The organism is Kosakonia sp. BYX6 (genome assembly GCF_038449125.1).
GTDB lineage: Bacteria > Pseudomonadota > Gammaproteobacteria > Enterobacterales > Enterobacteriaceae > Kosakonia > Kosakonia calanthes.
Map to the genome: position 1 here is coordinate 4,704,121 of NZ_CP151800.1, position 57,671 is coordinate 4,761,791.

Sequence of the window (57,671 nt, forward strand, 5' to 3'; positions counted from 1 at the left end):
AATTTTACGGGTTCTCAGCGTTACAAAGCAAAAAACCCCAACCTTCCGGTCGGGGTTCTTCTTATTTGATGCCTGGCAGTTCCCTACTCTCGCATGGGGAGACCCCACACTACCATCGGCGCTACGGCGTTTCACTTCTGAGTTCGGCATGGGGTCAGGTGGGACCACCGCGCTGTTGCCGCCAGGCAAATTCTGTTTACCGCGCGCAGACTTCTCCTCCGCACCCGGCTTTATCTGTATCAGGCTGAAAATCTTCTCTCTCTCACACCAAAACATCTTCGGCGTTGTAAGGTTAAGCCTCACGGTTCATTAGTACCGGTTAGCTCAACGCATCGCTGCGCTTACACACCCGGCCTATCAACGTCGTCGTCTTCAACGTTCCTTCAGGAGACTTTAAGTCTCAGGGAGAACTCATCTCGGGGCAAGTTTCGTGCTTAGATGCTTTCAGCACTTATCTCTTCCGCATTTAGCTACCGGGCAGTGCCATTGGCATGACAACCCGAACACCAGTGATGCGTCCACTCCGGTCCTCTCGTACTAGGAGCAGCCCCCCTCAGTTCTCCAGCGCCCACGGCAGATAGGGACCGAACTGTCTCACGACGTTCTAAACCCAGCTCGCGTACCACTTTAAATGGCGAACAGCCATACCCTTGGGACCTACTTCAGCCCCAGGATGTGATGAGCCGACATCGAGGTGCCAAACACCGCCGTCGATATGAACTCTTGGGCGGTATCAGCCTGTTATCCCCGGAGTACCTTTTATCCGTTGAGCGATGGCCCTTCCATTCAGAACCACCGGATCACTATGACCTGCTTTCGCACCTGCTCGCGCCGTCACGCTCGCAGTCAAGCCAGCTTATGCCATTGCACTAACCTCCTGATGTCCGACCAGGATTAGCTGACCTTCGTGCTCCTCCGTTACGCTTTAGGAGGAGACCGCCCCAGTCAAACTACCCACCAGACACTGTCCGCAACCCGGTTCACGGGTCCACGTTAGAACATCAAACATTAAAGGGTGGTATTTCAAGGTCGGCTCCACGCAGACTGGCGTCCACGCTTCAAAGCCTCCCACCTATCCTACACATCAAGGCTCAGTGTTCAGTGTCAAGCTATAGTAAAGGTTCACGGGGTCTTTCCGTCTTGCCGCGGGTACACTGCATCTTCACAGCGAGTTCAATTTCACTGAGTCTCGGGTGGAGACAGCCTGGCCATCATTACGCCATTCGTGCAGGTCGGAACTTACCCGACAAGGAATTTCGCTACCTTAGGACCGTTATAGTTACGGCCGCCGTTTACCGGGGCTTCGATCAGGAGCTTCGCTTGCGCTGACCCCATCAATTAACCTTCCGGCACCGGGCAGGCGTCACACCGTATACGTCCACTTTCGTGTTTGCACAGTGCTGTGTTTTTAATAAACAGTTGCAGCCAGCTGGTATCTTCGACTGGTTTCAGCTCCGTGAGCAAGTCACTTCACCTACGCACCAGCGTGCCTTCTCCCGAAGTTACGGCACCATTTTGCCTAGTTCCTTCACCCGAGTTCTCTCAAGCGCCTTGGTATTCTCTACCTGACCACCTGTGTCGGTTTGGGGTACGATTTCGTGTTACCTGATGCTTAGAGGCTTTTCCTGGAAGCAGGGCATTTGTCACTTCAGCACCGTGGTGCCTCGTCATCACGCCTCAGTGTTAAAAACAACCGGATTTACCTGGTCGTTCCACCTGCACGCTTAAACCGGGACAACCGTCGCCCGGCCGACATAGCCTTCTCCGTCCCCCCTTCGCAGTAACACCAAGTACAGGAATATTAACCTGTTTCCCATCGACTACGCCTTTCGGCCTCGCCTTAGGGGTCGACTCACCCTGCCCCGATTAACGTTGGACAGGAACCCTTGGTCTTCCGGCGAGCGGGCTTTTCACCCGCTTTATCGTTACTTATGTCAGCATTCGCACTTCTGATACCTCCAGCATGCCTCACGACACACCTTCAACGGCTTACAGAACGCTCCCCTACCCAACAACGCATAAGCGTCGCTGCCGCAGCTTCGGTGCATGGTTTAGCCCCGTTACATCTTCCGCGCAGGCCGACTCGACCAGTGAGCTATTACGCTTTCTTTAAATGATGGCTGCTTCTAAGCCAACATCCTGGCTGTCTGGGCCTTCCCACATCGTTTCCCACTTAACCATGACTTTGGGACCTTAGCTGGCGGTCTGGGTTGTTTCCCTCTTCACGACGGACGTTAGCACCCGCCGTGTGTCTCCCGTGATAACATTCTCCGGTATTCGTAGTTTGCATCGGGTTGGTAAGCCGGGATGGCCCCCTAGCCGAAACAGTGCTCTACCCCCGGAGATGAATTCACGAGGCGCTACCTAAATAGCTTTCGGGGAGAACCAGCTATCTCCCGGTTTGATTGGCCTTTCACCCCCAGCCACAGGTCATCCGCTAATTTTTCAACATTAGTCGGTTCGGTCCTCCAGTTAGTGTTACCCAACCTTCAACCTGCCCATGGCTAGATCACCGGGTTTCGGGTCTATACCCTGCAACTTAACGCCCAGTTAAGACTCGGTTTCCCTTCGGCTCCCCTATACGGTTAACCTTGCTACAGAATATAAGTCGCTGACCCATTATACAAAAGGTACGCAGTCACCCCATTAATGAGGCTCCCACTGCTTGTACGTACACGGTTTCAGGTTCTCTTTCACTCCCCTCGCCGGGGTTCTTTTCGCCTTTCCCTCACGGTACTGGTTCACTATCGGTCAGTCAGGAGTATTTAGCCTTGGAGGATGGTCCCCCCATATTCAGACAGGATACCACGTGTCCCGCCCTACTCTTCGAGCTCACAGCATGTGCATCTTCGTGTACGGGGCTTTCACCCTGTATCGCGCGACTTTCCAGACGCTTCCACTGACACACAAACTGATTCAGGCTCTGGGCTGTTCCCCGTTCGCTCGCCGCTACTGGGGGAATCTCGGTTGATTTCTTTTCCTCGGGGTACTTAGATGTTTCAGTTCCCCCGGTTCGCTTCACAGCACTATGGATTCATGCTGTGATGATGCACCTGAGTGCACCGGGTTTCCCCATTCGGACATCGCCGGCTATAACGGTTCATATCACCTTACCGGCGCTTTTCGCAGATTAGCACGTCCTTCATCGCCTCTGACTGCCAGGGCATCCACCGTGTACGCTTAGTCGCTTAACCTCACAACCCGAAGATGTTTCTTACGCATCATCACGTTGCGAAAATTTGAGAGACTCACGGAACAGTTCGCACTGCTCCGCGTTTCAATTTTCAGCTTGATCCAGATTTTTAAAGAGCAGATATTTCAAACGTGACTTTACAAGTCAGTTTTGAAATATCAGGGCCGGTGACTTTCACTCACAAACCAGCAAGTGGCGTCCCCTGCGAGGTTCAACCTCATCAGTTAACGCGTGGCGTCCCCTAGGGGATTCGAACCCCTGTTACCGCCGTGAAAGGGCGGTGTCCTGGGCCTCTAGACGAAGGGGACACTGAAGTCTCAATCGCAAGACGCCTTGCTTTCTGCTTTTCATCAGACAATCTGTGTGGGCACTGCAGGGGCAGGTTCTTTCAGGTAAGGAGGTGATCCAACCGCAGGTTCCCCTACGGTTACCTTGTTACGACTTCACCCCAGTCATGAATCACAAAGTGGTAAGCGCCCTCCCGGAGGTTAAGCTACCTACTTCTTTTGCAACCCACTCCCATGGTGTGACGGGCGGTGTGTACAAGGCCCGGGAACGTATTCACCGTGACATTCTGATTCACGATTACTAGCGATTCCGACTTCATGGAGTCGAGTTGCAGACTCCAATCCGGACTACGACGCACTTTATGAGGTCCGCTTGCTCTCGCGAGGTCGCTTCTCTTTGTATGCGCCATTGTAGCACGTGTGTAGCCCTGGTCGTAAGGGCCATGATGACTTGACGTCATCCCCACCTTCCTCCAGTTTATCACTGGCAGTCTCCTTTGAGTTCCCGGCCGGACCGCTGGCAACAAAGGATAAGGGTTGCGCTCGTTGCGGGACTTAACCCAACATTTCACAACACGAGCTGACGACAGCCATGCAGCACCTGTCTCACAGTTCCCGAAGGCACCCCGGCATCTCTGCCAGGTTCTGTGGATGTCAAGACCAGGTAAGGTTCTTCGCGTTGCATCGAATTAAACCACATGCTCCACCGCTTGTGCGGGCCCCCGTCAATTCATTTGAGTTTTAACCTTGCGGCCGTACTCCCCAGGCGGTCGACTTAACGCGTTAGCTCCGGAAGCCACGCCTCAAGGGCACAACCTCCAAGTCGACATCGTTTACGGCGTGGACTACCAGGGTATCTAATCCTGTTTGCTCCCCACGCTTTCGCACCTGAGCGTCAGTCTTCGTCCAGGAGGCCGCCTTCGCCACCGGTATTCCTCCAGATCTCTACGCATTTCACCGCTACACCTGGAATTCTACCTCCCTCTACGAGACTCAAGCCTGCCAGTTTCGAATGCAGTTCCCAGGTTGAGCCCGGGGATTTCACATCCGACTTGACAGACCGCCTGCGTGCGCTTTACGCCCAGTAATTCCGATTAACGCTTGCACCCTCCGTATTACCGCGGCTGCTGGCACGGAGTTAGCCGGTGCTTCTTCTGCGGGTAACGTCAATGAAAATGGTTATTAACCATTTCCCCTTCCTCCCCGCTGAAAGTACTTTACAACCCGAAGGCCTTCTTCATACACGCGGCATGGCTGCATCAGGCTTGCGCCCATTGTGCAATATTCCCCACTGCTGCCTCCCGTAGGAGTCTGGACCGTGTCTCAGTTCCAGTGTGGCTGGTCATCCTCTCAGACCAGCTAGGGATCGTCGCCTAGGTGAGCCTTTACCCCACCTACTAGCTAATCCCATCTGGGCACATCTGATGGCAAGAGGCCCGAAGGTCCCCCTCTTTGGTCTTGCGACATTATGCGGTATTAGCTACCGTTTCCAGTAGTTATCCCCCTCCATCAGGCAGTTTCCCAGACTTTACTCACCCGTCCGCCACTCGTCAGCAAAGCAGCAAGCTGCTTCCTGTTACCGTCCGACTTGCATGTGTTAGGCCTGCCGCCAGCGTTCAATCTGAGCCATGATCAAACTCTTCAATTTAAGTTTGATGCTCACTGAATTAAACTTCGTAATGAATTACGTGTTCACCCGTGAGACTTGGTATTCATTTAGCGTCTTGCGACGTTCAAGAATCCATATCCCCTGAGTGCCCACACAGATTGTCTGATAAATTGTTAAAGAGCAGTGCCGCCTCGCTTTTCGCTGCGGCGCGGGGTGTGCATATTACGCTTTCCCGCCGTGAAGTCAACTGATTATTTTCAGAATTCTTCACCTGACAGGCCGGTGTGTCTGCCGTTGTGCCGTGTCAGTGGAGGCGCATTATAGGGAGTTAATTCCGGCTGACAACCCCTAAATTCAAAAAACTTTTCAACCGCCTCTTTTTTCAACAAAGCGCGGATAAAAGCGGCATAAATGGCTGGTTTCGCTGTTTTTACCACCACTAGCAGATATCGAATGGCATACTAACAAGCGATACGAAGTAAAAAGGAAGCAATAAATGTCTTTAAACGCACAACAACTCGCCGCGCAGAAGAACATCTCCTGGGTGCTGGCCGAGAAACTGGCACAGCAGATCCTGAAAGGCGAGTACTCACCGGGGAGCATTTTGCCGGGTGAGATGGAACTGGGCGAGAAGTTTGGCGTAAGCCGCACCGCCGTCAGAGAAGCGGTAAAGACATTAACAGCAAAAGGTATGGTGTTGCCCCGCCCGCGCATTGGCACCCGCGTGATGCCCAAGGGCAACTGGAACTTCCTTGATAAAGAGTTACTGTCCTGGTGGATGTGCGAAGATAACGTCCAGGAAGTCATTCAACACTTCCTGGTGATGCGCAGCAGCCTGGAGCCACAAGCCTGCCTGCTCGCCGCTACGCTGGGTAGCGCGGAGCAAAAAGCCCATCTCAATACCTTAATGGACGAGATGGTGAGCCTGAAAAAAGCGTTTAATCGCGAACGCTGGATAGAAGTGGACATGGCATGGCACGAACATATCTATGCGATGAGTGACAATCCCTTCCTTATCTCTTTCTCCATGCTCTTTCATTCGATTTACCACACCTACTTTGCCTCTATTACACAAAACGAAGTGATCAAGCTGGACCTACACCAGTCTATTGTGGACGCCATTCAGGAGAGCGACGGAAATTCCGCGTTCCAGGCGTGCCAGAAGTTATTGAACACGCCTTATTAACAGGATTTTGTATGACAGAGAAGAAAGCGCGCAGTATGGCTGGCCTGCCGTGGATTGCGGCAATGGCTTTTTTTATGCAGGCACTGGACGCCACCATCCTTAACACCGCACTCCCCGCAATCGCGCACAGCCTCGATCGTTCGCCTTTGGCGATGCAGTCCGCCATCATCAGTTACACCTTAACGGTTGCGATGCTGATCCCGGTCAGTGGCTGGCTGGCAGACCGCTTCGGGACGCGCCGTATCTTTATGTTGGCGGTCAGTCTGTTTACCCTCGGCTCGCTGGCCTGCGCACTTTCCAATTCGCTGTCGATGCTGGTCGTGTTCCGCATTATTCAGGGGATTGGCGGCGCGATGATGATGCCGGTGGCGCGCCTGGCTTTGCTGCGCGCTTACCCGCGCAGCGAATTACTGCCGGTGCTGAATTTTGTCACCATGCCAGGCCTTGTCGGCCCGATACTCGGCCCGGTGATGGGCGGCGTGCTGGTCACCTGGGCGAGCTGGCACTGGATTTTCCTGATTAACATCCCGATTGGTATCGCGGGGCTGATTTACGCCCGCAAGTATATGCCGAACTTCACCACGCCACGGCGCAGCTTCGATATATGGGGCTTTTTGCTGTTTGGCCTGAGCCTGGTGCTGTTTTCCAGCGGGATGGAGTTGTTTGGCGAAAAGCTGGTCGCCAGCTGGCTTGCCCTGGCGGTTATTTTTAGCGGCATCGCCTTGCTGCTGGCTTACATTCGCCACGCGCGCCGCCATCCTACGCCACTTATCTCACTCAACCTGTTTAAAACACGCACCTTTTCCGTCGGGATCGCCGGGAATATTGCCTCGCGGCTGGGCACCGGCTGTGTCCCCTTTTTAATGCCGCTGATGTTGCAGGTGGGTTTTGGCTACCCGGCTTTGATCGCCGGTTGCATGATGGCCCCCACCGCGCTGGGTTCGATTCTGGCCAAATCGACGGTTACGCAGATATTGCGCTGGTTTGGTTATCGCAAAACGCTGGTTGGCGTCACGCTGTTTATCGGTTTGATGATCGCGCAGTTCGCCTTGCAAACGCAGGCGATGGCGATATGGATGCTGGTGCTGCCGCTGTTCGTGTTAGGGATGGCAATGTCGACGCAATTCACCTCGATGAACACCATTACGCTCGCGGATTTAACTGATGAAAACGCCAGCAGCGGCAACAGTGTGCTGGCGGTAACGCAGCAACTGTCTATAAGCCTCGGCGTTGCGGTCAGCGCGGCGGTGCTGCGTTTTTATGAAGGCTTCGACAGCGTGAACACCATCGAGCAATTCCACTACACCTTTATTACCATGGGCGTTGTCACCCTGGTGTCTGCACTGGTATTCATGCTGTTGAAAGCCAAAGATGGTCGCAACCTGATAAAAGAGCGCCACAAAAAATCAAGCTGAGCCACGTTCCATTAATACCGGTGTCAGTTGCAAGCGCTGCTGCTGGAGTTCAGGTTCCGCAATGCGGTGGATGAGCACATCGATCGCCAGCTCACCCAGTTCATCTTTTGGTTGATGGATGGTGGTGAGCGGCGGCGTCATATAGCGCGCCAGTTCGATATCGTCGTAACCGACAATCGCCATATCCTGCGGGATCTTAAGCCCGGCCTGATAAAGCGCCTGGTAAGCGCCAACCGCCATCGCGTCGTTGCCAATAAACACCGCCTGCGGGCGCTCGTTCATTGCCAGTAATGACTGCATCGCCTCAAAGCCGCCGCCAAACTCAAAGTCACTCTCGATTTCATCCCCCTCGCGGATAGTTAACCCCGCTCGGGCCATCGCTTCACGATAACCTTCCAGCCGCAGCCGCGCCGGGGTTTTATCCAGCGGCCCGGTGATGCAGGCTATGCGCGTCAATCCTTTATTGATCAGGTGCTGCGTCGCCATCATGCCGCCCAGCAGCGAGTTGTCCTGAATCAAGTCGCTGTCGCCGTCGAACGGCGCCCAGTCCATCATCACGGTGGGAATAGAAGGGTAACGTTGCATGATCGCTTTCGAAGGCTGATGCGTCTCAGTGCAGAGTAAAAGCAGCCCGTCGACGCGCTTTTGCATCAGCGTTTCCAGGTTACGGTTCATCCGTTGCTCATCGCCTTCGGTGTTACACAACACCAGGCTGTAACCACGCTCGAAACAGCTGCGCTCCACGCCGCGAACCAGTTCTGAATAAAAAGGGTTGGTACTGGCGGTGATCAGCATGCCAATCGTACGCGTCTGGTTGAGCTTCAAACTCCGCGCGATGGCAGAAGGCGCATAGTTAAGCGTTTTAATCGCCGCCTCGACCTTTTCGCAAATCGCCTCGCTGACAAAGCGATCTTTATTAATAACGTGCGAAACGGTAGAGGTGGAAACGCCCGCGAGGCGGGCAACATCCTTCATGGTCGCCAAGCATCACCCCTGATGAGCAAGAAAATCGTCAATCTCATTGCGCCACGGAACAGAAGGTTGCGCGCCCGTACGCGTCACGGCAATGGCTGCCGCCGCATGAGCAAAACGAATGGCGTCATCTAACGGTTTATCTTCCAGCAGCGCGGTCATCAGCGCGCCGTTAAACGTGTCGCCTGCGGCTATGGTATCAATGGCTTTCACTTTGAAACCCGCGACGCGTTTGCCTTCGCCCTTTACGCTGGCCCACACACCGCGGCTTCCCAGCGTAATAATCACCGTGTTGATGCCTTTATCATGCAGCACACGCGCGGCTCGCGCGGCATCTTCATCGCTGGCGACCTTAATGCCGGTGAGTTTTTCCGCTTCGGTTTCATTCGGTGTAATGATGTCCACCAGCGACAGCAGTTCGTCGGAGAGTTCCCGTGCCGGCGCCGGGTTCAGCGCAACGGTGGTGTTATTTTGATGGGCGATACGCGCCGCCGCCAGTACGCTTTCTACCGGCGATTCCAACTGCATTAACAGCGCGGAAGACTGGGCAATCAGCGTTTGCTGTGCATCGACGCGTTCCGTTGAAAGCGCCGCATTCGCTCCCGCATGAATACCGATGACATTCTCACCTTCGCCGTTAACAAAGATCAGCGCCACGCCGGTGGATTCACCCGCGACCACGCTCACTGGCGCAACATCAATATTGTCGCTTGCCAGCTGTTTACGGACCCGCTCGCCGATATCGTCATCGCCAGTACAAGCAATAAAGGCAATATTCGCGCCGCTGCGCCCGGCGGCAACCGCCTGGTTCGCGCCTTTGCCGCCGAAAGCAACCTGATATTGATTGCCGGTTACGGTTTCGCCGGGCGTCGGGAAAGATTCAAGGTTAAGAATATGATCGGCATTGATACTGCCAAGCACGACGAGTTTGCCTGCGGTTTTCATGATGAGCTTGTCCGTGAAGTGCGCCACCGTTACCGGTGGCGCGTGCCATGCTTTTCTTTTTACGTTGTCCCTCAAGTGCCAGAATGCACCTGTAGCCTGAACGCTGTATTACTGTTTAATGACCAGTTTCAAATCAACCGGGTTTTTCGCGTAGACTTTTTCGCCTTTCAGCACTTTGTCTGCCGTATCAACACCTTTCGCGCCGATCTGCTCCGGCAACTGCGCGATAGTCGCTGCCAGTTTACCGTCATTTACCGCTTTCACGCCGTCCGGTGTGCCATCAAAGCCAACCACCATCACGTCAGATTTACCGGCGGTCTGCAATGCGCGCAGCGCACCCAATGCCATTTCATCGTTCTGAGCAAATACCGCCTGCACGTCAGGATGCGCGGTCAGCAAGTTCTGCATCACGTTCAGGCCCTTAGTACGGTCGAAATCTGCCGGCTGGCTGGCCAGCACGTTAAATTTATGCGCGGCAACCGCCTGCTGGAAACCTTCGCCACGCTCACGCGCTGCGGATGTCCCGGCGATGCCAGCCAGTTCAATCACTTTCGCGCCTTCGCCTGCTTTCTTGGCGATGTAGTCACCGGCAATTTTACCGCCGAGAACGTTATCAGATGCGATATGGCTCACTACTTCGCCGCTGGTCGCAACACGGTCGAGGGTGATCACCGGGATTTTCGCCTGGTTTGCCATTTTCACGGCGTTACCCACCGCATCGGAATCGGTCGGGTTGATCAATAGCAGTTTGGTGCCGCGTACGGTCAAGTCCTGGACGTTGGCCAGCTCTTTTGCCGGGTTGTTCTGCGAGTCCAACACCACCAGGTCGTAACCCAGTTTGTCCGCTTCTTTCTGCGCGCCATCTTTTAGCGAAACAAAGAACGGGTTGTTCAGCGTGGAAATCACCAGAGCGATAGAGTCTTTCGCCATCGCGTTCGCACTTACCGTGGCGCTCAGTGCTACAGCAGAAACCAGAGTGGCCAGTTTTTTCATGTTCATATTCATGAGTCCTGTTGTGTAGGTAATTACTGCTTTTTGTTGTCTACCAGCACCGCGAGCAGAATCACCACTGCTTTCACGATCATCTGGTAATAGGAGGAAACGCTCAACAAATTCAATCCATTATTGAGGAAGCCAAGAATTAATGCGCCGATCAATGTCCCGACAATACGACCTTTACCCCCGGCAAGACTGGTTCCGCCCAACACCACCGCCGCGATAGCATCCAGCTCGTAGCCTGCGCCTGCAGTCGGTTGCGCCGAGGAGAGACGCGCCACTTCAATAATGCCCGCCAGTGAAGCCAGCAGGCCGCACAGGGAGTAAACAATCACTTTGACTTTATCAACGCTAATGCCGGATAAACGCGTCGCCGCTTCGTTACCGCCCAGCGCATAAATGTAGCGGCCCAGGCGGGTGTGATGTAACAGATACCACGCGGCAAGGAACACCACGGCCATGATCCAAACCGGCGTCGGCACACCGAGCGGGCGACCAATCCCAAACCAACCAAACACATCGGCGTTATCTGTAAAGCCGGTATTGGCCGGGCTGCCGTTGGTGTAGACCAGCGTAACGCCGCGCAGTAGCAGCATCATGACAAGTGTTGCGATAAACGCCTGCACGCGACCTTTGGCGACAATGGTGCCGGTTACGGCACCAATCGCCGCGCCGAGCGCCAGCGCAGCGGCAACCGCCACCAGCGCATTCACTTCCATACCAACCAGCGACGCCGCCACCGCGCCGGTCAGCGCCAGCAGAGAACCGACGGACAGATCGATTCCCGACGTCAGGATCACCAGCGTCATGCCGACCGCCATAATGGCGTTCACCGATGTCTGTTGTAGGATATTCAACAGGTTATTGACGGTAAAAAAGTTGGGGCTCATGGTCGACACGATGGCAATCAGCACCAGCAGGGCAATCAACGATTTTTGTTCCAACAGCCATGCTTTGGTGAAATAGCGGCGACCGGCTACAGCCTGGGTAGTCATCTTTTTTACTCCTGATTCACACGATTAAGCTTGCCCACAGCGGCAGCCATCAACACTTCCTGAGTGGCCTGCTCGCGCGTGAATTCGCCGCCGAGATGCCCTTCATGCATCACCATAATGCGATCGCTCATGCCCAACACTTCCGGCATTTCAGACGAGACAAGAATGATGCTCAGGCCATCGGCCTTAAACTGGTTAATTAACTGATAAATCTCTTTCTTCGCGCCAACGTCCACGCCACGGGTCGGTTCGTCGAGGATCAGCACTTTCGGGCGCGTCATCAGGCCGCGCGCAATCGCCACTTTTTGCTGATTCCCGCCGGAGAGCAAACCGATCGGTTGCTCCATTGACGGCGTTTTCACATTGAACAGACGGATAAAATCGCTCACCGCCTGCTGCTCATCTTTATGTTTCAGGTTGCCACCCGTGCGGCTGAAGTAGCGCAGCGCGGTCAGCGACATGTTTTCTTTGACCGACATGCCGAGCACCAGCCCGTCGCGCTTACGATCTTCAGAGATGTAAACAATGCCGTTTGCCAGCCCATCCTGCGGAGAGCGGGTGATCACTTCATGGCCGTCAAGGGTGACATACCCGCTGGTGCGCGGCAGTGCGCCGTACAGCACTTTCATCAGCTCGGTACGACCCGCGCCCATCAACCCGGCCACGCCGAGAATTTCACCTTGGCGCAGGGTAAAGCTGACATTTTCCACGCCTGGCCCGCACAGGTTATCGACGGTGAGGCGAACCTCGCCCGGCGCTTTATCCAGTCGCGGGTATTGATCTTCGAGCTTACGGCCAACCATCATTTCAATCAGCGTATCTTCGGTCAGCGTCGGGACTTCACGTTCGGCAATAAACTGCCCATCGCGAAACACCGTGACGTCATCGCAAATCTGGAAAATCTCTTTCATGCGGTGGGAGATATAAACAATGCCGCGCCCTTGCGCTTTTAGTTCGCGGATCACGCGAAACAGCGACTCGGTTTCCGTGTCGGTCAACGCATCGGTTGGCTCATCCATAATGATGACCTGCGATTCGTAGCTCATCACTTTGGCGATTTCGACCATCTGCTGATCGCCAATCGACAACTCGCCCACCAGCCGGTCGCTTTTAAAGCGCAGGTTCAGTTTCACCAGCAGTTTATCGGCTTCGGCAAACATCTTTTTCCAGTCAATCTTGCCGAAGCGGTTTACAAACTCGCGGCCAAGAAAGATGTTTTCGGCAATGGTGAGTTGCGGGATCAGGTTCAGTTCCTGGTGGATGATGCCGATCCCGGCTTCTTGGGAGGATTTTGGCCCGCTGAATGTCGTCTCTTTGCCAAGCCACAACAGTGAACCGGCGTCGCGGGCGTAAATGCCGGTCAGCACTTTCATCATCGTCGACTTACCCGCACCGTTTTCCCCGACCAGCGCCATCACGCGGCCAGAGTAGACATTCAGCGCCGCGCCGGAGAGCGCTTTTACGCCGGGAAAGGCTTTATCAATGCCTTTAAGTTGCAATAACGCGTCCATGATGGCCTCAGAAAGTGACGCCAGCACAGAGAATGATATTCGCAAACGGGGAACACTCCCCGCTGCGAATGACCGCATGACTGTCCGCGGTGTGTTTTTTTAATTGTTCGTGCGTAACGTACCGCACTTCTATGGTATTCCCCTGGTGTTGCTGCAGCTGCTCGATATGACCGAGCAACGTTTCATGGAGCTGTGGGTTGTGCTGTTTGATTTCTGACGCGAGGATTGCGGCCTCAACCTGCATTTCCGCTGTCACCACTTCCAGAACTTGCATAAAGGAAGGGACGCCCTGGGTTAACGCCATATCAATGCGTTGGGTATTACGCGGTACCGGCAACCCGGCATCACACACCACCAGCGTATCGGTATGACCAAGACGAGAGATGACCGACGAAATGTCAGCGTTCAGTACACAACCTTTTTTCATTTTTCCGCTCCATTAGCGAAACGTTTCGCTGCCCGCAGTGTAGTACGAGGAATAGTCAAAAAACTATCACGCTATGATAGAAGTGTGATCGATATCGAAACGTTTCGTTTACGGAAATGATGAAAAAAACAGCTTTATCTTCTTAAGTAAAATTAGCGGGAATTAATAGCAAAAACCCCTCTTAGAGAGGGGGTTTATCAGGACTAAATTTCGACCTGGGTTCCCAGTTCAATCACCCGGTTAGGCGGGATTTCGAACTGATCCGGCGCGCGCAGCGCATTGCGTTGCAGCACCAGGTAGAGCTTACCGCGCAAGCGCAAGTACCACGGACGTTTGCCAACAATCAGCGATTCATGCGACATAAAGAAGGAGGTTTCCATCATGCGGCAATTCAGGCCTTCCAGACCACAGCGGTGGAACACCTCTTCCACATTCGGCGTTTCGCGCCAGCCATAACTGGCCACCACGCGCCAGAACGTTGGTGAAAGCTGCTCAATCTGTACGCGGCGAACGTTATGCACATACGGTGCATCTTCAGTTCGCAACGTCAGCAGGATCACGCGCTCATGCAGCACTTTGTTGTGCTTGAGGTTATGCATCATGGCAAACGGAATAACGTTCAGCGCACGGGACATATACACCGCCGTGCCCGGCACGCGCACCGGCGGGGATTTCTCCAGCGAGGCGATCATCGCCTCCAGAGAATTACCGTGTTCATGCATACGACGCAGCAGGCGGAAACGCTCGCTTTTCCAGGTGGTCATCACCAGGAACATCACCAGGCCGAGACTTAATGGCAGCCAACCGCCGGAGACGATTTTGTCGAGGTTCGCCGAGAACAGTGGCACATCGATGCACAGGAAGAAAATCAGGATCAGGCCAACGAGGATCTTGTTCCAGTGCCAGTTTTTGCGCGCCACGGTCGTCGAAAGAATCGAGGTCAGCACCATGGTGCCGGTCACCGCGATCCCATAAGCCGCCGCCAGGTTGCTGGAGTGTTCGAAGCTGACAATCACCAGTACCACAGCGAAATAGAGCAGCCAGTTAATAAACGGGATGTAGATCTGCCCGGATTCCATCTCCGACGTATGAATAATGCGCATCGGCGACAGATACCCCAAACGTACTGCCTGGCGAGTCAGGGAGAACACGCCGGAGATCACCGCCTGCGAGGCAATGACCGTTGCCAGGGTGGCGATAATCAGCATCGGAATCAGCGCCCAATCCGGCGCCAGCAGGAAGAAGGGGTTCTTAATCGCTTCCGGGGTTTTAAGCAGTAACGCGCCCTGGCCGAAGTAGTTCAGCACCAGCGAAGGCAACACCACAATAAACCACGCCACGCGGATCGGCAGCTTGCCGAAGTGACCCATATCCGCATACAGCGCTTCAACGCCGGTGATGGACAGCACCACGGCACCCAGCGCCACGAAAGAAATGGTTTTGTATTGCAGGAAGAAGTTAACCGCCCACATTGGGTTCAGCGCTTGCAGCACTTCCGGGTTGGCGAGAATGCTTCGCGCGCCCAGCACCGCCAGAATCAAAAACCACGCCAGCATTATGGGCGCAAACAGCTTACCCACCAGCCCGGTGCCGTGTTTTTGAATCGCGAACAGCAGGGTTAAGACAACAATAGAGAGGGGCACAATCCAGGTGTCGAGCGAGGGCGCGACAATTTCCAGCCCTTCTATTGCCGACATCACCGAAATCGCGGGCGTGATCACCACTTCGCCATAGAAGAAGCTGCCGCCAATCAATCCCATGATCACCAATACCGAGGTCATTCTGGCTGACGTGTTGCGCCCGGCCAGCGACATCAACGTCAAAATCCCGCCTTCACCGGCGTTATCTGCCCGCATGACGAACGTCAGGTATTTAATGGAGACAACAAAAATCAGCAGCCAGAAGATCAGCGATAAAAAGCCGAATACGGCGTCGCGCTCAACGCCAAACCCAAACTGGCCAGACAAACATTCACGAAGTGTATAAAGTGGGCTGGTGCCAATATCACCGTAGACAACCCCAATAGCCGCGAGTGTGACTGCGGGTAACGATTGCTTATTATCAGTGCTCATAGACTAATCTTTTGTTTGAATGACAAATGTGTGCTTAGTCCCTTGGCCCACAAAAAGCGCACAGTATGCACGATTATCTGCAAAATCGTACCCCTAAATGCGGCCACATTAATCTGGCGCAAAGAAAATAAACCCGTTCTTCAGTCTATTACCAGCGCTTTCAGGAACGTCTATACTCGCTCTTGCAAGCCGGATAACACGGCGAAGGACGCAAATTTATTATGGCTCACTCACATTTATTAGCAGAAAGAATTTCCCGCTTAAGCAGCGCGTTGGAAAAAGGTCTCTTCGAGCGTAGCCATACCATACGGCTGTGTTTGCTGGCCGCCCTGAGCGGCGAAAGCGTGTTTCTTCTCGGGCCGCCGGGTATCGCCAAAAGCTTGATCGCTCGCCGCCTAAAATTCGCTTTTCAGCACGCCCGCGCATTCGAATACCTGATGACCCGCTTTTCCACACCGGAAGAGGTGTTTGGCCCGCTGTCTATCCAGGCATTAAAAGATGAAGGGCGCTATGAGCGCTTAACCAGCGGCTATCTTCCTGAATCGGAAATCGTGTTTCTGGATGAGATCTGGAAAGCGGGCCCGGCCATCCTCAATACGCTGCTGACCGCCATCAACGAACGGCGTTTTCGTAACGGCGCGCGCGAAGAGAAAATTCCAATGCGCTTGCTGGTGGCGGCCTCTAACGAACTCCCGGAATCCGACAGCAGCCTGGAAGCGTTATACGACCGAATGTTGATTCGCCTGTGGCTGGGCAAAGTGCAGGAGAAAGGCAACTTCCGCTCAATGCTGGTAAGCCAGCAAGATGAGAATGACAACCCGGTTCCCTCCGATTTGCAAATCACCGACGAAGAATACGCGCGCTGGCAGCAAGAGATCGGCCATGTCACGTTGCCGGATCACGTCTTTGAACTGATCTATACGCTGCGCCAACAGCTAGACGCGTTACCGAATGCGCCTTATGTTTCCGACAGGCGCTGGAAAAAAGCCATTCGCCTGTTGCAGTCGAGCGCCTTTTTCAGCGGCCGCGACGCGGTGGCACCCATCGATTTGATCCTGCTGAAAGATTGCCTGTGGCACGATGCGCAAGGCATGAACCTGCTGCAACAACAGTTGGAAATATTGATGACCGGGCAGGCCTGGCAACAACAATCGATGCTGGCGCAGCTCAGCACTATCGCGCAGCGCCATTTGCAACTTCAGCAGCAGCAAAGCGACAAAACAGCCCTCAAAGTCAGCCGTCAGGGCGGCATGTTTAGCCGTCGTCCACATTACGATTTGCCTGCGGATCTGAATGAGCCGGTGCTGACCTTACTGTTGCAACAGCCATTGAAACTGCATGATTTAAATGTCATTCACGTCACTATTGAGCGCAACGCGCTGGAACAGTGGCTGGCGAAAGGCGGTGAGATCCGCGGCAAGCTGAATGGCATCGGCTTTGCGCAACCGTTGAATCTGGAAGTCGACACCAGCCTGCATTTAGTGATTCGCGACGTCAGCTTGCAGGGTTCGCGCCTTGCGTTGCCGGGAACGACAACCGAAAACGTTCCGGAAGAGATAAAGCAACAACTGGAAGCACTCGACAATAACTGGCACCAGCAGCACACCCGCTTTAGCGAGCAGCAAAAATGCTTGTTTATTCCCGGCGACTGGTTGGGTCGCATTGAAGCCAGCTTGCAGGATGTCAGAGCGCAGATCCAACAGGCGCGTCAATGCTAACGCTGGAAACGCTGAACATCATGCTTACCATCAGTGAAGAGGCGTTGATTGAAGATCTCCTCGTCCTTTTACTGGCCTCACCGCAGCTGGCGATATTTTTTGAAAAGTTTCCCAAACTCAAGCACGCCATTACGGAAGATATTCCCCGCTGGCGCGCAGCGCTGAAAAAACATTTACAAGAAGCGCATGTACCGCCGGAACTGGCGCAGGAAGTGCTGAGTTACCAGCAAAACCAGCTACTTTCGACATCGCAATTCACCATCCAGCTACCGCAAATCCTCGCTTTGCTCGACAAGCTTGAATCCCCCTTCGCGGCGCAGGCGCGGCAGATGGTCGCTGATAACCCGGTATTTACGCCTGCACTGCATACGCTGTTTTTACAACGCTGGCGGTTGAGCCTGGTGGTACAAACCACCGCGTTTAATCAGCAACTTCTGGAAGATGAGCGCGAGCAGTTGCTGAGTGAAGTGCAGGAGCGCATGACCCTTAGCGGGCAGCTTGAGCCGGTGCTGATCGAAAATGAGAACGCCGCCGGGCGGCTGTGGGATATGAGCGCCGGGCAGATTAAACGCGGCGATTATCAACTGATCATTAAATATGGCGATTTCCTCAAAGAACAGCCGGAGCTTCAGCAGCTGGCGGAACAGCTTGGCCGCTCGCGCGAAGCCCATTCGATGCCGCGCAAAGATGCGCCAATGGAAACGTTCCGCACACTGGTGCGCGAACCGGCAACTGTCCCCGAACAGGTCGATGGGCTGCATCAGAGTGATGATATTCTGCGCCTGTTGCCGCCGGAACTGGCGACGCTGGGCATTACCGAACTGGAATATGAATTTTACCGGCGGCTGGTGGAGAAGCAGTTGCTGACTTACCGGCTGCACGGCGACGCCTGGCGGGAAAAGGTCACTGAACGGCCGGTTATCCACCAGGACTTTGATGAACAGCCGCGCGGGCCGTTTATCGTCTGCGTGGATACCTCCGGTTCAATGGGCGGTTTTAATGAGCAGTGCGCGAAAGCATTTTGCCTGGCACTGATGCGCGTGGCGCTGGCGGACAAACGGCGCTGCTTTATTATGCTGTTTTCCAGCGAAGTGGTGCGTTATGAACTGACCAGTGCGCAGGGTCTGGAACAGGCGATTCGTTTTCTCAGCCAGCGCTTTCGCGGCGGCACCGATCTGGCGAGTTGCTTTCGTGCCGTCATCGAACGGATGCAGGGCGGGGAGTGGTATGACGCCGATGCGGTGGTGATTTCTGATTTTATCGCCCAGCGGCTGCCGGACGAGGTGATAAGTAAAGTGAAAGAACTGCAACATGTGCATCAACACCGCTTTCACGCGGTAGCCATGTCGGTGCATGGCAAACCCGGCATCATGCGCATCTTCGATCATATCTGGCGTTTTGATACCGGGATGCGCAGCCGCTTGCTGCGCCGCTGGCGACGTTAAAGCAGATCGGCAACCTGTTCGCGCACTGATGACGGCCAGACACCGCACTGCACTTGCCCAATATGCGGTAATTGCAGCAGCAGCATGGTAAGGCGTGACTGGCCAATACCGCCGCCGATGGTTTGCGGCATTTCACCGCGTAGCAGCGCCTGGTGCCACTCCAGTTGCAGCCTCTCTTCATCACCAGTCAGTTTCAACTGGCGTTTTAATGCCTCGGCATCCACGCGAATCCCCATCGATGAGAGTTCCAGCGCATCATCCAGCACCGGGTTCCACACCAGAAGATCGCCGTTGAGGCCGCTAAACCCAGATTCTGCCGGCGTGCTCCAGTCATCATAATCCGGCGCGCGGACATCGTGACGTTTACCGTCGCTGAGTTTACCGCCAATCCCCATCAGGAACACCGCGCCAAGTTCTTTGGCGATCGCTTTCTCGCGGCCTTTCGCGTCAAGATCCGGGAAGCGCTCAAGCAGGGTTTCGCTGTGCACAAAGTGGATCTGCTCTGGCAGGAACGGTGCCAAACCAAATCGTTCACTGACGGCGGCTTCGGTGGCTTTGATCCCGGACCAGATCGCTTCCACGGTGCTTTTTAATGTCGCCACTTTGCGCTGGTCATCACCCAGTACGCGCTCCCAGTCCCACTGATCAACATACACAGAATGAATGGCAGAAAGCCTGTCTTCATCCGGGCGCAGGGCTTTCATATGCGTGTACAGCCCTTCCCCGGCGCTGAAATCATGTTGACCCAGCGTCTGACGTTTCCATTTCGCCAGTGAATGCACCACTTCAAAGCGGGCATCCGGCAGCGTTTTCACATTGACCTGTACCGCTTTTTCGCACCCCGACAGGTTATCTTGCGTGCCATCACCGACGCGGCTGAGGATCGGTGCCTGGACTTCAATCAGGCCCAATTTTTCTTCCAGCTGGCGGGAAAAGAACGATTTAACGAAGGCAATCTGGCGTTGTTTAGCGATGTAAGCGGTTTTCATTATGTTACTCCTGTCTCCTGAGGCTTTTAATTAAGCAACAAAACATCGCTCCAACTCAATAATCAGCAATTAAAAAGCCGTTAGCGCTTTTGAATCGACAAAATCACCGGCTAAAATAGAATGAATCCTCATTATTCATAAGAAAACCGTATGGAAAATTATCAAATCGACAATCTGGACCGCGGCATCCTCGACGCGTTAATGGCCAATGCGCGCACCGCTTATGCCGAACTGGCCAAACAATTTGGCGTCAGCCCCGGCACGATTCATGTGCGTGTAGAGAAAATGAAGCAGGCGGGGATCATTACCGGCGCGCGAATTGATGTCAGCCCAAAGCAGTTGGGCTACGACGTTTGCTGCTTTATCGGCATCATTTTGAAAAGCGCAAAAGATTACCCGTCCGCGCTGGCAAAACTTGAAAGCCTGGAAGAGGTAACGGAGGCGTATTACACCACCGGTCACTACAGCATCTTTATTAAGGTGATGTGCCGCTCGATCGATGCGCTCCAGCAGGTACTTATCAACAAGATCCAAACAATTGATGAGATTCAGTCCACGGAAACACTGATCTCCCTGCAAAACCCGATTATGCGTACGATCCGCCCTTAACCGGGCGTTTTCATCCCCTCTTAATACCCGCATTGTCCACAGGTAGATCCCAGCCCATTCACAGCGTACAATGCGTCTCACTTTGTCGCCGAAGGGCGAGTAAAACGGAGCGGGATTTCATGGCAGACATTACTCTTATTAGCGGCAGCACCCTTGGTGGCGCGGAATATGTGGCGGAACATCTGGCAGAAAAGCTGGAAGACGCAGGTTTTAGCACCGAGACATTGCATGGCCCGCTATTAGACGATCTGACGCCGCAGGGCATCTGGCTGGTTATCAGTTCCACCCACGGTGCGGGCGATCTGCCTGAGAATTTGCAACCGCTTCTTGATGATCTGAATGAGCAAAAACCCGATCTGTCGCAGGTGCGCTTCGGCGCCATCGGTATTGGCAGTCGCGAATATGACACTTTTTGTCAGGCGATTGAAAAACTGGAGGCTTCATTAATAGCAAATGGCGCTAAACAGATCGGTGAAACACTGAAGATCAACATTCTCGAACACGATATTCCGGAGGATCCGGCAGAAGAATGGTTGGGATCCTGGAAAAATTTACTCAATAACGATTAAAGATCGCGCGATCAGATGTGGATAACTATGCTTAAAAGGCCTTATTAACCGGTAGTTATCCAATGAATAACCCTTGTTCAGTTTTTGAGTTGTGTATAACTAGCCATTCTGCTCCCAGCTTATACTGTTCAGGATCACCGATCATTCACAGCTAATGATCCTGCCTAATGAATTGATCTTAAAGCGATGATCCGGGTTATCCACAAGACATCGCGATCCTAATAAGAGATCACAATAGAACAGATCTCTCTAAATAAAGATCTTCTTTTTAATACCCAGGGATCCGATCCTTTCTCACTGGACTAAAGTTGAGTAGAATCCACGGCCCGGGCTTCAATCCCATTTCTAACCGCTTAGGCGAGGCATACCACCATGTTTTATCCGGATCCTTTTGACGTCATCATCATTGGCGGGGGTCATGCAGGCACTGAGGCCGCAATGGCCGCAGCGCGTATGGGTCAACAGACTCTGCTTTTGACACACAATATCGACACGCTGGGGCAGATGAGTTGCAACCCGGCGATCGGCGGTATTGGGAAGGGACACCTGGTAAAAGAAGTGGATGCGCTTGGCGGGCTGATGGCGAAAGCGATCGATCAGGCTGGCATCCAGTTTAGGATACTAAACGCGAGCAAAGGCCCGGCCGTTAGGGCAACCCGTGCACAAGCGGATCGCGTGCTTTACCGCCAGGCGGTGCGTACCGCGCTGGAGAACCAACCGAATCTGATGATCTTCCAGCAGGCGGTTGAAGATCTGATTGTCGAAAACGATCGTGTTGTCGGTGCCGTGACCCAGATGGGGCTTAAATTCCGCGCCAAAGCGGTGGTGTTGACCGTTGGGACATTCCTTGACGGCAAGATCCATATCGGTCTGGATAACTACAGCGGTGGCCGCGCAGGCGATCCGCCGTCGATTCCGCTGTCACGCCGTCTGCGTGAACTGCCGTTGCGTGTCAGCCGCCTGAAAACCGGTACGCCGCCGCGTATTGACGCGCGCACTATCGATTTTAGTGTCCTGGCGCAGCAGCATGGCGATAACCCGATGCCGGTGTTTTCGTTAATGGGCAATGCCGCTCAGCATCCGCGTCAGGTGCCGTGCTATGTCACGCACACCAACGAAAAAACCCATGACGTAATTCGTAATAACCTCGATCGCAGCCCGATGTATGCCGGGGTGATCGAAGGGATCGGCCCGCGTTACTGCCCGTCGATCGAAGACAAAGTGATGCGCTTTGCCGATCGTAATCAACACCAGATCTTCCTCGAGCCGGAAGGCCTGACATCCAACGAAATTTATCCGAATGGTATCTCCACCAGCCTGCCGTTCGATGTGCAAATGCAAATTGTCCGTTCCATGCAGGGAATGGAAAACGCGAAAATCGTTCGTCCTGGCTATGCCATTGAGTACGATTTCTTCGATCCGCGTGACCTGAAACCGACGCTGGAAAGCAAATACATTCATGGGCTGTTCTTCGCGGGCCAAATCAACGGCACCACCGGCTATGAAGAAGCCGCGGCGCAAGGTTTGCTGGCCGGTTTGAACGCCGCACGCAGCGCTGCCGACAAAGAGGGCTGGGCGCCGCGTCGCGATCAGGCTTACCTGGGCGTACTGGTGGACGATCTCTGCACGCTGGGTACCAAAGAACCGTACCGCATGTTCACTTCCCGTGCGGAATACCGCCTGATGCTGCGCGAAGACAACGCCGATCTGCGTTTGACCGAAGCCGGTCGTGAACTGGGTCTGGTGGATGATGAGCGTTGGGCGCGCTTCAACGAGAAGCTGGAGACCATTGAGCGTGAACGCCAGCGCCTGAAATCCCAGTGGGTTTCCCCTGCTTCCGAACATGCACCTAACGTGAATGCGCACCTGACCGCGCCGCTGTCGCGTGAAGCCAGCGGTGAAGATCTGCTGCGGCGCCCGGAAATGACCTACGAGCAGCTGGTACAGCTGACGCCGTTCGCACCGGGACTGGAAGATAAGCAGGCTGCTGAGCAAGTGGAAATCCAGGTGAAGTACGAGGGTTACATCGCGCGTCAGCAGGATGAAATTGAAAAACAGCAGCGCAACGAAAATACGCTTCTGCCTGCGTCACTGGATTATCGCCAGGTGAATGGTCTGTCCAACGAAGTGATCGCCAAACTCAACGATCACAAACCGTCGTCCATTGGTCAGGCATCGCGTATCTCCGGGATCACACCGGCGGCTATCTCCATTCTGCTGGTGTGGCTGAAAAAACAGGGTATGCTGCGCCGCAGCGCTTAATGCTTTGCCATTGCCCGGTTGCGCTTACCGGGCCTACTGAACTTCGTAAAGCGGGTAAGTGTGCGCTACCCGCCATTTAGTATTTCAACAGGTATTCACTGTGCTCAATAAACTCTCTCGTCTGCTGGATGAAGCCGGCATTTCGCTGTCCGATCTTCAGCAACAACAGCTAGTGGCTTACGTCGAACTGCTCCACAAATGGAACAAAGCGTACAACCTGACGTCGGTACGCGATCCGAACGAGATGCTGATCCGCCATATCCTCGACAGCATTGTGGTTGCGCCTTACCTGCAAGGGACACGTTTTATCGATGTGGGTACCGGGCCGGGTTTGCCTGGCATTCCGTTGTCTATCGTTCGCCCTGAATCTCACTTCACGTTGCTCGACAGCCTCGGAAAACGCGTGCGCTTTTTACGCCAGGTACAACACGAGTTGAAATTGAGCAATATCGAGCCGATTCAGAGCCGTGTAGAAGATTTTCCAGCCGAACCGCCATTCGATGGTGTGATCAGCCGTGCCTTTGCCTCGCTGAACGATATGGTGAACTGGTGCCACCACTTGCCGGGCGAAGAGGGCCGTTTCTACGCGCTGAAGGGCTTGGTACCTGATGATGAAATTGCGCTGTTACCTGCTCATTTAGCCGTTGAAGCCGTTATTAAGCTTGATGTTCCTCACCTCGACGGTGAACGTCATTTGGTCATCGTTAAAGCAAATAAAATTTAATAATTATCAAAAAATGTTGAATTCGTGCTGTTGCTTGATTGTTAAAAAACGAGACTAAAATCAATGATACTTCTGGTTACATTTAACAATCTATTTACCAGGATTTTTCTGACATTTAACGATGATAATTTTATTAACGGATAAAATAATCAACCGCGAAAATATCAGTCCGCTAAAAATCGGCAAACAGAACCAAATTGAGATGTAAAATAATTATTAAAAATGTCAACGGAAGGTTTTCGTTGTAGAGGTGGGTGTTTTAAAAAGAGTTGTGATAAATCATCTTAAATATCAGAAAGATGAAAAGTATCAAATTCCCGACGTGATTAATCAGGCAGACGCATAAATGTTTATTTTGTGACCGAGTGCACGCTTTGCCGCCACGTTTTTCGCGTTATTTGTACTTTTGCTCGAAGGTTCACAGTTTCGCCAAAAGTTTAAAAATAGCCCTCGTGAAAAATATTTAAACATTTATTCACCTTTTCGCTACTTATAGTTTGAAATCACGAGGCCGCACCGTATAATTTGACCGCTTTTTGATGCTTGACTCGCGGCCCTAAAGAACGTTTTATACGACACGCGGCATACCTCTAAGGGAGCAGGAGTTAAGAAACGTCATGTCTGTGTCGCTTGATAGTCGCAACGTTGCTCGCAGGCTTCTGCTTATTCAGTTTCTGGCAGTAATGGCAAGTGGATTGCTGTTTAGCCTCAAAGACCCCTTCTGGGGCATTTCCGCCGTGTGCGGAGGTATGGCAGTCTTATTGCCGAATATGTTGTTTATGATTTTTGCCTGGCGTCATCAGGCGCATACACCTGCTATAGGCCGCGTGGCCTGGACCTTCGCCTTCGGTGAAGCACTCAAGGTGTTGTTGACATTCGTGTTACTGATGGTGGCGCTGGCGGTTTTTAAGGTGGCTTTTTTGCCGCTGATAGTCACGTGGGTTTCGGTGCTGGTCGTTCAAATACTGGCGCCTGCTGTAATTAACAACAAAGGGTAAGAGGCATCATGTCTGCAGGAGAAATCTCAACACCGCAGGAGTACATCGGTCACCATCTGAATAACCTTCAGATTGACTTACGTACCTTCTCGCTGGTGGATCCGCATAACCCCCCGGCCACTTTCTGGACGCTGAATATCGACTCCATGTTTTTCTCAGTGGTACTGGGTCTGTTGTTCCTGGTGATGTTCCGTAGCGTAGCGAAGAAAGCGACCAGCGGCGTCCCGGGGAAATTCCAGACGGCGATCGAGCTGGTGATTGGTTTTGTTCATGGTAGCGTCAAAGACATGTACCACGGCAAAAGCAAGCTTATCGCGCCACTGGCCCTGACGATTTTCGTCTGGGTATTCCTGATGAACCTGATGGATTTGCTGCCTATCGACCTGCTGCCGTACATCGGTGAGCATGTTCTGGGTCTGCCTGCGCTGCGTGTTGTACCGTCTGCTGACGTTAACATTACGCTGTCGATGGCGCTGGGCGTATTTATCCTGATTCTGTTCTACAGCATCAAAATGAAGGGTATTGGCGGTTTCGCTAAAGAGCTGACTCTCCAGCCGTTCAACCATCCGGTATTTATTCCGGTAAACCTTATCCTTGAGGGCGTGAGCCTGCTGTCCAAACCGGTTTCTCTCGGTCTGCGACTGTTCGGCAACATGTACGCGGGTGAGTTGATTTTCATTCTGATCGCGGGTCTTCTGCCGTGGTGGTCACAGTGGATTCTGAATGTGCCATGGGCCATTTTCCACATCCTGATCATTACGCTGCAAGCCTTTATCTTCATGGTTCTGACGATTGTCTATCTGTCGATGGCGTCCGAAGAGCATTGATTTTTAACAACACTACTACGTTTTAACTGAAACAAACTGGAGACTGTCATGGAAAACCTGAATATGGATCTGCTGTACTTGGCTGCCGCTGTGATGATGGGTCTGGCGGCAATCGGTGCTGCGATCGGTATCGGCATCCTCGGGGGTAAATTCCTGGAAGGCGCAGCACGTCAGCCGGATCTGATTCCTCTGCTGCGTACTCAGTTCTTTATCGTTATGGGTCTGGTGGATGCTATCCCGATGATCGCTGTGGGTCTGGGTCTGTACGTGATGTTTGCTGTCGCGTAGTAAGGGTTGCTTTTCAAGCAATTGTTTAGAACGTTAACCAGATAAGAGGCATTGTGCTGTGAATCTAAACGCAACAATCCTCGGCCAGGCCATCGCGTTTGTCCTGTTCGTTCTGTTCTGCATGAAGTATGTATGGCCGCCGTTAATGGCTGCCATCGAAAAACGTCAGAAAGAAATTGCTGACGGTCTCGCTTCCGCAGAACGCGCTAAAAAGGACCTGGATCTTGCGCAGGCCAATGCGACCGACCAGCTGAAAAAAGCGAAAGCTGAAGCTCAGGTAATCATCGAACAGGCGAACAAACGCCGTGCTCAGATCCTGGACGAAGCGAAGACTGAAGCCGAGCAGGAACGTAACAAAATCGTGGCGCAGGCGCAGGCGGAAATTGACGCCGAACGTAAACGCGCTCGCGAAGAGCTGCGTAAGCAAGTGGCTCTGCTGGCTGTTGCCGGTGCCGAGAAGATCATCGAGCGTTCCGTGGATGAAGCTGCTAACAGCGACATCGTGAATAAACTGGTCGCTGAACTGTAAGGAGGGAGGGGCTGATGTCTGAATTTGTAACGGTAGCTCGCCCCTACGCCAAAGCAGCTTTTGACTTTGCCGTCGAAACCCAGAGTGTTGATCGCTGGCAGGATATGCTGGCGTTTGCCGCCGAGGTGACGAAAAACGAACATATGGCAGAGCTTCTCTCCGGTGCACTGGCGCCGGAAACGCTCTCTGAATCGTTTATCGCCGTATGTGGTGAGCAACTGGACGAAAAAGGCCAAAACCTGATTCGTGTGATGGCCGAAAACGGTCGTCTTAAGGTGCTCCCTGATGTTCTCGAGCAGTTTATTCAATTGCGGGCGGCCAGCGAAGCTATCGCCGAAGTCGAAGTGACTTCCGCCACCGCACTGAGTGAAGAACAGCTTGCGAAAATCAGCACAGCGATGGAAAAACGTCTGTCACGCAAAGTGAAGCTGAATTGCAATATCGATAAGTCTGTAATGGCAGGCGTAATCATCCGTGCGGGTGATATGGTCATTGATGGCAGCGTACGCGGCCGTCTTGAACGCCTTGCAGACGTCTTGCAGTCTTAAGGGGACTGGAGCATGCAACTGAATTCCACCGAAATCAGCGAACTGATCAAGCAGCGCATTGCTCAGTTCAGTGTTGTGAGTGAAGCTCACAACGAAGGTACTATTGTTTCTGTAAGCGACGGTGTTATCCGCATTCACGGCCTGGCCGATTGTATGCAAGGCGAGATGATTTCTCTGCCGGGTAACCGTTACGCTATCGCACTGAACCTGGAGCGCGACTCCGTAGGTGCAGTTGTGATGGGTCCGTATGCTGACCTCGCCGAAGGCATGAAGGTTAAGTGTACTGGCCGTATTCTTGAAGTTCCGGTTGGCCGTGGCCTGCTGGGTCGCGTGGTGAACACCCTGGGTGCGCCGATCGACGGTAAAGGTCCGGTTGATAACGACGGCTTCTCGCCGATCGAAGTTATCGCGCCGGGCGTTATCGATCGTCAATCCGTCGATCAGCCGGTTCAGACCGGTTATAAATCTGTTGACGCCATGATCCCAATCGGTCGTGGTCAGCGTGAACTGATCATCGGCGACCGTCAGACCGGTAAAACCGCGATGGCAATCGACGCCATCATCAACCAGCGTGACTCCGGCATCAAATGTGTGTACGTGGCTATCGGCCAGAAAGCGTCCACCATTGCCAACGTGGTTCGCAAACTGGAAGAGCACGGCGCGCTGTCCAACACGATCGTTGTTGTGGCGACCGCGTCTGAATCCGCTGCACTGCAATACCTGGCGCCATATGCCGGTTGCGCAATGGGCGAATACTTCCGTGACCGCGGTGAAGATGCGCTGATCGTTTACGATGATCTGTCCAAACAGGCTGTTGCTTACCGTCAGGTTTCCCTGCTGCTCCGTCGTCCGCCAGGACGTGAAGCATTCCCGGGCGACGTATTTTACCTCCACTCCCGTCTGCTGGAGCGCGCATCCCGCGTAAACGCGGAATACGTTGAGAACTTCACCAAAGGTGAAGTGAAAGGTAAAACCGGCTCCCTGACCGCGCTGCCGATTATCGAAACTCAGGCGGGTGACGTTTCTGCGTTCGTTCCGACCAACGTAATTTCTATTACCGATGGTCAGATCTTCCTGGAAACCAACCTGTTCAACTCCGGTATTCGTCCGGCGGTTAACCCGGGTATCTCCGTATCCCGTGTGGGTGGTGCAGCTCAGACCAAGATCATCAAGAAACTGTCCGGTGGTATCCGTACCGCGCTGGCACAGTATCGTGAACTGGCAGCGTTCTCTCAGTTCGCTTCCGATCTGGATGAAGCAACCCGTAAACAGCTGAGCCATGGTCAGAAAGTGACCGAGCTGCTGAAGCAGAAACAGTATGCCCCAATGTCTGTTGCACAGCAGGGTCTGGTGCTGTTCGCGGCTGAACGCGGTTACCTCGAAGATGTGGAACTGGCGAAAATCGGTAGCTTCGAAGCCGCTCTGCTGGCGTACGTCGACCGTGATCACGCTCCGCTGATGCAAGAAATCAACCAGTCCGGTGGCTATAACGACGAAATCGAAGGCAAGCTGAAAGGCATCCTCGATTCCTTCAAAGCAACCCAGTCCTGGTAACGTCTGGCGGCTTGTCTTAGGGCAGGCCGCAAGGCATTGAGGAGAAGCTCATGGCCGGCGCAAAAGAGATACGTAGTAAGATCGCAAGCGTCCAGAACACGCAAAAGATCACTAAAGCGATGGAGATGGTCGCCGCTTCCAAAATGCGTAAATCGCAGGATCGCATGGCGTCCAGCCGTCCTTATGCAGATACCATGCGCAAAGTGATTGGTCACCTTGCGAACGGTAATCTGGAATATAAGCACCCCTATCTGGAAGAACGCGACGTTAAGCGCGTGGGCTACCTGGTGGTGTCGACCGACCGTGGTCTGTGTGGTGGCTTGAACATTAACTTGTTCAAAAAACTGCTGGCGGATATGAAAGCATGGTCCGATAAAGGCGTTCAGAGCGAACTCGCAATGATCGGCTCTAAAGGCGTGTCTTTCTTTAATTCTGTTGGTGGCAACGTTGTCGCTCAGGTGACCGGTATGGGTGATAACCCGTCCCTGTCCGAATTGATCGGCCCGGTAAAAGTCATGCTGCAGGCTTACGACGAAGGTCGTTTGGACAAGCTTTATATTGTTAGCAACAAATTTATCAACACCATGTCTCAGGTTCCGACCATCACTCAGCTGCTGCCGTTACCGGCTGCAGAAGATGAAGAGTTGAAGCGTAAATCCTGGGATTATCTGTATGAGCCTGACCCGAAAGCGTTGCTGGATACTCTCCTGCGTCGCTATGTTGAGTCTCAGGTTTATCAGGGTGTTGTTGAAAACCTGGCCAGCGAGCAGGCCGCACGTATGGTGGCGATGAAAGCCGCGACCGACAATGGCGGCAGCCTGATTAAAGAGCTGCAGTTGGTTTACAACAAAGCTCGTCAGGCCAGCATTACTCAGGAACTCACCGAGATCGTCGGTGGTGCATCCGCGGTATAACCAGGTTAATTCGTAGAGGATTCATGATGGCTACTGGAAAAATTGTCCAGGTAATCGGCGCCGTGGTTGACGTCGAATTCCCTCAGGATGCCGTACCGCGCGTGTACGATGCTCTTGAGGTTAAGAATAGTAACGAGACGCTGGTGCTGGAAGTTCAGCAGCAGCTCGGCGGCGGTATCGTGCGTACCATCGCTATGGGTTCTTCCGACGGTCTGCGTCGTGGTCTGGAAGTGACTGACCTCGAACACCCGATCGAAGTCCCGGTAGGTAAAGCAACACTGGGTCGTATCATGAACGTGCTCGGTCAGCCGATCGACATGAAAGGCGACATCGGTGAAGAAGAGCGTTGGGCTATCCACCGCGCAGCACCTTCCTACGAAGAGCTGTCCAGCTCTCAGGAACTGCTGGAAACCGGCATCAAAGTTATCGACCTGATGTGTCCGTTCGCGAAGGGCGGTAAAGTCGGTCTGTTCGGTGGTGCGGGTGTAGGTAAAACCGTAAACATGATGGAGCTGATCCGTAACATCGCGATCGAGCACTCTGGTTACTCTGTGTTTGCGGGCGTGGGTGAACGTACTCGTGAGGGTAACGACTTCTACCACGAAATGACCGACTCCAACGTTCTGGACAAAGTATCCCTGGTGTATGGCCAGATGAACGAGCCGCCGGGAAACCGTCTGCGCGTTGCGCTGACCGGCCTGACCATGGCTGAGAAGTTCCGTGATGAAGGTCGTGACGTTCTGCTGTTCGTTGACAACATCTACCGTTATACCCTCGCCGGTACTGAAGTATCCGCACTGCTGGGCCGTATGCCTTCAGCGGTAGGCTACCAGCCTACGCTGGCGGAAGAGATGGGTGTTCTGCAGGAACGTATCACCTCGACCAAAACCGGTTCTATCACCTCCGTTCAGGCGGTATACGTACCTGCGGATGACTTAACTGACCCGTCTCCGGCAACCACCTTTGCGCACCTTGACGCAACCGTGGTACTGAGCCGTCAGATCGCGTCCCTGGGTATCTACCCGGCCGTTGACCCGCTGGATTCCACCAGCCGTCAGCTGGATCCGCTGGTTGTTGGTCAGGAGCACTACGACACCGCGCGTGGCGTACAGTCTCTGCTGCAACGTTACCAGGAACTGAAAGACATCATCGCCATTCTGGGTATGGATGAACTGTCTGAAGAAGACAAACTGGTGGTCGCGCGCGCTCGTAAGATCCAGCGCTTCCTGTCCCAGCCGTTCTTCGTTGCGGAAGTATTCACCGGTTCTCCGGGTAAATACGTTTCCCTGAAAGACACCATCCGTGGCTTTAAAGGCATCATGGAAGGCGAATATGATCACCTGCCAGAGCAGGCGTTCTACATGGTCGGTTCCATCGACGAAGCCGTGGAAAAAGCCAAAAAACTTTAACGCCTTAATCGGAGGGTGATATGGCAATGACTTACCACCTGGACGTCGTCAGCGCAGAGCAACAAATGTTCTCTGGTCTGGTCGAGAAAATCCAGGTAACGGGCAGTGAAGGTGAACTGGGTGTTTTCCCGGGTCACGCACCGCTGCTCACCGCCATTAAGCCTGGTATGATCCGCATCGTAAAACAGTTCGGTCATGAAGAGTTTATCTACCTGTCCGGCGGCATTCTCGAAGTGCAGCCTGGCAGTGTGACCGTTCTGGCTGATACCGCTATTCGTGGTCAGGATCTCGACGAAGCGCGAGCCCTGGAATCGAAGCGTAAAGCAGAAGAGCACATTCAAAGCTCTCACGGTGACGTGGATTACGCTCAGGCGTCTGCGGAGCTGGCGAAAGCCATCGCGAAACTGCGTGTTATCGAGTTGACGAAAAAAGCGATGTAACACCGGCTTGAACGTTAAAAAGCCAGTCTGGTTTCCAGGCTGGCTTTTTTTATGGCTGCGTTCCAGGAAAAATGAAACTGAAAATGCGTTTTAATATTTTGTGATGTAGTTCACAAAAATATTGATCGGTCAAAAAATGAGGCGTAGACTCCGTTTTTGTGAAGTTCATCACAGAAATTAACTCCAGAAAAACAGGACACCCCCCTATGAAACTGATCAATAAAATCATCGCCATCTTCAGCAACATGACCATCTCTTTTGGTAGCTTCAACTAAATTGCTGATTTGCCGCGTGGCGCTGCGCTTACCGTCGTGTGATAAGCGAGCGCCATCTGGCTAGCGGTTCAAACCTGCCAAAACCGTACCTTCTTCTAATTCCTTCCCTTCGCTGTTAACGCTCTTGCCTTGAGCAATAAAATAATTCGTCTTATCAATATTCCCGATCACCGCATCGTCATAACGACCCGGTTTACTGCGCACGGATTTATTGCCCGTAAACACACCCTGCGTGGATGCATCTCCATACGGGCTTGGGCGAAAAATAAAGTTAAATCGTTGGTTATCCACGGCAATATTGTTCTCAACCACCAGCTTGCCAGGGTTGAAGTTGTCGGTGAAACCGTCCAGTTGGTTACCGATCGCTTTACTGTTACGTATCTGATGAGCAACGGGTTGCCCTTCTCCACCCAGCTTAAAACCGTTGCTGGTATTGTTGCTGGCAATAGAATTCTCGATCACCACAACGCCATTAGCCCCGTCTTCAATCTTATTAAACAAGTCAAAACCGTCATCGATATTGTCGTGCGCATAACAACGCTCAAGCCGGTTGCCTTCCCCGACGCGCATTTTCACCGCAAAACCATCAGCGTTGATTTTGCCAGCATCTTCATTGCCCCAGGATTCCGAGTCGACTACACGGTTGTCGCTGGCCCATAGCGCGCGGCCAATTTTCTCCGGCGAAGAAATTTGAATACCAGTATCGTCATTGCGCCAGGCAATGACGTTTTCGATCAGGTTATGGCTACCCTGCACGCGCAGACTCTTATCGGTAACTTCGATGCCTTTGATATGCCAGTAACTGGCATCAAGCAGTAAGCCGTGAATAACCGCTTTGCCATCGGCTTGCAGGGTTTTGCGGTTGTTTTGTAGGCCGCTGGCGGTGAGAGGAATCTCGGTATACGCATAATCGCCTGCTTGCAGGATGATTTTGCCGCCTGGAGGCAGCAAACGAATGGCGGTGGGTAAATCTACTGGCGATGCGGCGGTTCCGGCCCCCTCGGCGTTTCCTTGTGGCGAAACCATTAATGTCGAGGCGGTGATTGCGGAAATCTTCTCAACCTTTATCTGCTGATTTATCGTCGCGCCGCCGCTGGTGGGAATAAATGTCAGCGCGAAAGTTGCGCTTTGCGTAAGCGTTGTAGGGACGGCATACATCTCGCCAGCTTTGACCGGTTTTTCATTACCGATCACCACTTCATCTTGCCGAACGCTGAACATGCCGTCATCGTTCGCGCGCGCCTGAAAGGTGTATTGTTCACTGCTGCTCTGCGCGGGAGACGCCATTTGCACCAGCACGGGTAATGGCTCGGCCTGCCAGGGTTTTGACGCAACAGTGTGCGCCACCGACGTGGTTAGCGAGGCATCGGTGACGGTGATTTTTGCATTTCGCGACGCGAAGAACCCGACGTAGTAATGGTCGTTATTCTGTACCGAGATAAGATCCGCGCGCGGAACGCTGTGGCTAACCCATTGATCACTTCCCGCAGGCGCCCACGCGCTGATAAAACCGTCGTCGGTTCGTGTAAGCCTTAAGCGAAAAGTCGGCGTCTGGCGAAGATCCACCTCCTCCTGATAGCTCTTTTTCACGATTGCCGCGCCCGCGTTACCCCACGGCTGGCTGATCCCTTCCCGGCTGATGGCCTGCATCTTTACGCGAAAGTTATCCTTTTTATCCTGCGTCATGATGGCGTTCATCACCATATTCGACGCGGCGGGAAACTCTTCGTAACCTGCTTTTAGCGGCTGCTGGCGCGGGGGACCAAGCACATCGCGCACCAACAGGCCTGCGCCCTCTTGCGCGGCGGGTTTTGCGCCGTTTTCCGGGCCGAATTGCTCAACAGTGATAGTGGCCTGTAAGACAAAATTTTTATCGTGCGGAAGCGTGGTATAGAAAAAGGTCAGGCCATCATGGGAGTTAGCGATTTTTCCGCCGCGGCTTTCGAGAGTAATCGGCTTTGAAAGATCGACTTCATCCGCAGGCGTCAGTTTTTTGCCGTCGATGGTAACATCATTGACACCAATCTTTTCCGGCAGCACGTTGGACGAGAAATTGACGTCGGTAGATTGCCCAAACGCAATGGCTTTCCAGACTGCGGCCGGTTCAGCCAGTGTCGAGGTGGAGATAAGCGAACTGCACACAGCAAGAGCCAGAGGTATTTTATAATTCATTTTATTCTCCTGATTAATAATTGCCGGTCATTATCATCAAGATGAAACACTGTTTCTTTTTTGTAGCTCACACTCTTTAATGACTAAAACAGTGTTTTGTTTTTAAGCGATCTTTATTCAGGAAGAAAAAAAACGCCTAACTCATTGTATGTATGAGCCGCAGGCTAAAATGACGCTACTTTTCAGCGGCAAACTGATTTACTCTGCCCGCAAAACTACCGTCAAATGGGCTGTAACAGGGGATGTTGAGCATTTCACCAGCAGTCCATTTCATGCTACAAAATATGTAGTATTTTCAAAATGAAAGAGGTTAACTTCTTTCCCAAATGATAGTCAGGACGCTTATGTTGAACGCAAATTTGAGTGTGGTGATCCTTGCTGCTGGCAAAGGCACACGCATGTATTCCGATCTGCCCAAAGTGCTGCATACCCTTGCAGGAAAATCGATGGTTCAGCATGTCATTGATGCCGCTAATAATCTTGGTGCCGATCACGTTCATCTGGTTTATGGTCACGGCGGCGAACTGCTCAAACAGCGCCTTACTGACGATAAACTCAACTGGGTGCTGCAAGCTGAACAACTCGGCACCGGTCACGCCATGCAACAGGCCGCGCCATTTTTCGCAGACGACGAAGACATTTTAATGCTCTATGGCGATGTCCCGCTGATCTCAGTCGAGACCCTCCAGCGCCTGCGCGATGCGAAACCGCAGGGCGGCATTGGCCTTCTCACCGTTAAACTCGACGATCCCACCGGTTATGGTCGCATCACGCGCGAAAATGGCGTGGTGACGGGTATTGTCGAACAGAAAGATGCCAGCGAAGCCGAGCGCCTGATTAATGAGATCAATACCGGCATTTTGGTCGCCAATGGCGGCGATCTGAAACGCTGGCTCAGCAAACTCACCAATAATAATGCCCAGGGTGAATACTACATCACGGACATCATCAGCCTGGCGTATCAAGAAGGACGTGAAATCACCGCCGTGCATCCGCAGCGCTTAAGCGAAGTGGAAGGGGTTAACAACCGCCTGCAACTGTCACGTCTTGAACGCGCTTATCAGTCTGAGCACGCTGAAAAATTGCTGCTGGCTGGCGTTATGCTGCGCGATCCTGCTCGTTTCGATCTGCGCGGTACGCTGACCCACGGGCGAGATGTGGAGATCGATGCTAACGTAATTATCGAAGGCAACGTCAAACTCGGCGATCGCGTGAAGATTGGCGCGGGTTGCATCCTGAAAAATACCGTGATTGGTGACGATTGTGAAATCAGCCCGTACAGCGTGGTAGAAGATGCGCGCCTGGACGCCGATTGCACCGTCGGGCCGTTCGCGCGTTTGCGCCCCGGCGCAGAGCTGCTGGCTGGCGCGCACGTGGGCAACTTCGTTGAAATGAAAAAAGCGCGTCTGGGTAAAGGCTCCAAAGCCGGTCATCTGACTTACCTGGGCGATGCGGAAATCGGCGACAACGTAAATGTCGGCGCAGGTGTGATTACGTGCAATTACGATGGCGCAAACAAATTTAAAACCATCATCGGCGATGATGTTTTCGTTGGCTCCGATACGCAATTGGTGGCGCCGGTTACTGTGGCAAAAGGCGCAACTATCGCCGCCGGTACCACTGTTACGCGCGATGTCGCTGAAAATGAACTGGTGTTAAGCCGTGTACCGCAGGTTAACAAACAGGGCTGGCAGCGTCCGGTGAAGAAAAAGTAATTCGATGTAGGCCGGATAAGCGTAGCGCCATCCGGCAATCAAAGCGCCATTCAGTAACAATTTAGGGATGAGAGGAAAGATAATTCCTCCGCCCGCAAAGCAGTACCTATAAAAATAACCCCACTCTCTACAAGGCTCGGGGCGTCCGATATTCGGACACTTACACGAAATAATTCGTGTTGCAGGAAAGCTAACGCACCTGCGGCGCGAAGAATGAAGTGTAAACAGGTTGGTGACAACACATGGCATAACGCCAAAATCGGAATCAAAAATATGTGTGGAATTGTAGGCGCAGTCGCGCAGCGTGATGTAGCAGAAATTCTTCTCGAAGGTTTACGTCGTCTCGAATACCGCGGATATGACTCTGCCGGTCTGGCCGTCGTCGACAGCGAAGGTCGCATGACCCGTCTGCGCCGCCTCGGCAAAGTGCAGATGCTTTCTCAGGCGGCGGAAGACCACCCGCTGCATGGCGGCACCGGTATCGCGCACACGCGTTGGGCAACGCACGGCGAACCGTCAGAAGGAAACGCGCATCCGCATGTTTCTGAACATATCGTCGTTGTCCACAACGGCATCATTGAAAACCATGAACCGCTGCGCGAAGAGTTAAAAGCGCGCGGCTATGTGTTCGTCTCTGAAACAGACACTGAAGTTATCGCGCACCTGGTGCACTGGGAGCTGGAACAGGGCGGTACGCTGCGTGAAGCGGTACTGCGTGCTATTCCGCAATTACGTGGCGCTTACGGCACCGTGATTATGGATACCCGCGATCCCGGCACGCTGCTGGCTGCGCGCTCCGGTAGCCCGCTGGTTATCGGTCTTGGTATGGGCGAAAACTTTATCGCCTCCGATCAGCTGGCGTTACTGCCGGTTACTCGCCGCTTTATCTTCCTTGAAGAAGGGGATATCGCCGAAGTGACCCGCCGTAGCGTCACGGTGTTTGATAAATCTGGCGCCCAGGTTAAACGCCCGGACATCGAATCCAATCTGCAATACGACGCCGGTGATAAAGGTATTTATCGCCACTACATGCAGAAAGAGATCTACGAGCAGCCGAACGCCATCAAAAATACCCTGACCGGTCGTATTAGCCACGGCGAAGTGGATCTCAGCGAATTGGGGCCGAACGCCAATGAAATGCTGTCGAAAGTCGAGCATATTCAAATCGTGGCCTGCGGGACCTCTTACAACTCCGGTATGGTTTCCCGTTACTGGTTTGAAGCGCTGGCTGGTGTGCCGTGTGATGTGGAAATCGCCTCTGAATTCCGCTATCGCAAATCCGCTGTGCGTCGCAACAGCCTGATGATCACGCTGTCGCAATCCGGTGAAACGGCAGATACGCTGGCGGCTCTGCGCTTGTCAAAAGAGCTGGGTTACCTGGGATCGCTGGCGATTTGTAACGTGCCGGGTTCCTCGCTGGTGCGTGAATCCGATCTGGCGATGATGACCAATGCCGGTACCGAAATCGGTGTCGCCTCGACCAAAGCGTTTACCACACAGTTAACCGTGTTGCTGATGCTGGTGGCGAAACTGAGCCGCCTGAAAGGTCTGGACGCGGCTATCGAACATGACATCGTGCAGGGTTTGCAGGCGCTGCCAAGCCGTATCGAGCAGATGCTGTCACAGGATAAACGCATTGAAGCGCTGGCAGAGGACTTCTCTGACAAGCATCACGCGCTGTTCCTCGGTCGCGGCGATCAGTATCCGATTGCGCTGGAAGGCGCGCTGAAACTGAAAGAGATCTCCTATATCCACGCTGAAGCCTACGCGGCCGGTGAGCTGAAACATGGCCCGCTGGCGCTGATCGATGCGGATATGCCGGTTATCGTTGTTGCGCCAAACAACGAACTGCTGGAAAAACTGAAATCGAACATTGAAGAAGTCCGCGCCCGTGGCGGCGTGCTGTATGTCTTCGCCGATCAGGATGCCGGTTTCACCAGCAGCGACAATATGCACATCATCGAGATGCCGCATGTAGAAGAAGTCATTGCACCTATTTTTTACACCGTGCCGCTGCAACTGCTGGCTTACCACGTTGCGCTGATCAAAGGCACCGACGTTGACCAGCCGCGTAACCTGGCGAAATCGGTGACCGTGGAATAAGTTTTCACTGGCACGATAACGCTTAAAACGTAGCCCACAAAAATCCGGTAATACCTTCAACAGGTGTACCGGATTTTTTTATGCCCCCGCCCAAATGCCTTGCACGGCTCAGTTCAATACCTGATGGTTCGCCGGTTTTCCGCCCCTGATAATTCCCCCATCGCCCCTTATATCCGTTAAAGGGGGCACGCAAAGGGGAGACATCATGGATGTTGATCAACTGGTAAATAGACTCTCCAGCCTGGCGCACCAGGCGGGGGACGCCATTAACGACAAGATGAGCGGCAACGATTTGAACAATCCCGAAGCGATGCTTCAGGCGCAATTTGCCGTGCAACAGTACTCCACGTTTATCAATTACGAGAGTGCGATGATCAAAACCATAAAGGACATGCTCAGTGGAATCATTGCCAAAATCTGACGGCCTCAGCGACGCAGAACGCCGCCTGTTGCTGGAAGTCATGTTCGCCGGGCTTAACCACAATTTGCGCGCTCAGGTGCAGGCCATGCTGCCAGCGCTGCCGTGTATTGTCCCGGATCAAAAATTACAGGCGCTGTGTCTGGCTTTACTGCTGGCAGGGCTCAATGAGCCGCGAAAAGCAGGCCAAATCCTAGAGCGGGTTGATCTTCCCGAAGCGAAAGCATTGCGCCCCTTTTTCCCGTACCCAAGGGGAGGAACCCAGCAATGAACATCATCAATCATCGATCACTCCCCATCGACCGGATGCTGACAGTGCCTGATGAACCCCCAACGCAACAGCAAGCGGATCGCTTCTCTGCGCTTTTACAGGCTGATTTGCCGTCTGGCGCAGTATCTCCACAAGAGATGCTCACCCGGCAACTTAACACGGTGGGATTAACGGTGGGGGTCGATCTCTGCGCCAAGCTGACGGGCTCCGTATCGCAATCGATCAATAAGCTGGTGAACATGACATGAAGTGGATACGCAGAATGTGCCTGGCCTGCCTGGTGATGTTGCTCACGGCATGCCGTGTGGGGCTTTATCACTCGCTGCAAGAGGAGGAAGCCAATCAGATGCTGGCCATCCTGATGCAGCACCATATCGATGCGGATAAACAGCAGGAAGAAGGCGGCGTGACGTTAAACGTCGAGCAATCCCAGTTTATCAATGCCGAAGAGTTACTCAGGCTTAACGGCTTTCCACGGCGGAAATTCATCACGGCCGACACCATGTTTCCGCCCAATCAACTGGTGGTATCGCCACTGGAGGAACAGCAGAAAATCAGCTTTTTGAAAGAACAGCGCATCGCCGGAATGCTCAGCCAGATGGATGGCGTCGTCAATGCCACCGTCACGATTGCGCTGCTGCCGACAGACGGCGAAAGCAGCGCCAGCCCAACGTCCGTTGCGGTGTTTATCAAATATTCACCGCAGGTGAACTTAGAGGCGTTTCGCACGAACATTAAGGAATTGATTGAAAAATCGATTCCAGGGCTTGAGTACAGCCAAATCAGTATTCTGATGCAACCAGCTGAATTAAGGATGCTGGCCGATTTGACCGATCTTCAAAGCCTCACAACGCCGGGTGTCATGAACACGGATAACAGGAAGGTGATGCAATGGCTAACCCGATACTCTCGTTGGTTAACGTTAATGCTGTTGTGTCTGGTGAGCCTGACGGCTCTGCTGACGTTCCACCACTGGCGCAAACACCGGCACTAACCCGGCCGAACCCGCGCGTGCTGCAACTCTATCGGTATATGTGGCAGCCCGCGCGTTATGCATCGCGGGAATGGCTGCACCTGTTGGGCTTTCATCCGCCTGATGGCTGGCATTATGGAGACAATCCGGCGCGGGATCGCGCCCTTGACCAGGCCTTGCGCGCCCGCTTGAAGCCGGTTGCCATTACTGGTTGTTTGAATGACCGGCAGCAGCGGCTGGCTAGCCTGGCGCCTCGTATGGTGACGTATGCGCTGGGGCTGGGATTAATGCCCCTCGCTTGCAGTGATTACTTTATGTTGCCTGATTACCGGCAAGCACTGCTCAAGTGGTTCACTGACGATGAAATCTGGCGTTTGTACGGCTGGCTTGGGCACACAAGCAACACGCGGCTCTCTGTGCAGGCAATGTCAACGACAGCAATAAACATCGGCACCCTGGCTTTACACCGGGCGGCGCGACACAACCCGGTTTTACACGCGTTGTTAATCCTGTTGCCGCCACCCCAACGGGCGCTTTGGCCGAAGGTGCCTCAAACCGCGCTCATGTTTCTGGAGTCTTTACTATGAGCCTTTCCACCTTACCGCTGCTTGAGCTTGAGACAAACCAGCGGCTTCCCCAGCAAAACGTCATTGAAGCGCAGTGGTTACAGTCGCAAATCCACCTTGCCCTCGAAAAAGAGCAGGATGAAAAACAGTCCCGCAGCATACTCAACGCAGCCCGGCGAAAGGCGGAGAAAATCGTGCGTGACAGCGCGTATTCGCAGCTTAAACAGCAGAAAAAATGGGAAGCGGAAAACGCCATCCTGCGCCGAAATATGCTGGAACAAATGGAGTCGGAGTGGCTGGCAAAGCACGTAAAGCGTTTATGCGAGGAAGAAACGCAGCATCAGCAATGCGTTGATCAGGCGGCAGAGTTCATTCTGAACAGCGTCGAACAAGTATTGAGCGCATGGTTCGATCAACAACCGATCGACAGCACCTTATGCCACCGTCTGGCGAAACAGGCGCAGTCGATGGCGCAGGAAGGGGCGCTTCGATTACGCATCCATCCTCAGCACCTGGCACTGATGCGTGAACACTTTGGCGATCGGTTCACACTGGTTGAAGACCCGGATTTCGCCCCGGACAGGGCCGAACTCGCCTCAATGCACTATTCCGTGGAATTTTCACTCAGCGAGCACTTCTGGCAGTTATTGGCCTGGCTTCGCAAAGGTGATGACACAGGAGGCAAGAATGAATGCCAATCTTAATGAGGTAAACGCGATCTCTTTTCCTGAGCCCTCTTCCAGCCAGAATACCGGGCAGGAAGAGGCTATTTCTCCCGCCATGCTGGCGATGGAGGTATTGCAGGAAACGGCGGGTTCAGCCATTTACGAAACGCTGGAAGAGATGGGAATGGCGCTCAGTGGCAAGCTGTGGGAGCAGAAAAAGCAACCTGGCGTTGAGACGTCGCAACGCAGGCAGCAAGCGTTACTGCGGCTGGTTAAGCAAATGCAGGAAAACACAAGCCTGGTGCTCGGCCTTTCTGCGATGAAAAGCAGCGATTGCCCCGAGCTTGAAAGGGCGCAGCAGATCATCGTTATCGCGCTGGCGCTTGCGGCGGGTGGGGTGTCAGGAGAGAAAAAACGCGCCCTGCAAGCGCGATTAGATGCGCTCACGACGCAGGAGGGATGGGAACTCGCCGTGTGTAGTTTGCTGGAGCTAAATACAGTTGATTCGGCGATGCTGGCATCGTTAAAACGCCTTATGCAGCAGGCCATTGATGAGGATGAGATGCCGTTGTCGCAGTGGTTCAAGCGCGTGGCAAGCTGGCCCGACCGCCGCGAGCGAGTGCGCATTTTGCTGCGCGCCATGGCGTTTGAACTGAGCGTCTGTGTCGATGCCTCACAGCAACAGCGCCTGGCTGCAGTGCTGGTACGTCTGCGCCGTTTGTTGTTGTTTCTGGGGCTGGAAAAAGAGTGCCAGCGCGAGGAGCGGATTTGCCAACTCGCGCCGGGCACCGTGTTGCCGTTGTTGCTCGATATCATTGGCGAGCGCTGGCTTTTTCGCGACAGGTTGCTTAGCAGGCTGACCGCGATCGTCGCTTCACCGCGCATGCTTAACCGGCTTCTCCAGCAACTGGATGCGCTCTTTACTTGGTTACCCGATCGCTGTTTTAACGATGACGATCAGCGTGAGCAAATCCTCGAAACCGTGCGGGAAGTGAAAGGGGTTCAGGTTTTCCCCTGATGCCACAATCCCCTCCGTTCTGCGAACCTGTTGGCTGATTCAGCACGACAGCGGAGCATCGGGATGGAGTGGGATCTGGTTACCCAACGCAATATTCAACTCTTTATACGCCTGGCGGGATTGGCTCATCATCCTCTGGCGGCGGATATGCAATGGCGACAGGCGCATTACCAAACGCACCTCGGTTACCGCCATGGTCGGGTCTCTCTGTGCCAGCTCTTTCCCCATTCTCCTTTCGACAAAGTGCGGCTGCTTACGTTGCTAAGCGACTGGCGACCATCGGCTTTTTACGGCATTCCTCAGCGGGTATTTCAGGTGCGCAAAGGGTTGGCGATCAGTTGTTCACCGCCGCCTGATTCCTCGGCGGAACTCTGGCTGCAGCTGCACCGGCGACAAATCGCCTTAATGGGGTCGCGATGAAGATCCGTCTGATAAATGGCGCGAAGCTACAGCAGTGGCTCAACGCGTGCGCCCATCGCCAGGATATTGTGCTGGCGGTTGTGCTGCTGATTGCCATTGTGATGATGATTCTGCCCCTACCGACATGGGTGGTGGATATGCTGATCACCGTCAACCTGATGTTTTCCGTGATCCTGCTATTAGTGGCGACCTACCTTAACGATCCGCTGGATTTGTCGGTCTTCCCGTCGTTGCTGCTTATTACCGCGCTGTACCGGTTGTCGCTGACGATAAGCACGTCCCGGCTGGTGCTGCTGCAACATAACGCCGGGCAAATTGTGGATGCGTTTGGCCGTTTTGTGGTTGGCGGAAACCTGACGGTCGGCGTGGTGGTGTTCGCCATCATCACCATTGTGCAATTCATTGTGATTACAAAGGGTACCGAGAGAGTGGCGGAAGTCTCTGCCCGCTTCTCACTGGACGGCATGCCCGGTAAGCAAATGAGTATCGATGGGGATTTGCGAGCAGGGGTTATTGATGCGGATCAGGCTCGCCATTTGCGCCAGCATGTCCAGCGGGAAAGTCGCTTTCTCGGCGCGATGGACGGTGCGATGAAGTTTGTCAAAGGCGACACCATCGCGGGCATTATTGTGGTGCTGGTGAACATTATCGGCGGCATTATTATTGCGGTTGCCCAGTACGGGATGCCGCTCGATGAAGCCGTGCGGACCTACAGCGTGCTGTCGATTGGCGACGGTTTATGCGGCCAAATCCCCTCTTTGTTAATTTCCCTGAGCGCCGGGATCATCGTGACCCGCGTTCCCGGCGAGAAGCGCCAGAACCTGGCGTCCGAACTCAGCTCCCAAATCGCCAGGCAGCCGCAGGCGTTGATCTTAACCGCGCTGGTGCTGATCCTGCTTGCCTGCATTCCCGGTTTTCCGTTTATGACGCTGGCCCTATTCGCCGCACTGCTGGCGTTACCATTGATAGTGCTGCGCCGCAAAAAGGGCGGCATCACAATAGGTAGCGCAGGAAAAGTGCCGGAAAAAGAGAGCATGATGCCCGGCGCCTGCCCGTTGATGTTACGCCTTACCCCCGCATTGCATTGCGCTGATTTGGTTCGTGATATCGACGCCATGCGCTGGCGGCTGTTTGAGGACTACGGTGTTCCGTTACCGGAAGTGAATATTGAAGTGCTGGCGGCTGAGCCAACGGAGTGGTTGAGCGTTCTGCTGTACCAGGAACCGGTTTTCTCTCTGTCGCTTCCTTCTGAAGCGCACTCCATGTTGCTGGGCGCGGCCCCGCAAGTGGAAGGGGACTGCCAGACACTGCCTGACGGGATGGGGAAAATCAGTTGGTTTTCACAGGCGATGGGCGAAAAAGCGCGGGGTCTTGGCTTTGCGATCGTTTCGGGGACTCAGCGCGTCACCGCCCTACTGGAATGCGTGTTACTGCGCCATATGGCGGAGTTTATCGGCGTTCAGGAGACGCGTTATCTCATGGATGCCATGGAAAAACGCTACTCCGAACTGGTCAAAGAGCTGCAACGCCAGCTTCCGATTAGCAAGGTCACCGAAACCTTGCAACGGCTGGTCTCGGAGCAGGTTTCCATTCGCGATTTACGCCTTATCTTCGGCACACTTATCGACTGGGCGCCACGTGAAAAAGACGCGCTGATGCTCACGGAGTACGTCCGCATCGCGCTGCGACGCCATATTCTGCATCGCGTTAACCCGCAAGGAGACGCGCTGCCGGTGTTACGCATCGGCGAAGGTATCGAGAACCTGATCCGCGAATCTATCCGCCAGACGGCGATGGGCACCTATGCCGAGTTGTCCCCCCAGCACAAATCTCAAATCCTCAAACTTGTCGAACAGGCCGTGGAAAAATCAGCCCGCTTACTGATCGTCACGTCCGTGGATGCACGGCGTTTTCTGCGAAAAATGACCGAAACGGCGCTGTTTGATGTGCCGGTTTTATCCTGGCAGGAGCTTGGCGAAGCCAGCCTTGTTCAGGTGATTGACAGTATCGACCTCAGCGAAGAGGCGTTAGCCGAAGATGATGAGTGAATGGATGCGAAACCGGAAACCCGCGCCGGACGGCTATCAGCGACGTGGCCGCATTCAGCGCATCAGTTCAACACTGCTGAAAGTGTGGCTGCCCGGCGTATTTATGGGAGAACTCTGCCGTATCCAGCCCGGCGGTGAACTCGCCGAGGTGGTCGGTATAAACGGCGGGGAAGCTCTGCTATCGCCTTTCGCCAGTACCACCGGCTTGCAGTGTGGTCAGCCCGTTGTCCCCTTAAGGCGTCGCCACCAGGTGCCTGTTGGCGAGGGTTTATTGGGACGCGTGATTGATGGTTTCGGCCAGCCGTTAGATGGCGGTCAGCCGCCGGAAGTGAGCTGGCGAGACTATGATGCGCCGCCGCCATCGGTGATGTCCCGTCGCCCTATCGATCAGCCTTTAATGACAGGGATTCGCGCCATCGACAGCGCACTGACCTGCGGAGCAGGACAGCGAATCGGCATTTTTTCCGCCCCCGGAGTGGGTAAAAGCACGCTGTTGTCGATGCTCTGCAACGCCCCGGATGCGGATATCAATGTGCTGGTCTTGATTGGTGAGCGTGGGCGTGAAGCGCGTGAATTTATCGATCTCTCGTTAGCGCCCGAGGCGCGTCGGCGCAGCGTCATTGTGGTCGCGACCTCCGATCGCCCCGCCCTGGAGCGTGTTAGGGCGTTGTCCGTTGCCACCACCCTCGCAGAAGCCTTTCGCGACAGCGAAAAGCATGTGCTGCTGCTGGTCGATTCCCTGACGCGCTACGCCAGAGCGGCACGAGAAATTGGCCTGGCCGCCGGAGAACCCGCCGTTGCGGGGGGCTACCCGCCCAGCGTCTTTAGCGCATTACCCAAACTTCTGGAACGCGCTGGCAAGGCGGAAAAAGGCAGCATTACGGCGTTCTACAGCGTGCTGGTCGAGGCCGATGATATGAACGAACCGCTGGCGGATGAAGTTCGCTCCCTACTTGATGGCCATATCGTGTTATCCCGACAGCTTGCGGAAAAGGGGCATTTCCCGGCGATTGATGTCCAGGCGAGCCTCAGCCGAATCATGCCCGCCGTGACCAGCGAGGAACATCGCCAGCTTGCCAGCGCGCTGCGGCAAAATCTGGCGACGTACCAGGAGGTTGAATTGTTGGTGCGTATTGGCGAGTACCAACGTGGGCAGGATGCGGCGGCCGATCGGGCTATCGACTTGCATCCGACTATCTGCGCGTTTTTGCAACAAAATCAGGAGGAGTTATGCCATGTCGAAATGCTACTGCAAACGCTGAGAGCGCTCGTAGCGAACTGATTTTCAGGAAACTCCTGAAGGTGAATAAGCTGCGAGAAGCGCAATTGCGTAGACAACAAGCGGGCGTTGAACAGCAGTTGCGCGCTCTGTTGACCGAGTTGCAAGGCTGCCGCTTACACCTTGCAGAAGTGACGGTCAGGTTGAAAGTGCTCCTGAACTGGCAGGGAACGTTGCACAGCCAACAACTGTTGGAAAAAAAACGAAAAATGGCCGAACTGTTCACCCAAGGACATAAGCTGCTGGCGCTGCAATGCCAGCTGCGAGACAACCAGCAACAGCTTGAAAACCAGTGCAGTGAAGTACAAAAAAACCTGAACCGGCTGCTGAAAAAGAAAGAAAAAATAACCCGAGTACTGGCGGATGAGTGCCATCAAAGTTGAGGGCAGCATCGGCCAGTTACCCGATGCTCACCTTGAGGCGCGAGAGCCGGAAACCGAGGGCGCGCGTTTTGCGCAGCTAATGCTACGCGCCCTGCCGCCAGCGGCAAACAGACGAGTAGTTACAGCGAACCTGGCGCGCTACCGCGTGGTGGGCGGGCCGCTCGACGGCGTGGAATGTGAAGTGAGCGAAACGGCGCAGGCGGTTCGGCTTCGCCTTTACGTTCATTGCCATCGGCTTTACCGGACGCTGAAAACCTCAACGGGATGGCTGGAACATCACCTGCAATGCCCTGGATACGCAGTCACACTGGAGATCCATTATGTTAAGCGTGGCGTATGAAGAACACCCTTGGGTGGATAGCTTTCCGGCACATGGCGTTGTGATCGATGAGCTGACGCTTGCGATGCGGGAATGCCCGGCGCAGGAAGGGGTGCTGTTTTCGCTCAGTTGCAAAGAGACGCCGTGCGCGATTTGGCTGCCTGTTCCTCTCTGGCAGCAGTGGTGCGAAGTCGTTATCGGCACGAGTGATATATCTGCCATCGATCCGTTGCTGCTGCACGGTATCGCCGAATGGGCACTCTCACCGTTATTGCGTGCCGGTGACGCGACGCTTCGCCAGGACGAACATCCGTTACGTTGCAGTAATGCGCCTCAGCACATCGCGCTTAACGCCAGTTGGCGTGTTGATCAGCATGATTTTCACGCCCTGCTGTTTGGCTGGCCGCCGTCCTTTTTCGCGACGTTAGCCGAGAAAGTGCAACTTGCAGCGCGACAAACCCATCCCTGCCTGCCGGTGATCTTTCCTCTTTACATTGGCTGGACGCAACTTACCCTGGCGGAAATAGCCGCGATGAATACCGACATGGGCGTGCGGATGCGCTGTTTTGGCAATGCCAGAGCGGGCATTTTCGCGATGGGATTACCCGGCGGTTTCAACGCCCGGGTGTGGCTAACAGCGGAGAAGACAATGAAATTTGATGAGCTGGTGGACGATATCGAAACCCTGCTTGCGACAGAAGCCGGCATCGCAAAAGAAGAGGCTGCGCAACCTGTCGAACTTGACCGGATCCCACAAAAAGTCGTTTTTGAGGTGGGACAAGCCAGTGTGGAACTGGGGCGGTTACGCCAGCTGCAAACGGGGGATATTTTGCCCGCCAGCGGCCACTTTACGCCGGAAGTCACCCTGCGGCTCATCGATGGGCGAGCGATAGGGCGCGGAGAACTGGTCGCCTGTGGCAGCGAGTTTCTGGTGCGCATTACGCGCTGGTACTTGACGCAGGATACGGTGAATACCTGATAGTGCCACGCGTTGCGAACGGCGTATGTTGGCCTCCTATCGTGGAGGAGGAAATACCATGTCTTTACCCGATTCGCCTGTGCAGCTCATCACTGTGTTGTTTCTGCTTTCCGTTCTCCCGCTGGTGATTGTAATGGGAACGTCCTTTCTTAAAATCGCCGTGGTTTTTTCTGTCCTGCGTAGCGCGCTGGGTATTCAGCAAGTTCCACCCAATATGGCGCTGTATGGGCTGGCGCTGGTTCTTTCCGTGTTCATCATGGGGCCGACGGCATTAGCGGTAAACGCGCGCTGGCACCCGGTGCCGCTCGCTGGCGCACCTGCCTGGAGAGCCTCCTGGGACAGCGAAGCGTTAACGCCTTATCGCCGCTTTTTGAAAGATAACGCCGAAGAGAAAGAGACCCGCTATTTTCACAGCCTGGTGAACAGAACGTGGCCGGCAGAGATTAAACGTAAGATTAAACCTGATTCGCTTTTGATATTGCTGCCCGCGTTTACCGTCAGCCAGCTGACGCAGGCTTTTCGTATTGGCTTGCTTATCTACCTGCCCTTTATCGCCATTGACCTGCTGGTTTCAAACGTCCTGCTGGCAATGGGCATGATGATGGTGTCGCCAATGACAATCTCGTTGCCATTCAAATTACTGATATTTCTGCTGGCGGGTGGCTGGCATTTAATTTTGTCTCAACTGGTACAGAGCTTCTCATGAACGATGCTGAACTCTCACACCTCACGACGCAGCTTTTGTGGATTGTCCTCATCACTTCGCTGCCGGTTGTGCTGGTCGCTTCCGTTGTCGGCGTGGCCGTCAGCCTGTGTCAGGCGCTGACCCAAATACAGGATCAGACCTTGCAGTTTATGTTAAAGCTGCTGGCGGTGGCGTTAGCGCTGATGACCAGCTATCCCTGGTTGGGCGGTATTTTGTTGAGTTATACCCGCCAGGTGATGCTGCAAATCGGCTCGCCTCTTTGAACTATGGAACAGCTAAATGGTTGGTTGATCACGCTGGCGTTGGCCCTGGCTCGCCCGGTGGGCATGTCACTGATGTTGCCGGTGTTAAGAGCCAGCAGCCTGGGTGCTGCGCTCCTGCGTAATGGCATCCTGATTTCGCTCATCCTTCCCGTTTTGCCTCTGCTGCATCCTTATGTCGCCAGTAACGGGCGATGGATGACGTTAATACCTGGGGAAGTGGCGTTTGGCTTCTTGCTGGGCTTTGGCGTCGCGATACCGTTCTGGGCGGTGGATATGGCGGGCTTCCTGCTAGACACCATGCGCGGCGCCACCATGGGCACTGTGTTTAATCCGGGGCTTGGCGTGCAGACTTCCATTTTTGGGCTGCTCTTTAGCCACTTTTTGTGCGCGCTCTTTTTTATCAGCGGCGGCATTAATCTCACATTGAACATTCTGTATGACTCTTACCGCTATCTGCCGCCGGGAAAGGCGCTGCTTTTTGATCACGCCTTCCTCACTTTCGTGCTGGCGCAGTGGCAAATGCTCTACCGCTTATGCCTGAGTTTTTCGCTCCCGGCCGTATTGTGCATGGTGATGTCTGACCTCGCGTTGGGGCTACTAAATCGCCTCGCGCAGCAACTGAATGTGTTTTCTCTCGCCATGCCGGTAAAGAGTACGCTGGTGCTGATCATGCTGATATTCACGCTCCCTTATGCTTTTCATTACTCGCTTGCCGAGAGTGACAAACTTTATCTGCATCTGAAGGTTTGGCTGGCGCATCATGAGTGAAAAAACAGAAAAACCGACCGAGAAAAAACTGCGCGATGGCCGTAAAGCAGGAAAAGTGGTGAAGAGTGTCGAAATCACCTCGGCGGTGCAGTTAGCCTTCCTTTTCCTCTATTTCCACTTCTTTATTGATTCGCTTATTCAGCGCGCATCGGCGTTGATATTGCTGGTGGTTAACGCAATCAATAAACCGTTTGTTTATGCTTTAGCGCAAATCAGCGCGGCATCGATCGCCTTTTTATCCAGAGCATTGCTGTTGCTGGCGGGTGGGCTGGCCATCACAGCCGTATTAGGGGTGATGCTGCAGATCGGGTTTGTTTTTGCCAGTAAGGCGATTGGCTTTAAAAGCGAAAGGTTGAATATCGCGAAGAATTTTAAGCGTCTCTTTTCGCTCAATAGCGCAATCGAGCTCCTCAAATCCAGCCTGAAAGTCATTTTCTTGTGTCTGATTTTTATGACCATCTTTTACACCTCCGCCAGGACCTTTCTTGCCTTGCCTTATTGCGGCGTGTCCTGTGCGCTGCCGGTCTTTTACCGTTTGATGAGAGAGATGTGGATAGGACTGATGGTTTTTTACGTTGTGCTTGGCGCGCTAGATTATGCATTTCAGCGCTATAAGTTATTGAAAGAACAGCGGATGAGTAAAGAGGATATTAAGCAGGAACATAAAGACACCGAAGGCGATCCGCAAACCAAAAGCCGGCGTCGTGCATTACAGAACGAGATACAAAGTGGCAGCCTGGCGCAATCTGTTAAGCAGTCAGTGGCCGTGGTGCGCAATCCAACACATTTTGCCGTTTGCATTGGCTATCATCCGACCGATATGCCCGTCCCCAGAGTGCTGGAAAAAGGGCGCGGTGACAGCGCATCTCATATCATTAAACTCGCTGAGTATAATCTCATTCCTGTCGTGGAAAATATCAGCTTAGCCAGAGCGCTTTTTTTCGAAGTGGAGCGTGGTGATAAAATTCCCGAATCACTGTTCGAGCCGGTAGCGGCATTGCTGCGTATCGTATTGCAAATAGAGTATGAGCATTGAGAAAAAAGCAGGTAAGGAAAACATAATCCTTACCTGCTCATGCGCTTATACGTCAGTTTTTAGCGCTGTGGCAACAAACAACTTAATAAGAAATGTTGAAAAAGAGGGCGGATTATATCCGGCCACTCTTCTGGTACGAGGCGCCTGACCAGGCAGTTCGAGACCGGCGATATGGGGAAGATACAAGGACAGACTATCGGCATTCTCCAGTACGATATTTACCATCAATGCGGGGTTATCTTTAATCAGTTGATTCGCCGCAGGCCCATCAAGTGGATCGATATTAAGGTGTCTATACAGGCGTGCCATAAATTTATCCGCAATCTCATTTCCTTCAATGCCTTCCGTCTCAATAAGGTTTTTAATCTTCTTGAAAATATATTGGGAGTCTTTCTGTTCTGTTGATTCATCAAAAATATAAGCGGCATCTATACTGGACACGGACAGGTGAGAATGTTCATGAATCATCGTATTAATTTGCAATTGTACTGCCTGATCGCGATATTGTTCTGGAACACTTTTTATATTGATGAATTGGTCGTTCACGATGTAAATAGTGTTACTTCTGTCGCCCTGAATAACATAAGCAACTTCAAGGTCTTGACCGAAATCAACATGACTTTTGTATATTTCAGGGTTTTTCGGATCTTTAGTCAATTTGCTGGAAACGATGACAATATTATCGTAGTTCTTCGCCAAACTTTCTTTAACGAGACCACGTATGCGCAATGCAACAGCTTGTAGCCTGGATCGAACCTGATCAATGACTGCTGCGTCAGTATTATCGACGGCATAAGATAAATACTGTTCAACAACGGTATCATATTCAGGATCCGTTAACTTCATAAATGCCTGGTCAAGTGTTGATATTGTCTCTGTAATCGCGCTGAAAACCTGTTTGCGAGTCTCCAGTATATAAGGGGGGATTTGCTTACCGGCATCACTGCTTGTATCCAGACCACGGTATACATCGTAAGACCATTTCGAATATTTCCCTTCAAAGAGTTCTTTTTCGAAAATATCAAGTGTTCCTCGCGACAAGTAATTAATATTTGTCGGGAGCGGAACGAATTGCGTAATGCTGCCCGGTGGAATGGTTTTCCCGGAAAAATGCTGCTGGCTGGTTGAAGGTGCCAAGTCTGATGGTGTCTTATCTTCACCCGGCTCTATCCATTTTGTGGGAAGGTGGACCTCCGCAGAAGAACGCCCCATAAAGAGGTGAAGTTGCATTTTTTTATCCGGGAAGACATTAGAAACCCCCTGTAACAGGCGCTCTGACGATGTTGAGTCAGCAGTAATTTGAATAACATTTTTATTGAATTTTCTGGCCAGATAATAATAGCTTTGCGAAAGGCTATTAAAGGACCAGATGGTATAGTCATCGATTGATTCACCAGATAGCCTTATTTCTCTCTTAGGTAAACGACCTTCAAGCAAATGATCAATACTGTTTCTGTAAAGGTTTAAATTACTTCCTTTTCCAGCATAAAAAGCCACTTTGATATTTGGTGGGACGGTATAGAACGAATCTAATAACTGGCCATAACCCTGTAGATACAAATCTGGTGAGGAATTTGGAAAATGATAGATGTTGAAATCAGGAAATTCAATTCGTGTAACTTGTCCGAACATAGGGATAATTCGGGTAGCTCCCGTGGGAACTAATTGCTTCATGCTTTTATCATATTTGTATATTCCAGAGACATCCGAACCTGGCGTTCTGAACTCATAAAGGTCAAGATTGCTGTGATACTCTACAATTTCATAAAAATTTGTTCTTGAAAGAATAGGGGAAATATCACCTGTATCTGGATCATAGTAATAAACCTGACGCAAATCATTTTCAGATCCGAGTGTTATAACTCGACCACTTTTCCCGATGAAATTTAGCTCATAATATTCATGATCATATGAAAGCAAAAGTTTATCGTCTGACGTGACATATAATTTGTTCTTTCCTTCAACGGCATAAAATTCCCCACTCCATGTTGGTGTGAATTTAGAGAGAACGCCCACTTCTAACCAAGCCGAAGCCGTGGAGTCGGTACTGCTGGCAACTGTTGGCTCAGTGACTATCATCCCTCTTCGCATACCATATTGTTTTAACCACGAATGAAGTCTTGTACTGTCAAGACTATTTGCTTCGCCCCAATAATAGATATCCTGCGTTATCAATGATATGAAGTCATCGGAATTAGCAATACACTGAAATTTAAATGCTGAGTCATTTTCAAGCATATAACTAAATTTTTTGCCATTTTTTGTGATATCGGAAAAGAGATCTGGATGGGCATTATATGTGGGAGATTTTGTTTGATATCTTAAAATCAGCTTGTCTAAGTTAGAGGCATAGTCAGAAGGTAAAGTTCCTGACTCCATTGTGTCTTGAAAATGTTTAAGTGCATCTTTTATATTGATATATATCCCGTTATTCATTGGGAGGTCAATAATATGCATAGTAGTACCAGTCGATTTTATTAATTCGTGAAGGATGGCACCTTTCAGGTCCTGAATAGTGGCGTGTTGTGCATTTTCACCAATATCAATCATATCGATGTTAATGAACATATATTCATTATTATTAGGATGTATGAAAGCAATGCGATCGGTTGTTCTCTCGTATTGGACGTGTTCATTCTTAGATTTACTCATTACAGAAATGAGTTTCACCTTGCGTTTACGTAATCCTTTCAGGACGCTATCAATACGTGAATTTAATGAAGCTTCAACATCCGAAATAAATACAGGGGAATGATTATCCAGTATTTCTTTCAGGTAATCTTCAACTAACGGATTATTAAAGTCATCAGGTCTGAGGGAATCCAGAACCGATGGGAGCAGGTGCTGCTCTAAATAGTTAATAGTATCGTCCACTAACATCAATGCTTCGCTTAAATAAGGGTCTCTTACTTTAGGTGGTGGAGTAAGATCATGGACGCTAAAAATATAATCAGCATTTGAGAGAACCTCCCTGGAATAAAGTGCTTTCTCTGCTGCGTCCTGCAAATTGGCATCCGATATCGGTTCGACTGGTTCATTAATAATACCGATATCGTCGGGCATCTCAACGTATAGTTTGCCACTCAGGCGTGTGTCGGTGGTTACTGATTTTAAAGTATAGATACCTTCCACTCCGATATAAGGTGTGTTCCTAATATGTTCTAATGCTTCATCTATATTGCCAGTCAACCTATTAGCAATAAAGGTTGGCATATCGATAAGCTTCATTGGGTTCTCGTCGTGAACACTCACAATAGTTGTGATAGTGGCTTTGCTATTATAAAAATCACTTCCGCCAAGCAATTTTACACACGGGTATCCTGTTGGGTTGCTAATATTATCTTCATCTATTATTTCTGCGTTAAAATATTTATTGTGATATCTAAAATAATATCCTTTGGTGCTTTTGCTCTGATATAAATAAGGAATAGTAAACTTTCTCACTATTTCCAGATCATCAGGAGCGGGTACGTCACCAGAAGATTTTCTTAGCAGGCGGTGCAGTTTTTTTTCAGGCGTAACATCAGAGCGCAGACAGAATGAACCGAGACCTGGGGCTCGCGCTGGACGGCATTGTACATACTCAATCGGTGCCTCTTCTGTTGCCTCTCTGCGCAGGTACCAGACTCTATTCGATGACCAAAGCTTTATATCATTTTGCTTATTCAATTCTGGTTTATATTGTATATGCAACTCATTATTTACAAATTTAGTTGCCACGAATTGCGTGTTATCAATTAATAAACCAGTTTGAAGATGGCTATTATCTTCATATATCCCTTTACCCAAAGGATGGGGGACGGAATTTATCGAAGTTAAGGCGTTTTTGTAAAGATGGCGTAACGCTGCGGATTCAAGGAAAAAAGATCCATCCTGAACCGGTGTGTTTTCTAAAGTGAAAACAATATCATCAGCACTTTGTAATGAAAAATAACCATTGCTAAATTTTATCTCTGCAGTTTCATAATCTTTGATCTTATAAATATTATTATCAGTTGATTCAACTTTATAGTATTTATGGTTTCTTTTTATATAAGTTTGTCCAAACTCATCGCGACTAATTCCGTTATTTTTATCCATTGCGCCGATATTATCTTCGGCAATGTTGGTGTGCAAAATTTTTCCAGATTCAAGAAGGAGGGCAAGATTATTGTCCATGTTCGCAGAGCTGGCTTCAAATTCCCAACCGTATTGGCTTTGAATAAGTATTCTTTGGTCCTCTTCGGGTACGGACTCTGTATAGGTATACGCTATAACTTTATCATCAAAATGTCTTAGATAGGCTGGAATAAAATCAATGCCAACAAATACACCTTTAATATCTGACCCTCCTGGTGTTGTTATTGTGAAAACATCATTCTCGCCCAGCTCTATCGTTGAATCAGCACTCAACTCGAGCAGTGATTTTCTGTATTTCTGCTGATTTATCCTGGAGTAGGTATCATCCAATGTTCGACCGGTAATTTCCCACTTCTCATTCCATTGGTTAAATCGGACAAAATGATAACGACCTTTAGCATCGCTGATCATGAGGTTTTGCTCATCTTCTGTGATTAGCAACGGGTATGTTACTCCATCAACTTCAATCTCTTCTTTACCATTTTTAAAGGACTTAAAGCGTTTATAGAAAACCTCTTCCGGCGTTTCAGTGGATCCTTCAATAGGTTTTTCAGCAGGTACTTCACCGGGTCTTCCGGGAGCTCGCCCTTTAATAATCAGAGGTGGGAAAGCCTTGAGCCTCTGGGAACCCTTGAGAGTGGATGCTTTAATCATGCCCAATGTCATTGCCTGCAATATTGCGTTTAGATATAGATTCAGCCTTTCTTTCGCCGAGACATCCCGACCTTCAAGGTCATCGGCCAATTGTTGCAGAAACGGCCCCGCCACGGTCTGAAGAAAAAAAACAGGCCAGAACACGGGTATGAGCGTCATCAGTGTTGTAAATACTGTATCAAAGACATCTGCCGTTTCCGTGTGCCAGTGAACCTCTTCCGGAGACGGACAATCTTTTTGCAAAACGTCCAGATGATATATCTGCTGATGCGCCAGGGTGTTTTCTATAAAAGGCTTTTGTAGAGCCTTTCCTATGTCTCTTAATTCCTGCGAGAAAGTTAATTTTTTATCACCAAGGCATTCGAGCCCTTTGATCACTATCGTTGCGACTTCGCCATACTCAGGGATAAAGGTTTTCGTCTCAGAGTTATGCTGCTCTGTCTCTTGATTGGGTAGAAAGACTTTATCGTGAGCACCAGGAATATAGACCTCCCCGCGGCGCCTTTCCTTCTCCAGATCCGGTTCCGACTCTGGCAGCTCTTCGCGGAAAAGTTTCACTCCTTTCTTATGCGCAGTATGATTTCCTGCCGAATCGGCGGAAATCATGGCATTTGAGGATTGTCGGGCAGTCGTTGTTTCGACAGAAGGTGTTGTTGCCAACACAACCGCCGATGCCTGACCCCGTAATTCACCGTATTTATTTCTCCAGGCATCCGCTATGGCGGTGTTTTTTTTCTCGGAAGCCAACAGATAACAAGCATCAAGGGAAATAAGGGTGACCAAGGAGGCTGAATAACGAATAAGCCATGCTCGAAATGTAGGATCATTTTTAATCAGATACGCCAGAACTTCAGGTACGACTAATGCGTTGACATTTGCACTGTATGCAGGAATGCTTTTCAGGTACGTTTTACTTATTTCCTGTATGTTTTTCAATTGCTCTGTGGTTAATTTATTCTGTCTTAGCGATGCCGACATCTCTTCTAACGCATCTTTGACCGGAATATAGGTGCCATTAACTTTTCTGATATCAAGGTAATTACGATTTAATCCTTCTGCATGAGCAATGGACCGAATAAGTTCTGTGACCAGTCTGATTTGCGCACCGTTTTCAGTCTCTGCCTTATCCATATTTATATAAATCTTCATATCGTAGGGTGATATATAAACCATTGCACCTGACGACTTTTCATCTTGCGTGAGGTTTATGCTTTTTCCGTGAATTAAGTAGACATAATTTTTATTCAATCCTTTATCTACCTTCTGAAGATATTCCCGCCAGACATTTGCAAAATCTGCAAGATACTCATGTTGGTGAATGTCCAGCGCCTCATTTAAATAGTTATGAATAATTGACCAGGATGGATGCGTGTAGTGGAGCGTATTATCAAGTGATTTGAATATATCCTCTCTTATGAAATTTATAATGTCGTTTACTGTCTTCTGAAGTTTCTGCTCACTGTCGTTAAGGGTGGTTTTATCGACGGTTAGCTTAAAGAATTCCAGTTGTTTTCGACTAATTCGTGAAGGGTAGAGCCGGGTAATTGCCGACTGCCTTTGATGTGCAGTATCCGGTGGCCTCTTTTGTTTCACCGTGACTTTTGAGGGCAATGTTGCCGCTATCCTGTCGGTGGTCACCTTCGCTTCATTGATTGCCTCTTCTACAGCAGCCATCCCGTTCAGCGAACGCCACGGCCTGTTTTCAATCAGTAAACTGGCCTCTTTCTGACTGATATTGAGCATTTCTGATAGCGCCGTTTCCTGCGTTTTAACCTCCACCAGACTGCCTTTATTTTCCAGAACGATGGTGGCAATGGGCGTCGCTTTGCTGAAGAGATCCCCGCAGCTAAAGATCCGCAAGCAATGTAGCCCGGTAGGATTCGCCGGATCGGTCGCATCAACAAGCGTTGCAGGGAAAAATCGACTTTTATATAAAAAATAGGTTGTGAGGTTTTTTTTGTCTTCCCAATAAACAGGGAGAGTAAATTTATTTACTTTGCTTAAACTTTTGGTGATCGTACGAGAATCAATAGTTGAATTACTATCGATGGCTTTTTGTAGCATTCGATTAAGGTTTTCCTCTGTCTTCACGGAGATATAATCAGGTGTAGTGTCTTCTGGCTTCATTGTGTAATAGGAATAAACCGTTTTGTATTTATAATGCGGTTTTCTCTCTTCACTTCTTACGCGGATCCATGTATTCCCATCTAGCCGTAATATCAAGGGAATAGCCTGATTTCCGTCACTCCTTTCTAAATGAAGATAGTTGTCAGAAAACTTTTTCACCATAAAGTGGGCGCCATTAACAATGAAACCTATAACCTCGCTTGTTCGTGAATCCTTATAAAGTCCGTTAGCAACCTTGAATCCTGACGAAAATTCTCTACGGATTGCGTTTTGTGTAATGTAAGTTAGAGCCTCTGCTTCAATACAAAATTCCCCGAGCGGAGTCTTCTCTATTGTATTTTGTAAACTACGCAGTACCTCGGTATTATTTTTTAACTTGAAGATACCCTTGTCATATTCAATGATTGTATTTACATCATTCCATAACGAGTAAGTATTGGTGGAAATCCCTACAGCCGAATAATAAAGATAGTTATTTTTCACAAAAAAATCTGAGTCACGATTCATACTGACACCGTCAGTTTCAGTTGCGCCTATATTTTCTTTTGCGGGGTCACTGATATATACCTTCTGCTCATTCAGCATGATTTTTACATAATCATCCATTGGCGAAGAGGCACGTTCAAACTCCCAGCCATAATCATTTTTTACTATTACCCTGGCCTGTGATTTTTTATCTGTGTAAATAACATCATCCTTAACACTTCCCCAGGCGGGAATAAAATCCCCGGCGATAAATACACCCGTAATATTTTTTCCGGCGGCAGTTTTGAGAGTGGCCATATTGCGGACATTATCAACAGTGATATGGCTCAATGGCGGTATGGACATACGATATTGTTTTCTATTTTCCCTGTTTGCCGTTGAGTAACCGGTGTTAAAAATCTCATCAACATATTCCCAGGACTCGGCATTCTGGTTAAAGCGAATGAAACGAAGTTTCCCAGCATCATCAATGATGTA

At 51.9% G+C, this 57,671-nt stretch carries 47 protein-coding genes, 1 tRNA gene and 3 rRNA genes (2 of these 51 only partly in view); 37 read left to right on the top strand and 14 right to left on the bottom strand.

The features are described 5' to 3' along the window. Positions 1 to 2 carry a 2-nt sliver of a molybdopterin-guanine dinucleotide biosynthesis protein MobB gene (mobB, locus tag AAEY27_RS21990; protein ID WP_342322869.1) on the top strand. It extends 508 nt beyond the left edge of the window, so just 2 of its 510 coding nucleotides fall inside the window; its start codon lies beyond the left edge, outside the window; the stop codon is cut by the window's left edge — 2 of its three bases fall inside, at positions 1 to 2. Between the two features lie 68 nt (positions 3 to 70). On the opposite strand, the gene rrf is transcribed toward mobB, so the two are convergent. From rrf to AAEY27_RS22010, 4 genes are all read right to left on the bottom strand, one after another. Then, a 5S ribosomal RNA gene (rrf, locus tag AAEY27_RS21995) occupies positions 71 to 186 on the bottom strand. A 102-nt stretch (positions 187 to 288) separates the two neighbouring features. Next, positions 289 to 3,194 (bottom strand): 23S ribosomal RNA (locus AAEY27_RS22000). 231 nt (positions 3,195 to 3,425) lie between these two features. Further along, a tRNA-Glu gene (locus AAEY27_RS22005) sits at positions 3,426 to 3,501 on the bottom strand. Between the two features lie 85 nt (positions 3,502 to 3,586). Beyond that, positions 3,587 to 5,128 (bottom strand): 16S ribosomal RNA (locus AAEY27_RS22010). Together the 16S, 23S and 5S rRNA genes with 1 tRNA gene alongside form the textbook arrangement of a ribosomal RNA operon. Positions 5,129 to 5,585: 457 nt before the next feature. On the opposite strand from AAEY27_RS22010, the gene AAEY27_RS22015 reads away from it, so the two are divergent. Together AAEY27_RS22015 and mdtD are read left to right on the top strand one after the other, a co-directional pair. Further along, the gene (locus tag AAEY27_RS22015; RefSeq protein ID WP_342322870.1) at positions 5,586 to 6,275 is read left to right on the top strand and encodes a FadR/GntR family transcriptional regulator; all 690 of its coding nucleotides are present in this window, start codon (positions 5,586 to 5,588) and stop codon (positions 6,273 to 6,275) included. 11 nt (positions 6,276 to 6,286) lie between these two features. Then, positions 6,287 to 7,690 (top strand): multidrug transporter subunit MdtD, encoded by a 1,404-nt coding sequence (mdtD, locus tag AAEY27_RS22020; RefSeq protein WP_342322871.1) that lies wholly within the window; start codon positions 6,287 to 6,289, stop codon positions 7,688 to 7,690. Here the strand turns inward: mdtD and rbsR are convergent. The 7 genes from rbsR to kup all read right to left on the bottom strand — a co-directional run bounded on the left by rbsR (position 7,682) and on the right by kup (position 15,608). After that, positions 7,682 to 8,674 carry a ribose operon transcriptional repressor RbsR gene (gene rbsR / locus AAEY27_RS22025; protein WP_342322872.1) on the bottom strand — a complete coding sequence of 331 codons (993 nt, stop codon included), beginning with the start codon at positions 8,672 to 8,674 and terminating at the stop codon, positions 7,682 to 7,684. The genes mdtD and rbsR overlap by 9 nt on opposite strands. 3 nt (positions 8,675 to 8,677) lie before the next feature. Further along, a complete protein-coding gene (gene rbsK, locus AAEY27_RS22030) occupies positions 8,678 to 9,607 on the bottom strand; it encodes a ribokinase (protein WP_342322873.1) in 930 nt (309 codons plus the stop codon). 108 nt (positions 9,608 to 9,715) lie between these two features. Beyond that, a complete protein-coding gene (rbsB, locus tag AAEY27_RS22035; RefSeq protein ID WP_342322874.1) occupies positions 9,716 to 10,606 on the bottom strand; it encodes a ribose ABC transporter substrate-binding protein RbsB in 891 nt (296 codons plus the stop codon). A gap of 26 nt (positions 10,607 to 10,632) precedes the next feature. Next, the gene (gene rbsC / locus AAEY27_RS22040) at positions 10,633 to 11,598 is read right to left on the bottom strand and encodes a ribose ABC transporter permease (protein WP_342322875.1); all 966 of its coding nucleotides are present in this window, start codon (positions 11,596 to 11,598) and stop codon (positions 10,633 to 10,635) included. Between the two features lie 5 nt (positions 11,599 to 11,603). Continuing rightward, complete coding sequence (gene rbsA / locus AAEY27_RS22045) at positions 11,604 to 13,109, bottom strand: ribose ABC transporter ATP-binding protein RbsA (RefSeq protein WP_342325678.1); 1,506 nt, start codon at positions 13,107 to 13,109, stop codon at positions 11,604 to 11,606. A 7-nt stretch (positions 13,110 to 13,116) separates the two neighbouring features. Further along, complete coding sequence (gene rbsD / locus AAEY27_RS22050; protein ID WP_342322876.1) at positions 13,117 to 13,536, bottom strand: D-ribose pyranase; 420 nt, start codon at positions 13,534 to 13,536, stop codon at positions 13,117 to 13,119. Between the two features lie 203 nt (positions 13,537 to 13,739). Then, the gene (gene kup, locus AAEY27_RS22055) at positions 13,740 to 15,608 is read right to left on the bottom strand and encodes a low affinity potassium transporter Kup (RefSeq protein ID WP_342322877.1); all 1,869 of its coding nucleotides are present in this window, start codon (positions 15,606 to 15,608) and stop codon (positions 13,740 to 13,742) included. 221 nt (positions 15,609 to 15,829) lie between these two features. Here kup and ravA point away from each other — a divergent pair, with 221 nt between their 5' ends. Together ravA and viaA are read left to right on the top strand one after the other, a co-directional pair. Next, positions 15,830 to 17,326, top strand: coding sequence for an ATPase RavA (gene ravA / locus AAEY27_RS22060; protein WP_342322878.1), 1,497 nt, complete (start codon positions 15,830 to 15,832; stop codon positions 17,324 to 17,326). Continuing rightward, entirely contained in the window at positions 17,320 to 18,771 is a 1,452-nt protein-coding gene (viaA, locus tag AAEY27_RS22065) for an ATPase RavA stimulator ViaA (protein ID WP_342322879.1), read from the top strand. The genes ravA and viaA overlap by 7 nt, the downstream gene beginning before the upstream one ends. On the opposite strand, the gene asnA is transcribed toward viaA, so the two are convergent. Next, positions 18,768 to 19,760, bottom strand: coding sequence for an aspartate--ammonia ligase (gene asnA, locus AAEY27_RS22070; protein ID WP_342322880.1), 993 nt, complete (start codon positions 19,758 to 19,760; stop codon positions 18,768 to 18,770). The genes viaA and asnA overlap by 4 nt on opposite strands. 150 nt (positions 19,761 to 19,910) lie before the next feature. On the opposite strand from asnA, the gene asnC reads away from it, so the two are divergent. The 13 genes from asnC to AAEY27_RS22135 all read left to right on the top strand — a co-directional run bounded on the left by asnC (position 19,911) and on the right by AAEY27_RS22135 (position 31,431). Next, positions 19,911 to 20,369 carry a transcriptional regulator AsnC gene (asnC, locus tag AAEY27_RS22075; protein ID WP_007369362.1) on the top strand — a complete coding sequence of 153 codons (459 nt, stop codon included), beginning with the start codon at positions 19,911 to 19,913 and terminating at the stop codon, positions 20,367 to 20,369. A 119-nt stretch (positions 20,370 to 20,488) separates the two neighbouring features. Continuing rightward, positions 20,489 to 20,938 (top strand): FMN-binding protein MioC, encoded by a 450-nt coding sequence (gene mioC / locus AAEY27_RS22080; protein WP_342322881.1) that lies wholly within the window; start codon positions 20,489 to 20,491, stop codon positions 20,936 to 20,938. Between the two features lie 372 nt (positions 20,939 to 21,310). Further along, positions 21,311 to 23,200 (top strand): tRNA uridine-5-carboxymethylaminomethyl(34) synthesis enzyme MnmG, encoded by a 1,890-nt coding sequence (mnmG, locus tag AAEY27_RS22085; RefSeq protein ID WP_342322882.1) that lies wholly within the window; start codon positions 21,311 to 21,313, stop codon positions 23,198 to 23,200. Between the two features lie 100 nt (positions 23,201 to 23,300). Further along, a complete protein-coding gene (rsmG, locus tag AAEY27_RS22090) occupies positions 23,301 to 23,924 on the top strand; it encodes a 16S rRNA (guanine(527)-N(7))-methyltransferase RsmG (protein WP_342322883.1) in 624 nt (207 codons plus the stop codon). Between the two features lie 617 nt (positions 23,925 to 24,541). Next, entirely contained in the window at positions 24,542 to 24,922 is a 381-nt protein-coding gene (gene atpI / locus AAEY27_RS22095; RefSeq protein ID WP_342322884.1) for a F0F1 ATP synthase subunit I, read from the top strand. An 8-nt stretch (positions 24,923 to 24,930) separates the two neighbouring features. Next, complete coding sequence (gene atpB / locus AAEY27_RS22100; protein WP_342322885.1) at positions 24,931 to 25,749, top strand: F0F1 ATP synthase subunit A; 819 nt, start codon at positions 24,931 to 24,933, stop codon at positions 25,747 to 25,749. A gap of 48 nt (positions 25,750 to 25,797) precedes the next feature. Then, on the top strand, positions 25,798 to 26,037 hold the full coding sequence (gene atpE / locus AAEY27_RS22105) for a F0F1 ATP synthase subunit C (protein ID WP_007369368.1): 240 nt from the start codon (positions 25,798 to 25,800) through the stop codon (positions 26,035 to 26,037). Positions 26,038 to 26,095: 58 nt separating this feature from the next. Further along, positions 26,096 to 26,566 (top strand): F0F1 ATP synthase subunit B, encoded by a 471-nt coding sequence (atpF, locus tag AAEY27_RS22110; protein WP_342322886.1) that lies wholly within the window; start codon positions 26,096 to 26,098, stop codon positions 26,564 to 26,566. A gap of 14 nt (positions 26,567 to 26,580) precedes the next feature. Next, positions 26,581 to 27,114, top strand: coding sequence for a F0F1 ATP synthase subunit delta (atpH, locus tag AAEY27_RS22115; protein ID WP_342322887.1), 534 nt, complete (start codon positions 26,581 to 26,583; stop codon positions 27,112 to 27,114). A gap of 12 nt (positions 27,115 to 27,126) precedes the next feature. Beyond that, a complete protein-coding gene (atpA, locus tag AAEY27_RS22120; protein ID WP_312211633.1) occupies positions 27,127 to 28,668 on the top strand; it encodes a F0F1 ATP synthase subunit alpha in 1,542 nt (513 codons plus the stop codon). A gap of 50 nt (positions 28,669 to 28,718) precedes the next feature. Further along, positions 28,719 to 29,582 carry a F0F1 ATP synthase subunit gamma gene (atpG, locus tag AAEY27_RS22125; RefSeq protein WP_017458047.1) on the top strand — a complete coding sequence of 288 codons (864 nt, stop codon included), beginning with the start codon at positions 28,719 to 28,721 and terminating at the stop codon, positions 29,580 to 29,582. A 26-nt stretch (positions 29,583 to 29,608) separates the two neighbouring features. Continuing rightward, positions 29,609 to 30,991, top strand: a complete 1,383-nt coding sequence (gene atpD, locus AAEY27_RS22130; RefSeq protein WP_342322888.1) for a F0F1 ATP synthase subunit beta — start codon at positions 29,609 to 29,611, stop codon at positions 30,989 to 30,991. Between the two features lie 20 nt (positions 30,992 to 31,011). Next, positions 31,012 to 31,431, top strand: coding sequence for a F0F1 ATP synthase subunit epsilon (locus AAEY27_RS22135; protein WP_342322889.1), 420 nt, complete (start codon positions 31,012 to 31,014; stop codon positions 31,429 to 31,431). A gap of 335 nt (positions 31,432 to 31,766) precedes the next feature. Here AAEY27_RS22135 and AAEY27_RS22140 read toward each other — a convergent pair whose 3' ends face one another. Continuing rightward, positions 31,767 to 33,878 (bottom strand): right-handed parallel beta-helix repeat-containing protein, encoded by a 2,112-nt coding sequence (locus AAEY27_RS22140; protein WP_342322890.1) that lies wholly within the window; start codon positions 33,876 to 33,878, stop codon positions 31,767 to 31,769. 344 nt (positions 33,879 to 34,222) lie between these two features. Between AAEY27_RS22140 and glmU the strand changes: the two genes are divergently transcribed. The 19 genes from glmU (at position 34,223) to AAEY27_RS22235 (ending at position 49,808) form a co-directional block, all read left to right on the top strand. After that, positions 34,223 to 35,593: a bifunctional UDP-N-acetylglucosamine diphosphorylase/glucosamine-1-phosphate N-acetyltransferase GlmU gene (gene glmU, locus AAEY27_RS22145; RefSeq protein ID WP_342322891.1), complete on the top strand. Its 1,371-nt coding sequence runs from the start codon at positions 34,223 to 34,225 to the stop codon at positions 35,591 to 35,593. 273 nt (positions 35,594 to 35,866) lie between these two features. Further along, positions 35,867 to 37,696, top strand: a complete 1,830-nt coding sequence (gene glmS, locus AAEY27_RS22150; RefSeq protein ID WP_342322892.1) for a glutamine--fructose-6-phosphate transaminase (isomerizing) — start codon at positions 35,867 to 35,869, stop codon at positions 37,694 to 37,696. A 205-nt stretch (positions 37,697 to 37,901) separates the two neighbouring features. Beyond that, the gene (gene sctF, locus AAEY27_RS22155; protein WP_342322893.1) at positions 37,902 to 38,117 is read left to right on the top strand and encodes a type III secretion system needle filament subunit SctF; all 216 of its coding nucleotides are present in this window, start codon (positions 37,902 to 37,904) and stop codon (positions 38,115 to 38,117) included. Beyond that, the gene (locus AAEY27_RS22160) at positions 38,095 to 38,385 is read left to right on the top strand and encodes an EscG/YscG/SsaH family type III secretion system needle protein co-chaperone (protein ID WP_342322894.1); all 291 of its coding nucleotides are present in this window, start codon (positions 38,095 to 38,097) and stop codon (positions 38,383 to 38,385) included. Before sctF ends, AAEY27_RS22160 begins: the two co-directional genes overlap by 23 nt. After that, entirely contained in the window at positions 38,382 to 38,633 is a 252-nt protein-coding gene (sctI, locus tag AAEY27_RS22165) for a type III secretion system inner rod subunit SctI (RefSeq protein WP_342322895.1), read from the top strand. Before AAEY27_RS22160 ends, sctI begins: the two co-directional genes overlap by 4 nt. Then, on the top strand, positions 38,630 to 39,379 hold the full coding sequence (ssaJ, locus tag AAEY27_RS22170; RefSeq protein ID WP_342322896.1) for an EscJ/YscJ/HrcJ family type III secretion inner membrane ring protein SsaJ: 750 nt from the start codon (positions 38,630 to 38,632) through the stop codon (positions 39,377 to 39,379). The genes sctI and ssaJ overlap by 4 nt, the downstream gene beginning before the upstream one ends. A gap of 17 nt (positions 39,380 to 39,396) precedes the next feature. Next, positions 39,397 to 39,945, top strand: a complete 549-nt coding sequence (locus tag AAEY27_RS22175) for a type III secretion system domain-containing protein (RefSeq protein ID WP_342322897.1) — start codon at positions 39,397 to 39,399, stop codon at positions 39,943 to 39,945. After that, positions 39,942 to 40,628: a type III secretion system stator protein SctL gene (gene sctL, locus AAEY27_RS22180; protein WP_342322898.1), complete on the top strand. Its 687-nt coding sequence runs from the start codon at positions 39,942 to 39,944 to the stop codon at positions 40,626 to 40,628. The genes AAEY27_RS22175 and sctL overlap by 4 nt, the downstream gene beginning before the upstream one ends. Next, complete coding sequence (locus AAEY27_RS22185; protein ID WP_342322899.1) at positions 40,612 to 41,607, top strand: SepL/TyeA/HrpJ family type III secretion system protein; 996 nt, start codon at positions 40,612 to 40,614, stop codon at positions 41,605 to 41,607. The genes sctL and AAEY27_RS22185 overlap by 17 nt, the downstream gene beginning before the upstream one ends. A 63-nt stretch (positions 41,608 to 41,670) precedes the next feature. Next, positions 41,671 to 42,027 carry a type III secretion system protein SsaM gene (locus tag AAEY27_RS22190; RefSeq protein WP_342322900.1) on the top strand — a complete coding sequence of 119 codons (357 nt, stop codon included), beginning with the start codon at positions 41,671 to 41,673 and terminating at the stop codon, positions 42,025 to 42,027. Continuing rightward, on the top strand, positions 42,024 to 44,075 hold the full coding sequence (locus AAEY27_RS22195) for an EscV/YscV/HrcV family type III secretion system export apparatus protein (RefSeq protein ID WP_342322901.1): 2,052 nt from the start codon (positions 42,024 to 42,026) through the stop codon (positions 44,073 to 44,075). The genes AAEY27_RS22190 and AAEY27_RS22195 overlap by 4 nt, the downstream gene beginning before the upstream one ends. Continuing rightward, positions 44,065 to 45,357: an EscN/YscN/HrcN family type III secretion system ATPase gene (locus AAEY27_RS22200; RefSeq protein ID WP_342322902.1), complete on the top strand. Its 1,293-nt coding sequence runs from the start codon at positions 44,065 to 44,067 to the stop codon at positions 45,355 to 45,357. Before AAEY27_RS22195 ends, AAEY27_RS22200 begins: the two co-directional genes overlap by 11 nt. Positions 45,358 to 45,377: 20 nt before the next feature. After that, the gene (locus tag AAEY27_RS22205; protein WP_342322903.1) at positions 45,378 to 45,737 is read left to right on the top strand and encodes a type III secretion system protein SsaO; all 360 of its coding nucleotides are present in this window, start codon (positions 45,378 to 45,380) and stop codon (positions 45,735 to 45,737) included. Continuing rightward, the gene (locus tag AAEY27_RS22210) at positions 45,718 to 46,077 is read left to right on the top strand and encodes a type III secretion system protein SsaP (protein ID WP_342322904.1); all 360 of its coding nucleotides are present in this window, start codon (positions 45,718 to 45,720) and stop codon (positions 46,075 to 46,077) included. The genes AAEY27_RS22205 and AAEY27_RS22210 overlap by 20 nt, the downstream gene beginning before the upstream one ends. Then, positions 46,058 to 47,035: a YscQ/HrcQ family type III secretion apparatus protein gene (locus tag AAEY27_RS22215; RefSeq protein WP_342322905.1), complete on the top strand. Its 978-nt coding sequence runs from the start codon at positions 46,058 to 46,060 to the stop codon at positions 47,033 to 47,035. Before AAEY27_RS22210 ends, AAEY27_RS22215 begins: the two co-directional genes overlap by 20 nt. Before the next feature lie 58 nt (positions 47,036 to 47,093). Next, positions 47,094 to 47,741 (top strand): type III secretion system export apparatus subunit SctR, encoded by a 648-nt coding sequence (gene sctR, locus AAEY27_RS22220; protein WP_342322906.1) that lies wholly within the window; start codon positions 47,094 to 47,096, stop codon positions 47,739 to 47,741. After that, positions 47,738 to 48,004: an EscS/YscS/HrcS family type III secretion system export apparatus protein gene (locus AAEY27_RS22225; RefSeq protein ID WP_342322907.1), complete on the top strand. Its 267-nt coding sequence runs from the start codon at positions 47,738 to 47,740 to the stop codon at positions 48,002 to 48,004. The genes sctR and AAEY27_RS22225 overlap by 4 nt, the downstream gene beginning before the upstream one ends. 3 nt (positions 48,005 to 48,007) lie before the next feature. After that, complete coding sequence (locus AAEY27_RS22230; protein WP_342322908.1) at positions 48,008 to 48,772, top strand: EscT/YscT/HrcT family type III secretion system export apparatus protein; 765 nt, start codon at positions 48,008 to 48,010, stop codon at positions 48,770 to 48,772. After that, on the top strand, positions 48,765 to 49,808 hold the full coding sequence (locus AAEY27_RS22235; RefSeq protein WP_342322909.1) for an EscU/YscU/HrcU family type III secretion system export apparatus switch protein: 1,044 nt from the start codon (positions 48,765 to 48,767) through the stop codon (positions 49,806 to 49,808). The genes AAEY27_RS22230 and AAEY27_RS22235 overlap by 8 nt, the downstream gene beginning before the upstream one ends. A 45-nt stretch (positions 49,809 to 49,853) precedes the next feature. Here AAEY27_RS22235 and AAEY27_RS22240 read toward each other — a convergent pair whose 3' ends face one another. Further along, on the bottom strand, positions 49,854 to 57,671 hold the 3' portion of the coding sequence (locus AAEY27_RS22240) for a hypothetical protein (RefSeq protein ID WP_342322910.1). 2,016 nt of this gene lie beyond the right edge of the window; only the last 7,818 of its 9,834 coding nucleotides appear in the window; the start codon falls outside the window, past its right edge; the stop codon is at positions 49,854 to 49,856.

What these genes read in the sequence shown, in the direction of transcription:
- AAEY27_RS22195 (WP_342322901.1), top strand. Translation starts at nt 42,024, where the DNA reads ATGAAGATCCGTCTGATAAATGGCGCGAAGCTACAGCAGTGGCTCAAC.
- rbsD (WP_342322876.1), bottom strand. Translation starts at nt 13,536, where the DNA reads ATGAAAAAAGGTTGTGTACTGAACGCTGACATTTCGTCGGTCATCTCT.
- mioC (WP_342322881.1), top strand. Translation starts at nt 20,489, where the DNA reads ATGGCAGACATTACTCTTATTAGCGGCAGCACCCTTGGTGGCGCGGAA.
- kup (WP_342322877.1), bottom strand. Translation starts at nt 15,608, where the DNA reads ATGAGCACTGATAATAAGCAATCGTTACCCGCAGTCACACTCGCGGCT.
- AAEY27_RS22215 (WP_342322905.1), top strand. Translation starts at nt 46,058, where the DNA reads ATGTTAAGCGTGGCGTATGAAGAACACCCTTGGGTGGATAGCTTTCCG.
- atpG (WP_017458047.1), top strand. Translation starts at nt 28,719, where the DNA reads ATGGCCGGCGCAAAAGAGATACGTAGTAAGATCGCAAGCGTCCAGAAC.
- asnC (WP_007369362.1), top strand. Translation starts at nt 19,911, where the DNA reads ATGGAAAATTATCAAATCGACAATCTGGACCGCGGCATCCTCGACGCG.
- AAEY27_RS22015 (WP_342322870.1), top strand. Translation starts at nt 5,586, where the DNA reads ATGTCTTTAAACGCACAACAACTCGCCGCGCAGAAGAACATCTCCTGG.
- AAEY27_RS22210 (WP_342322904.1), top strand. Translation starts at nt 45,718, where the DNA reads ATGAGTGCCATCAAAGTTGAGGGCAGCATCGGCCAGTTACCCGATGCT.
- glmS (WP_342322892.1), top strand. Translation starts at nt 35,867, where the DNA reads ATGTGTGGAATTGTAGGCGCAGTCGCGCAGCGTGATGTAGCAGAAATT.
- glmU (WP_342322891.1), top strand. Translation starts at nt 34,223, where the DNA reads ATGTTGAACGCAAATTTGAGTGTGGTGATCCTTGCTGCTGGCAAAGGC.
- ssaJ (WP_342322896.1), top strand. Translation starts at nt 38,630, where the DNA reads ATGAAGTGGATACGCAGAATGTGCCTGGCCTGCCTGGTGATGTTGCTC.
- atpI (WP_342322884.1), top strand. Translation starts at nt 24,542, where the DNA reads ATGTCTGTGTCGCTTGATAGTCGCAACGTTGCTCGCAGGCTTCTGCTT.
- mdtD (WP_342322871.1), top strand. Translation starts at nt 6,287, where the DNA reads ATGACAGAGAAGAAAGCGCGCAGTATGGCTGGCCTGCCGTGGATTGCG.
- rbsA (WP_342325678.1), bottom strand. Translation starts at nt 13,109, where the DNA reads ATGGACGCGTTATTGCAACTTAAAGGCATTGATAAAGCCTTTCCCGGC.
- AAEY27_RS22225 (WP_342322907.1), top strand. Translation starts at nt 47,738, where the DNA reads ATGAACGATGCTGAACTCTCACACCTCACGACGCAGCTTTTGTGGATT.
- sctF (WP_342322893.1), top strand. Translation starts at nt 37,902, where the DNA reads ATGGATGTTGATCAACTGGTAAATAGACTCTCCAGCCTGGCGCACCAG.
- AAEY27_RS22185 (WP_342322899.1), top strand. Translation starts at nt 40,612, where the DNA reads ATGAATGCCAATCTTAATGAGGTAAACGCGATCTCTTTTCCTGAGCCC.
- atpB (WP_342322885.1), top strand. Translation starts at nt 24,931, where the DNA reads ATGTCTGCAGGAGAAATCTCAACACCGCAGGAGTACATCGGTCACCAT.
- sctL (WP_342322898.1), top strand. Translation starts at nt 39,942, where the DNA reads ATGAGCCTTTCCACCTTACCGCTGCTTGAGCTTGAGACAAACCAGCGG.
- AAEY27_RS22235 (WP_342322909.1), top strand. Translation starts at nt 48,765, where the DNA reads ATGAGTGAAAAAACAGAAAAACCGACCGAGAAAAAACTGCGCGATGGC.
- asnA (WP_342322880.1), bottom strand. Translation starts at nt 19,760, where the DNA reads ATGAAAACCGCTTACATCGCTAAACAACGCCAGATTGCCTTCGTTAAA.
- AAEY27_RS22140 (WP_342322890.1), bottom strand. Translation starts at nt 33,878, where the DNA reads ATGAATTATAAAATACCTCTGGCTCTTGCTGTGTGCAGTTCGCTTATC.
- atpH (WP_342322887.1), top strand. Translation starts at nt 26,581, where the DNA reads ATGTCTGAATTTGTAACGGTAGCTCGCCCCTACGCCAAAGCAGCTTTT.
- atpA (WP_312211633.1), top strand. Translation starts at nt 27,127, where the DNA reads ATGCAACTGAATTCCACCGAAATCAGCGAACTGATCAAGCAGCGCATT.
- rbsC (WP_342322875.1), bottom strand. Translation starts at nt 11,598, where the DNA reads ATGACTACCCAGGCTGTAGCCGGTCGCCGCTATTTCACCAAAGCATGG.
- sctI (WP_342322895.1), top strand. Translation starts at nt 38,382, where the DNA reads ATGAACATCATCAATCATCGATCACTCCCCATCGACCGGATGCTGACA.
- sctR (WP_342322906.1), top strand. Translation starts at nt 47,094, where the DNA reads ATGTCTTTACCCGATTCGCCTGTGCAGCTCATCACTGTGTTGTTTCTG.
- atpE (WP_007369368.1), top strand. Translation starts at nt 25,798, where the DNA reads ATGGAAAACCTGAATATGGATCTGCTGTACTTGGCTGCCGCTGTGATG.
- AAEY27_RS22200 (WP_342322902.1), top strand. Translation starts at nt 44,065, where the DNA reads ATGATGAGTGAATGGATGCGAAACCGGAAACCCGCGCCGGACGGCTAT.
- AAEY27_RS22230 (WP_342322908.1), top strand. Translation starts at nt 48,008, where the DNA reads ATGGAACAGCTAAATGGTTGGTTGATCACGCTGGCGTTGGCCCTGGCT.
- AAEY27_RS22190 (WP_342322900.1), top strand. Translation starts at nt 41,671, where the DNA reads ATGGAGTGGGATCTGGTTACCCAACGCAATATTCAACTCTTTATACGC.
- rbsB (WP_342322874.1), bottom strand. Translation starts at nt 10,606, where the DNA reads ATGAACATGAAAAAACTGGCCACTCTGGTTTCTGCTGTAGCACTGAGC.
- mnmG (WP_342322882.1), top strand. Translation starts at nt 21,311, where the DNA reads ATGTTTTATCCGGATCCTTTTGACGTCATCATCATTGGCGGGGGTCAT.
- AAEY27_RS22135 (WP_342322889.1), top strand. Translation starts at nt 31,012, where the DNA reads ATGGCAATGACTTACCACCTGGACGTCGTCAGCGCAGAGCAACAAATG.
- atpD (WP_342322888.1), top strand. Translation starts at nt 29,609, where the DNA reads ATGGCTACTGGAAAAATTGTCCAGGTAATCGGCGCCGTGGTTGACGTC.
- ravA (WP_342322878.1), top strand. Translation starts at nt 15,830, where the DNA reads ATGGCTCACTCACATTTATTAGCAGAAAGAATTTCCCGCTTAAGCAGC.
- viaA (WP_342322879.1), top strand. Translation starts at nt 17,320, where the DNA reads ATGCTAACGCTGGAAACGCTGAACATCATGCTTACCATCAGTGAAGAG.
- rbsK (WP_342322873.1), bottom strand. Translation starts at nt 9,607, where the DNA reads ATGAAAACCGCAGGCAAACTCGTCGTGCTTGGCAGTATCAATGCCGAT.